The sequence below is a fragment of the Mycobacterium sp. E2497 genome (genome assembly GCF_001668695.1).
Classification (GTDB): Bacteria; Actinomycetota; Actinomycetes; order Mycobacteriales; family Mycobacteriaceae; genus Mycobacterium.
Genome location: NZ_LZKD01000278.1, coordinates 1 through 41648, shown reverse-complemented (window position 1 = coordinate 41648; position 41648 = coordinate 1). Strand labels below are relative to the sequence as shown.

Below are 41648 nucleotides of genomic sequence, written 5' to 3'. Positions count from 1 at the left end.
CACCAAAGCCGACACGGTCGACTCCCTGAGCGTGCTGATGACCAAGAACCGGGTGCGCCACGTGCCGGTGCTCGACGGCAAGAAGCTGATCGGCATCGTCAGCATCGGCGATGTGGTGAAGACCCGCATGGAAGAGCTCGAGGCCGAGCAGCAGCAGCTGCATTCCTACATCACCCAGGGCTGACCCGCCGGTTCGCCGAACGTGCACTCAGGGCGAAGATTCGGCCCTTTTTTCGCCGTGGTTACACGTTCGGCGGGAGTCTTAGCTCCAGGCGTAGTCCGCCCGCAGCCGCTCGGCGATGACGTCGAAGATCTCCCGGTCCAGGATCGCGCCCTCGCGGCGAATGCTCTCTTCGGGCACGTCGAGCACCCGGTCCAACCGCACCCAGCTCGGTCTGCCCTCGTAATCCCACGCGCCGGAACCGATCCCGATCCAGTCCCGGTCCTCGGCGTGGCGCTCCTGGCTGGACACCATCAACCCGAGCAGGACGCGGCGGTCGCGACCGACCACCAGCACGGGGCGGTCCTTGCCACGGGTGGGGTCGTCCTCGTAGACCACCCACGTCCAGACGATCTCGCCGGGATCGGCCCGGCCGTCGAGGTCGGGCGCGTAGACCAGCTTGCGCGCGCGCTGCGCGGTGGGAAAGCTCGTGTTGGTCACCGGGCGGCCCGCCGCGATCGCGGGCTGTTGCGGCGCGGCGGCCGCGATGACGTTCGCGGTGATCTTGACGGCCTGTTGCAGTTCCCGCAGCACGGACTGCGAGTTCTGCACGTGCCGGGCCAGTCGCGGGGCCCGGTCGAACACCAGGTTTTCCGCGAACCGCTGGAACGTCTTCCACTGGGATTTGCGGGCAGACGCCATATTCGCAGCATAGACGCGCCGCGCCCGGGCGCGATTGTGTCCGAGTAGGTCTCGGCGGCCGGCCCTGGATACCCTGGACATACCCATGAGCCGGTGTTCAAGCGGCCGCAAGCATGTGCAGACCAGGAGATTCCCATCAGCAGTTTCGCCGACAAGACCTTCACCGCGCCGGCGCAGATTCGGAACTTCTGCATCATCGCCCACATCGATCACGGCAAGTCCACGCTGGCGGACCGGATGCTTCAGCTCACCGGCGTCGTCGATGAGCGGTCAATGCGCGCGCAATACCTGGACCGGATGGACATCGAGCGGGAGCGCGGGATCACCATCAAGGCGCAGAACGTGCGGCTGCCGTGGCGCGTCGATCAAACCGATTACGTCCTGCACCTGATCGACACCCCGGGCCACGTCGACTTCACCTACGAGGTGTCCCGCGCGCTGGAGGCGTGTGAGGGCGCGGTGCTGCTGGTCGACGCCGCCCAGGGCATCGAGGCGCAGACGCTGGCCAACCTCTACCTGGCGCTGGACCGCGACCTGCACATCATCCCGGTGCTCAACAAGATCGACCTGCCCGCGGCCGACCCCGAGCGCTACGCCGCCGAACTCGCCCACATCGTCGGCTGCGAACCCGGCGACGTGCTGCGGGTGTCCGGCAAAACCGGGGAGGGCGTCGCCGACCTGCTCGACCATGTGGTGCGCGAGGTGCCCCCGCCGCAGGGCGACGCCGACGCGCCCACCCGCGCGATGATCTTCGACTCCGTCTACGACATCTACCGCGGCGTGGTGACCTACGTCCGGGTGATGGACGGCAAGATCGTCCCGCGTGAGCGGATCAAGATGATGTCCACCGGCGCCACCCACGAGTTGCTCGAGGTGGGCATCGTCTCGCCCGAACCGAAGCCCAGCGAGGGCTTGGGAGTGGGTGAGGTGGGTTACCTGATCACCGGCGTGAAGGACGTCCGCCAGTCCAAGGTCGGCGACACGGTGACAACGGCCCGGCACGGCGCCACCGAGGCGCTGACGGGTTATCGCGAACCCAAGCCGATGGTCTACTCGGGCCTGTATCCCGTGGACGGCTCCGACTACCCGGACCTGCGTGATGCGCTGGACAAGCTGCAGCTCAACGACGCGGCCCTGACCTACGAGCCAGAAACGTCGGTGGCGCTGGGCTTCGGGTTCCGGTGCGGCTTCCTGGGCCTGCTGCACATGGAGATCACCCGCGAACGCCTGGAACGCGAGTTCGATCTGGACCTGATCTCGACGTCACCCAACGTCGTCTACCGCGTCATCAAGGAAGACGAGACGGAGATCATCGTGACCAACCCGTCCGATTGGCCCGAGGGCAAGGTCCGCACGGTTTACGAGCCCGTCGTCAAGACCACCATCATCGCGCCCAGCGAGTTCATCGGCACCATCATGGAGCTTTGCCAGTCGCGCCGCGGCGAGCTGGGTGGCATGGACTACCTCTCACCCGAGCGGGTCGAACTGCGCTACACCATGCCGCTCGGCGAGATCATCTTCGACTTCTTCGACTCGCTGAAGTCGCGAACCCGCGGCTACGCCAGCCTCGACTACGAGGAGGCCGGCGAGCAGGAGGCCCAACTGGTCAAGGTCGACATCCTGCTGCAGGGCGAGGCCGTCGACGCGTTCAGCGCGATCGTCCACAAAGACGGGGCATCGGCGTACGGCAACAAGATGACCACCAAGCTCAAAGAGCTGATTCCGCGCCAGCAGTTCGAGGTGCCGGTGCAGGCGGCCATCGGATCGAAAATCATTGCCCGCGAGAACATTCGGGCGATCCGCAAGGACGTGCTGTCCAAGTGCTACGGCGGGGACATCACCCGCAAGCGCAAACTGCTGGAGAAGCAGAAGGAGGGCAAGAAGCGGATGAAGACCATCGGGCGGGTCGACGTGCCGCAGGAGGCCTTCGTGGCGGCGCTGTCCACCGACGCCGCGGGTGAGAAGGGCAAGAAGTAGCCGTGATGCTCACGCGGGCCGCTGCCGTGGCTGGTATCGGCCTGCTGAGCACCGGGTGCGTCACGACCGTCACCGGCACGCCCACGCGCGCCGGGCATCTCGGCGGAGCAGCGCTGCCGCTCGAGCAAATCCTGCCGGACACCGAGGAGGTCAGCGCGGCCGTCGGCAACCAGCTGCCGCCACACGCCCCCGCGTTGGTTGGAGATATCGATATGCTGCCCAACGGGATTCGCGACAGCGGCGGCGCCGCACCCATCGAATGTCTCGGGCTCGTCGCGCCGGCGATGCGCATCGTCTACGAACCCGGCCACGTCCGTGCCGTCGCGACGGAGGACTACTGGAACTACGACTCCGGCGTGGCGGTGTCCAGTGCTACGGCGGCGGCGATCAAGCTGGCGTCGCCGGCCGACGCGCAACGGCTCTTCGCGTCGTTCGTCACGCAATGGCAACGCTGTGAGGGCGTCACCGTCACGATGTACACCCACGACTCGAGCAACACCGAGTTGTATTCCAAGGCGACCGGTATCCGCGTGGACGGGCCGGTCCTGTCGGCGACCGTCAGCGCGTGGGACAACCATCACACTGGGCCGGCCCCGGACGAGCGGGCCGTGGGCGTGCGCGCCGATGTCGTCGCCGACGTCAAAGTCGCCGACGGCCCGCATGTGCAAGCCGGGAGCAGGGCCATCGACGTCGTCGAGGCGATGTTGCGAAAAGTCTCGACCAACAACTGATGAGAACCGGCCGCATCGTCCTCGCCTGCCTGGCCGTCGTAGCGCTGGCCACCGGCTGCACCGTCGCCGGCACCGCGCGCCCCGCGCCGGGTTTGAAGCCCCACCCGGTCACCGGGCAGGCCGTCAAGAAGGTGCTCCTCGACGACGGCGAGCTGTCGAAGCTGCTCGGTCAGTCCTTCGTGGCCAAGACCGAACTTCCGGGGCGCTTCGGCGGGCCCGAGGTGTTGCCGCCCGCGTTCGGGGCGGTCTCACCCCTCAACTGCATCGGCGTCACCTCCATGATGGTCAAGAACGCCTACCAATCCGGCGACGTCAAGAACGCGGCGCGGGAGACGTGGTGGAACCTGCGCGGGCCGGCGAAGGTGATCAGCGTGGCCGAGGGCGTGGTCGCCCTGTCCAGCGCCGGTGGGGCCGCCGCGTTGTTCCAGCAGTTCACCCAGCAGTGGCGCGACTGCGACGGCACCACCGTGACCATCGGGCGTCCCAGCATCATCACCGACCGCCCCGCAATCGTCTTCTCCGACAACATCTCCGACGTGCGCGTCACCGATTCGGTTGTGGGTGCGACCCTTTCGATCGATACCCAGTTGCCCGGCCTACCGTCCAGCGGACCGCGCCCCGAAGCGCGCGCGCTCGGCATTCGGGGGAACTGCCTCGTCGAAGTCGACGTCGCGTTCTTCGGCGCGACGCAACCGAGGGACGAGGGAACCGGTGACGTACACCACAGCGCCATCGACATCGCGCACGCGCTGATGGACAAGGTCAGCGCGTTGAGCTGACGCGCAGCTGGCACCAGGCTGGGACTTTTCTGGGGTTGGGCTGTGTTGACGTGTACGTGCCGTCTTGGTGGTGTCGCGAAACCTAAACTCGGTGGGGGTGAGAGGTAGCCGAAAAGCGCATGGGAAGTATTCGTCGCATTGAAGTGCCGCGGCCCGCGTCTGTCGCCGCGTTGTCCGATAAGCGCCGCGGTCGGGGTCGACGTTGGTGTGCGGCAGCGCTTCTGGTCGTCTTGATGTCGGCGACGGGTTGCTCCGTCACGGTCGCCGGCGCGGCGCGGCCACCAGCGAACCTCACGCCGCGATCCCTCGACGGGCAGGCCCTCAATCGGGTGCTGTTGGGCAGGAGCGCGCTATCCCGCATCGTCAAGCAACCGCTGGAGCCCGACCCGCGTTTCCCGCCGCTTGTCGGGGGCCCCGAGCTGTTGGCGGGTACGGGCACGGGGTGGTCCGACAGTTGCCTCGCAGTGGCGGTGATGATGCAGGCGGGTGCCTACCGGTCCGCCAACGTGAAAGGCTTTGCGCTCACGACCTGGCGGCCCGATGCCGGGTCCGCCGTGACGGTGACCAGGGTGCAAGAGGCCGCGATCAGCTTGCCCACCGCCGCCGTAGCCAACGCCCTGTTCGCCACCGTCTCGAGGCAGTGGCAGGAATGCGACGGTAAGACGGTGCCCATTTCGGGCGGAAGTCTGCCGCTGAAAGTGCAAGTCAGTCACGTACAGAACGCCGTTTCCGTTGTCGCTGCGACGATTTCGATGCGATGGAACACACCCACCCTGTTCTCGCCCCCATCGCTTCCCGCCGCCAGGGCCGTCGGCGTGCGGGACAACTGCCTGATCGAAGTCGAAGTCGACTTCTTCGGCACACCCGGCGCGTCACCGGACGCGCAGGGGGACGTGAACTCCAGCGCGCTGGACATCGCCCAAGTCATGCGGGACAAAGTGAGCGCACTGAGCTGACCCGCCACCACACCAACGGCGGCGACCCGCTTCGCCCGGCCTGACGGCCGCGCTCGCGATCGCGACTACAGCAACGGCGGCGACCCGCTTCGCCCGGCCTGACGGCCGCGCTCGCGATCGCGACTACACCAACGGCGGCGACCCGCTTCGCCCGGCCTGACGGCCGCGCTCGCGATCGCCGCTCCTACATCGGCGCGTTGGCCGGCTGGAACATCCCGGACCCGTCGGCCTCCTCCTCGGCGCGAATCACGTGCACCACGGCGTTGATCAACGCCAGGTGGGTGAACGCCTGCGGGAAGTTACCCAGATGCCGGCCGGTCCGCGGCTCGATCTCCTCGGCGTAGAGGTGCAACGGGCTGGCGTAGGACAGCAGCCGCTCGCACAAGCGCTTGGCCCGCGCCACCTCGCCGATCTCCACCAGCGCCGACACCAGCCAGAACGAGCAGATCGTGAACGTGCCCTCCTCGCCGGCCAGCCCGTCGTCGGTCTGCTCGACCCGGTAGCGCAGCACCAGGCCTTCCTGGGTGAGCTCGTCGGCGATGGCCAGCACCGTGTTGCGCACCCGGGGGTCGTCGGGCGGCAGGAAGCGGGTCAGCACCACCAGCAGCAGCGAGGCGTCCAGCGCGTCGCTGCCATAGCGCTGGGTGAACACCCCGCGGGAATCCACCCCGTGCTCCAAAATGTCCTGCTTGATCTCCTCGGCGATGGCCCGCCACTGCTGGGCATAGCTCTTCTCGCCCTGGCGCTCGGCGAGTTTCGCCCCGCGGTCGAGCGCCACCCAGCACATCACCTTCGACGACGTGAAGTGCTGGGGTTCGCCACGGACCTCCCAGATGCCCCGGTCGGGCTCCCGCCAGTGCTTGATGGCCTCTTCCACCTGCTTCTTCAGCACCGGCCACAGGCTCTCCGGGATCTGTTCGCGGGACTTGCAGTGCAGGTAGAACGAATCGAGGATCGAGCCCCAGATGTCGTGCTGGACCTGGTCGTAGGCGCCGTTGCCGATGCGCACCGGCCGCGCATGGTCATAACCCGACAGGTGGTGCAGCTCCTCTTCGACCAGGCTGCGTTCGCCGCCCACGCCGTACATCACCTGCAGCGGGTGCCGTTCGTTGCTGTTGGCGCCGGAGACGTCGGCGATGAACGCAAAGAAGTCGTCTGCCTCGCGGTCCAGACCCAGCGTGTAGAGGCCCCACAACGCGAACGTCGAATCACGCACCCACGCGTAGCGGTAGTCCCAATTGCGTTCGCCCTGCGGCGTTTCCGGCAGCGACGTGGTCGCGGCCGCCAGCAGCGCCCCGGTGGGCGAGTACGTCAGGCCCTTCAACGTGAGCGCGCTGCGCTGCAGGTACGCCCGCCAGGGGTGGTCGGGGAAGTTGCCGATGTTGATCCACTGCCGCCAACACTCGGTGGTCTGCCACATCTTGTCCGCGGCCTCTTCGTAAGTCTGCGGTGCAGGGTGCTTGGTCCAGCTCAGGGCGACGAACACGTCGTCCCCCTCCTTCATCCGCGTGCGTGCCCGCGCTTCGCGCCCCTCCAGCCCGATCCGCAGGTTCGTGGTGAGCCGCAGCGTCGGGTGGGCGTCGGGCTGCTTGGCGGCCCGCGCGATGGCCTCGCCGTAGGCGTTGGCCGAGTATTCCCAGGTGGCACCGACGCGGTGGTAGTCGAACGCCGGCTCGCAGCTCATCATCAGCTCGACGGTCCCGCTGACGCAGCGCACCGTGCGCAACAGGATGTGCTCGGCGTCCCAGTCCATCGGGGTGCGGCGATGGGTCCGCGATCGGCGCTCGATGTCGTGCCACGGTCCCATCACCAGCGCGTCACGCACGATCAACCACCCGGTGTGGGTTTGCCACGTGGTCTCCATGATCAGGCTGCCGGGCAGGTAGCGGCGGGCCGAGGGCACCGAGACGCCGTAGGGCCCGAGCCGGAAGTGGCCGGCGCTGCGATCCAGGATGGCACCGAACACGCTGGGGGAGTCCGGCCGAGGCACGCACAGCCATTCGACCGATCCCGCGGGGGAGATCAGGCACGTCGTCTCCCAGTCCGACAGAAACGCGTAGTCGGCGATCGGCGGAAACGGGTTCCGCAGTGCCGCGCTGGAAGCGAGCGGCGCCGGCGCGCTGAAGTCGATGGGCGAGGGCAGGACCGCCGGGGCCGCCTGGAACGCCTCCTCGGGCATGGCGTCGGCGGGCTGGTCATCGGGCTGGGCGTGCAAAACCATCCCGACATCATCATCTGTTGAGCGGCCCGGCGTCCATTCTTTCGCCCACGTGGCGTCCGTCTGGTTCAATCTCGGCGTCGGGCAAACCCCGGCGCGTGCTCGGGCAGCGGACCGATGGCAACGAGGTAGCCGGCCAGCCGCCCCATCGCCGCGGACCGGCCCACCAGCCGCACACCCAGGGGCGCGCGATGTTCGTTTCCGCTGACCGCCGCGGCGATCACGTTGGCGTGGATCACCCGTTGTGCCGTCTGCAGCAGCACCGTGGGAAGCCAACGACGCGCCTGCACGCGCGCCAACCGCCAGGTGGGCACCCGGCCCGCGTGCAACGCGCCCGCCAGGATGCGCGCGGCGGCCACCGCGTCGGCCACCGCAAGGTTGATCCCGACGCCGCCGACCGGTGACATCGCGTGCGCGGAGTCGCCGATGAACAGGACGCCGCCGGCATACCAGCGTCGAAGCCGATTCAGTTGTACGTCAAGCAGTTTCACGTCATCGAACGACGTCAGCGTCTGCACGCGGTCTCCGAGCCAGGGCACCATGCCGACCAGCGCCCGGTGCAGCGATTCGATGCCTTGCGACCTCAGCCGGGCGTCGGTCCCCTTCGGGATGATGTAAGCGATCTGGTAGTAATCGCCGCGGTCGATCACGATGACCGCGTGTCCGGCCCGCAGCACGCCGGCCAGTCCGCGTGGGTCGCCGGGTTGGCGGGGCAGCCGGAACCACCACACGTCCATCGGCGCGCCGAAACTGCGCGGATCCAGGCCCAGCGCCGAACGCACCGTGGACGAGCGACCGTCGCAGGCCACGGTCAGCTCGGCGCGCATGCTTTTCGCCTCACCGGCCTGGTCACGGTAGGTGACGCCGACGACTCGGTCGGCGTCGCGGATGACGCCGGTGACCTCCGTGCTGCGCAACAGCCGGAAGGTCGGCTCGGCCTCCGCGGCGGTGGCCAGCAGCTCCAGGAAGTCCCATTGCGGCACCAGGGCGATGTGCTTGTGCGCGCCCGGGAGGCGGGTCAGGTCGAGCGCCAGCGGCGCGTTCTGTATCTCCATGTGGACGGTGTCGATGAGCCGATGCGGAATCTGCGCGAACCGCCCGCCCAATCCCAGTTCGTCGAGCAGTCCCAGGGTGCTCGCGTGCACCGTGTCCCCGCGGAAGTCGCGCAGGAAGTCGGCGTGCTTTTCCATCACCGTGACGTCAACACCGGCGCGGGCCAGCAGCAACCCCAGCACCATGCCCGCCGGGCCCCCGCCGGCGATGAGGCAGGCCGTCGACTCGGGCGCGGACGACGGGGCAGCCATGCGCCGATCTTGGCACATTGGTTTTCCGGCGCAAGGCCGAATAGGGTGAGCCCGTGACCGCGTTCCTGAATTGGTGGGACGGCAACGAGCTGTGGCTTTCCGGGCTCGCTTTCGTACTCCAGGCCATGGTGGTGATGCCGGTCGTGCTCTTGGTCGCCGCGGTCACGGCGGGCCTGCTCGATGGGTTGCTCGGCAAGGGCATCGCCCTGATGCGTCGTGCCCGCCACGCCGGTGAGGCGCCCGGGTAGCGCTCATGCCTCGGTCACACGTGACGTTGATTCTCGTCGCGCTCGTGGTACTGGTGATCGTCGCGTGGTTGCTGACGCACTGAGCATGCAGGCCGCCCGCCAGGCACTCGAGCGGTGGCGGCCCCACCGATTCCTGTTAGGCTTCCCGCCATGCAGGTGACATCGGGTGTCGTGGAGCGCCATGTCTTCGTGCACTGTTGTCGCTGACTGCCAAACCCGTGTGCGGTCTGGTATGGGGTTTGTGATATCTCCCGTCGGATAAGGCGCCTTTCCGCAGCATCGGGACCGCTGTCTCCTTAAGTCCCCGTCCTGGAAGGCCCGAATGCTCAACGACATCGCACCCCGTTGGCGGTCGATGGTCACGTTCGCCCTGACCGTCGCTGTCGTGGCCGGGTGCAGCGGCGGTCCCAGCGATGTCGTCGGCGGGGGCGGGCCGGCCAACGCGCGCACGAGCATCACGCTGGTCGCCTATTCGGTCCCAGAACCCGGCTGGAGCAAGGTGATCCCGGCGTTCAACGCCGCCGACGAGGGCAAGGGCGTGCAGGTGATCACCTCCTACGGCGCCTCCGGTGACCAATCACGCGGTGTCCTCGACGGCAAGCCGGCCGACATCGTGAACTTCTCCGTCGAACCGGACATCACCCGGCTGGTGAAAGCCGGAAAGATCTCGAAAGATTGGAATACCGACGCCACCAAAGGAATTCCGTTCGGGTCGGTGGTGACGTTGTTGGTGCGCAAGGGCAATCCGAAGAACATCAAGGACTGGGACGATCTGCTGCGGCCTGGCGTGGAGGTCATCACCCCCAGTCCGCTGAGTTCGGGGTCGGCCAAGTGGAATCTGCTGGCGCCGTATGCGGTCAAGAGCGAAGGCGGCAGCAACCCGCAGGCCGGCGTCGACTTCATCAGCAAGCTGGTGCACGAACACGTCAAGCTGCGTCCGGGTTCGGGACGGGAGGCTACCGATGTGTTCGTCCAGGGCAGTGGGGACGTGTTGATCAGTTACGAGAACGAAGCGATCGCGACGGAGCGTGCGGGCAAGCCGGTCGAGCACATCAACCCGCCGCAGACGTTCAAGATCGATAATCCGGTCGCGGTGGTGAGCACCAGCGCACACCTGGACGCCGCGGTCGCCTTCAAGAACTTCCAGTACACGGCCACGGCGCAGAAGGTGTGGGCGCAGGCCGGCTTTCGGCCGGTCGACCCGGCCGTCGCGGCCGAGTTTCGCGGCCAATTCCCGGCGCCGGCGAAACTGTGGACGATCGCCGACCTCGGGGGTTGGTCGACGACGGACCCGCAGTTGTTCGACAAAACCACCGGCAGCATCACCAAGATCTATACGCAGGCCACGGGATGACGGCCGCGCTCACGCCCGGTCCCCGGGCGGTCGGGCCCGAGCTGGGTGGCGACGGGCGCCGCCCGGCGGACGGCCGGCGGGCGTCCCGCGGGAACGCGACCTCTTTGCGGGTGGGCGTGGCCACGCTGTGGCTCTCGGTCATCGTGCTGCTGCCGCTGGCCGCCATCGCGTGGCAGGCCGCCGGCGGCGGCTGGCACGCGTTCTGGTTGGCGGTCACCTCCAACGCCGCCGTGGAGTCGTTCCGGGTGACGCTGACCATCTCCGCCGGGGTCGCGTTGGTGAACCTGGTCTTCGGTCTGGTCATCGCCTGGGTCCTGGTGCGGGACGACTTCTTCGGCAAGCGGCTGGTCGACGCGATCATCGACCTGCCGTTCGCGCTGCCCACCATCGTCGCCAGCCTGGTGATGCTGGCGCTCTACGGCAACAACAGCCCGGTGGGTCTGCATCTGCAGCACACGGCGTGGGGCGTGGCGGTGGCGCTGGCCTTCGTCACCCTGCCGTTCGTGGTGCGCGCGGTGCAGCCGGTGCTGCTGGAGATCGATCGGGAGACCGAGGAGGCGGCGGCGTCGTTGGGTGCCACCGCTCCCAAGATCTTCACCTCGGTCGTGCTGCCGTCGTTGACGCCCGCGCTGATGTCCGGTGCGGGCCTGGCGTTCTCGCGCGCGATCGGCGAGTTCGGGTCGGTGGTGCTGATCGGTGGCGCGGTGCCCGGCAAGACCGAAGTGTCCTCGCAATGGATACGGACCCTGATCGAGAACGATGACCGCACCGGCGCCGCCGCGATATCCATCGTGTTGCTGTCGATCTCGTTCGTCGTGCTCTTCCTGCTGAGGGTCGTGGGTGGGCGCGCGGCCAAGCGTGAGGAGCTGGCCGCGTGACGCTGAGTCCCAGGGTCCGATACCTGATCCGATTCATCGCGCTCACGTACCTTTTCGTTCTGCTGGTTGTCCCGGTGGCCCTGATCCTGTGGCGGACCTTCCGGCCGGGGTTGGGTCAGTTCTTCGACTGGGTGAGCACGCCCGCGGCGATATCGGCGCTGAACCTGACCTTGCTGGTCGTCGCCATCGTGGTGCCGCTGAACGTGGTTTTCGGCATTCCGACCGCTTTGGTGCTCGCCCGCAACCGGTTTCGTGGCAAGGGCGTGCTCCAGGCGGTCATCGATCTGCCTTTCGCGGTGTCGCCGGTCATCGTGGGCGTGGCCCTGATCCTGTTGTGGGGTTCGGCCGGCGCGTTCGGCTTCGTCGAGAAGGACCTCGGGTTCAAGATCATCTTCGGGCTGCCCGGCATCGTGCTTGCCAGCATCTTTGTCACCCTGCCGTTTGTCGTCCGGGAGGTGGAACCGGTGCTGCACGAACTGGGCACCGACCAGGAAGAGGCCGCCGCAACGCTGGGATCGGGCTGGTGGCAGACCTTCTGGCGGATCACCCTGCCATCGATCCGATGGGGCCTGACCTACGGCATCGTGCTGACCGTCGCGCGCACCCTCGGCGAATACGGTGCCGTCATCATCGTGTCGTCGAACCTGCCGGGTAAGTCGCAAACCCTGACGTTGCTGGTGTCGGATCGGTACAACCGCGGCGCCGAGTACGGGGCGTACGCGCTGTCCACGCTGCTGATGGGTGTTGCGGTGTTGGTCCTGATCTTCCAAGTGATTCTGGATGTCCGCCGAGTACGAGCGGCGAGGTAGGCCTGACATGGAGACTCGTAGATGACTGACGACAACAACGGCCCCGTCGACCACGCGATCGTCGTGCGCAACGCCTACAAGCGCTACGGCGACTTCGTGGCCTTGGACAACGTCGACTTCGTCGTGCCCTCCGGTTCGCTGACGGCACTGTTGGGTCCCAGCGGTTCCGGTAAATCGACCCTGCTGCGTGCCATCGCCGGGCTCGACCAGCCCGACAGCGGAACGATCACGATCAACGGCTCGGACGTCACGCGGGTGCCGCCGCAGCGACGGGGCATCGGTTTCGTGTTCCAGCACTATGCGGCGTTCAAGCACCTCACCGTTCGCGACAACGTCGCCTACGGGCTGAAGATCCGCAAGCGGCCCAAGGCCGAGGTCAAGGCCAAGGTCGACAACCTGCTGGAAGTGGTGGGGCTGAGCGGATTTCAAAACCGCTACCCCAACCAGCTCTCCGGTGGCCAACGACAGCGGATGGCGCTCGCGCGGGCCCTGGCCGTCGACCCGCAGGTGCTGCTGCTCGACGAGCCGTTCGGCGCCCTGGACGCCAAGGTGCGTGAGGACCTGCGCGCGTGGTTGCGCCGCCTGCACGACGAGGTGCACGTGACCACGGTGCTGGTCACCCACGACCAGGCGGAGGCCCTGGATGTCGCCGACCGGATCGCCGTGCTCAATCACGGTCGCATCGAGCAGGTGGGATCGCCGACCGAGGTCTACGACGCGCCGGCGAACGCCTTCGTGATGTCGTTTCTCGGGGCGGTGTCCACCCTGAACGGGAATCTGGTTCGGCCACATGACATCCGGGTGGGCCGCAACCCCGAGATGGCGATTGCGGGCGGGGACGGCACCGCGGAATCGATCGGGGTGGTGCGCGCCACCGTCGACCGCGTGGTCGTGCTCGGCTTCGAGGTGCGGGTGGAATTGACCAGCGCCGCCACCGGCGGCCCCTTCACCGCGCAGATCACCCGCGGCGACGCCGAGGCGCTGGCCCTGAGCGAGGGCGACACCGTCTACGTGCGCGCGACCCGAATGCCGTTCATCGCCGATCAGGCGACGGCCGACCGCGGCGACGGCCCCGCCGGCGAAGATCAGACCACGCTGACGCCGGCCTGAATCAAGCGATTTCGCCGGCTACGCGTGCAGCCCGCACTCGGTCTTGGCCAGCCCCTGCCAGCGCCCACTGCGCGGGTCCGCCCCGGCCAGCGGTTTGGCCGTGCACGGTTCGCAGCCGATGGACGGATACCCGTCGTAGACAAGCGGATTGACCAGCACACCGTGCTCGTCGATGTAGTTCTGCATGTCCTCGTCGGTCCACGTCGCCAGCGGGTTGATCTTCACCAGCTTGAAGCCCTCGTCGAAACCGATCACCGGGGCGTTGGCACGCGTCTTGGCCTCGCTGCGGCGCAGCCCGGTCACCCAGGCGGAGTACCCGCTCAAGGCTCGGCGCAGGGGCACGACCTTGCGCAACCGGCAGCACTCGCCCGGATCCCGGGAGAACAGGTTCTTGCCCAGCAGCTGGTCCTGCTCGGCCACCGTCTGCTCGGGCGTGATGTTCAACACGTGAATGTCGTACACCGATTCGACCGCGTCCCGGGTTCCGATGGTTTCGGCGAAGTGGTAGCCGGTGTCCAGGAAGACGACCGGCACACCCGGCCGGACCTTGGACGCCAGGTCTATCAACACGGCCTCCTGCATGCTCGACGTCAGCACGTAGTTGCAGGTGGCCCAGCCGCGCGGCCCGTTGACTCCGCCGAAGGTCTCGTCGGTCCAGCGCAGAACCTCGATGGCGCTGGCGCCCTCGAGCTCCGCGGCACCCCGCGCCGCCAGGTCCCGCAGTTGCGCCTCGGTCCGTTTCGTTGCTTGTCCACTCATCGTAAATCGTCCTCATCTGCCCGAATCGCCCACTGCGCGAACCGTTCTCCCGCACTGCGGTGTTTGATGAAGTTGCGTACCACCCGATCGATGTAGTCACCCAGCTCGTCGCTGGTGACCTTGTGCTGGCGCAGCTTTCGCCCGAATCCGCTGTCCAGCCCGAGGCTGCCCCCCAGGTGCACCTGAAAGCCCTCGACGGAGCCCCCATGACCGTCGTCGACCATTTGGCCCTTGAAGCCGATGTCGGCCACCTGAATTCGCGCGCACGAGTTAGGACAACCGTTGATGTTGACCGTGATCGGCACGTCGAGCGCGGCGTTGACGTCCTCGAGCCGGCGTTCCAGCTCGGGGACCAAGACCTGCGCCTTGCCCCGGGTTTCGGCGAACGACAGCTTGCAGTATTCGATGCCCGTGCACGCCATCAGGTTTCGCCGCCAATGCGAAGGCGTGGTCTGCAGCCCGAGCGCCTCCAGGCCTGCGAGCACCTCGTCGAGTTTGTCGTCGGCGATGTCGAGGATGACCAGCTTCTGGTACGGGGTGAACCGGATCCGGTCGGAGCCGGCCCGGTCCATCAGGTCGGCGACCGCCGAGAGGATGGTGCCCGAGACCCGGCCGGCGATCGGAGCGGCCCCGACCGCGTTGAGCCCGTTCTTGAGCCGTTGCACCCCGATGTGATCGATCGGATGCTTGAGCGGCTCGGGGGCCGGGCCGTCGATCAGCGGCCGCTTGAGGTACTCCGTTTCGAGCACCTCGCGGAATTTTGCTATGCCCCAGTCCTTGATCAGGAACTTCAGCCGCGCCTTGGACCGCAGCCGGCGGTAGCCGTAGTCGCGGAATATCGAGGTCACGGCCTCCCAGACCTCGGGCACCTCGTTCAGCGGCACCCAGGCGCCGACCCGCTGGGCCAGCATCGGGTTGGTGGACAGGCCGCCGCCGACCCACAGGTCCAGGCCGGGCCCGTGCTCGGGGTGGTTGACCCCGATGAAGGCGATGTCGTTGATCTCGTGCGCGACATCCTGCAGACCCGAGATTGCGGTCTTGTACTTGCGCGGCAGGTCGGCGAAGTCCGGCCTGCCGATGTAGCGGCGCACGATCTCGTCGATCGCCCAGGTGGGGTCGATTACCTCGTCGAGCGACTCACCGGCCAGCGGCGAACCCAGGATGACGCGGGGGCAGTCACCGCACGCCTCGGCGGTCTGCAGGCCGACCTCGGCGAGGCGCCCCCAGATTTCCGGGACGTTCTCGACCTCGATCCAGTGCATCTGCACGTTCTGCCGGTCGGAGATGTCGGCGGTGTCGCGACCGAACTCGGTCGAGATGTGGCCGACCGTGCGCAGCGCCGCGGCCGACAGCGCGCCGCCGTCGCAGCGCACCCGCATCATGAAGTACTTGGCCTCGAGCAGATCGGCGTTCTCGTCACCGGTGAATGTGCCGTCGTAGCCCTGTTCGCGTTGGGTGTAGAGCCCCCACCAGCGAAAGCGCCCGCGCAGGTCACTCTTGTCGATGCTGTCGAACCCGGCCTTGGCGTAGACATTCTCGATGCGCTCGCGCACGTCGAGGGGGGCGCCGGCCTGCTTCATCTCTTCGTTGGGATTGAGCGGTGCCCGGTCTCCCAGCGCCCACTGGCCCTCGTTGCGGGCCTTGTTCGGGGACCCAGCGGGTCGGGCGGTGGTCATTGGAAAAGGTCTCCTTTTCGACATCGCAGGCATGAAAGCGCAGCTCACCGGTGGTATCGGCGGCGCAGATCCGATGCCAGCTGGACGTACAGGTGGGCGGGTCTACGACATCAAGGGAGACAGCAACAGCTGCAAACACGCTTGAGATCAATGTGCCGCCGCGCCACGAGCGCAATGCGAAGGCTGGGCTGAGCGACGGTCACGCACCCATTGTGCCATGCCCGATCGGGGCCCATGTCACCAGGTCAAATATCGGCTCACGGTGAGCGAAACCCCGATTAAATCGGCCGCCCCGGTAAGAACACCCGGAATTTCGTCGGCCGGATTGACCCCCGGCCGCGACGGGCGCACCGTGGGAAGATTTGGCATGGCACTTCGCGAGGAACCGGTCGAGCTGCCCGATCTGCAGCCCGTCCCCGGGCGCCCGTTCGGGATGTACATCCATGTTCCGTTCTGCATAACACGTTGCGGCTATTGCGATTTCAACACCTACACTCCTGCCGAGTTGGGTGGCGTGAACCCCGACGCCTGGCTGGCGGCGCTGCGGACGGAGCTGAAGCTGGCCGCCGAGCGGCTTTCCGGGCCGACGGTGAACACGGTGTTCGTCGGGGGAGGGACACCGTCGCTGTTGGGCGGCACGCGGGTGGCGACGATCCTGGACATGGTGCGCGAGCACTTCGCGCTGGCACCCGACGCCGAGGTCACCACCGAGGCCAACCCCGAGTCGGCCTGGCCGGACTTCTTCGACGCCGTCCGGGCGGCCGGCTATACGCGGGTGTCGCTGGGCATGCAGTCGGTGTCACCGCGGGTGCTGGGGGTACTCGACCGCATCCACACGCCGAACAGGTCGGCGGCCGCCGCCCGCGAAGCGTTGGACGCCGGCTTCGAACACGTCAGCCTCGACCTGATCTATGGGACGCCGGGGGAGTCCGACGACGATCTGCTGCGCTCGGTCGACACGGCGATCGACACCGGTGTCGATCACGTGTCCGCCTACGCGCTGGTCGTCGAGGAAGGGACCGCGCTGGCCCGGCGGGTGCGGCGCGGCGAGCTGGCGGCCCCCGACGACGATGTGCTGGCGCACCGCTACGAGTTGCTCGATGCCCGGCTGTCCGAGGCCGGCATGTCGTGGTACGAGGTGTCCAACTGGTCGCGGCCAGGCGGTGAGTGCCGACACAACCTCGGCTATTGGGACGGTGGTCAGTGGTGGGGCGCAGGGCCGGGAGCCCATGGCCACGTCGGCGCCACCCGCTGGTGGAACGTCAAGCATCCCAACGCCTACGCGGAGACGCTGGCCGGTGCCGCATTGCCGGTGGGCGGATTCGAGCGGTTGGACGCCGACGCCCTGCACACCGAAGACGTGTTGTTGAAAACCCGACTGCGCCAGGGGCTTCCGCGCGCAGTGTTGAGCCCCGTCGAACAAGAGCGCGCCCAAGGTGCGGTCGCGGACGGGTTGCTGGTGTCCGACGCCGACCGGTTCGTCCTCACACCGCGCGGACGGCTGCTGGCCGACGCGGTGGTGCGCACGGTCCTGGGCTAGTACTCAACTCGCCGGAAACCAGTGCGCGACTGCCCGATTGATCTCGATGTAGAGCGGAATCCCGATGGTGACGGTGTAGGAGAACGTCAGACCCAGCGCCGCCGCGAGTGGCAGCGTCGGGCTCGCCTCGGGGATGCCCAACCGCTGGACCGCGGGAAGCGTGATGTAGGACGCCGAGCTGCACAAGACCGCGAACAGCACATAGGTACCCGGCTGAAAGTGGGTGTCCGTGAGGTTCGCGTAGCAGTAGGCGCCCACGATACCCAGTAGCGCAAACAAGTTGGGCGCCAACAAACCGAAGACGATGAACCCGCTGCCCGCCAGTCTGAGATCCCGCAGCTTGCGGGACGCCGTCATACCCATCTCGAGCAGGAACAAACACAGCACCCCCTGAAACGCCGCGACGAAAAGCTCGTTCTGGTCGTGCACCACCTTCTGGCCCTGCAGCGCGCCGATGAAACCGATGGCGATACCACCGACGAGGAGGATCAGTCCGGGGTTGAGAAACACTTCCTGCAAGATCGCGCCCGACATCAGTGGTGCGTTCTTGCGCTGCGGGTTGGCCTCGTGCCACTCGGGATGCTCTTGCTTTTCCAGCGAGAGGGCCAGCTCCTCCTCGATCCCGCGTTCGACGTCGTCGTCTCCCTCGGCCCGTTCCCGCTGCTCGGCCACTCCCGGCCCCACCGCTACGGGTGCGGTGTAGCCGTGTTCGTCCGGCATGAACCCGGCCTCGTCCATCCCCCGGTGCCGCAGCCGGGCCACCAGGTAGAGCGCCACCAGACATCCGGGAATCTCCATGAACGCCAGCAGGACCGGCATGTAGGCGTCGAAGGCGATCCTGAGGCCGGCCAGGACGGCAACGCAGGTCGCGAAGGTGCCCGCCGAGTCGGATCCGTAGTAGCCGGCGACCGCCGCCCGGTCGACGCGCCGCAGCCGGGTCAGGTATCTGAGCAGGAAGTAGGTGAGCGCGCCGACGACGACGTTCAGCGCGAAGCCCAGAGCGACGAACCCGGCGATGTTGTCGATGTCGGCCGGTTTCACCTTCGCCAGTTCCTCACCGCCCTGCCAGCCGATGGCCACCAGCAGGTACATGGTCAGGCCCTGATAGATCACATAGGGGAATTCGAATCGCACCTTCAGGATCGGGATCAGGAACCCGAAATAGAAGAACAGCAACAGCGGCTTGAAGAGATTGTGGATGAAGTTCTGCCACAACTCGTAGAGCATGTACGCCTCCCGGCGACGCAGTCGGGCCCTGCGCGGGACGGCAACCGACGCGCGGCGTCACCGAACTTAGTGGAAACCCGCCGGTTCGGGGGGCCCGACTCGACCCGTCTTTACGAACAATTAACAACGAGCGGAATCGGACGACACCCGGCGGGCCACCGGAACACGTCAAAGGCGCTGTGGTCCAGGATGATTCGGCGGTCCCGACGATCGCCCGGCGGGCGCGAACCCTAGAACCAGTGGGCTATCAGCCGGTTGACCTCGATGTAGAGCGGGATTCCGATGGTGACGTTGTAGGAGAACGTCAGACCGAGCGATGCGGCCAACGGCAGGGTGGGGCTGGCTTCGGGGATCGCCAGCCGCTGGACAGCCGGGACGGCGATGTAGGAGGCCGCGCCGCAGAGCACCGCGAAGAGCACGTAGGTGCCAGGCTTGAAATCGGCATGGGTGAGTGAGGAGTAGATGTGGGCGATCAGGATGCCGAGGGGAGCAAAGATGTTCGGGGCCAGCAGGGCGAAGAAGATGAAACCGGGGCCGGCCGTTCGCAGGTCCTTCAGCTTCCGGGAGGCGGTCATGCCCATTTCGAGCAGGAACAAACAGAGAACGCCCTGGAAGGCGAGGACGAAGAACTTGTCGTCGTCGGCGACCACCTTCTGGCCCTGCAACCCACTCACCAGGCCGATGATGATGCCACCCATCAGCAGGACGAGCCCAGGGTTGAGGAACACCTCCTGGAACAGCTCCCGGGAGAAGATGGGCGGCTTTTTGCCGGCGGTGTGAGGGGGGCTCTCGGGCTCCCAGTCCGGATGATCGAGCTTTTCCAGGGAGAGCTCCAGCTCCTCCTCCAGCCCGCGCTCGTGCTCGGCCTCCTCGAGGCTCTGGCCGTGCGGAGGCATGGCTGCGGCGCCGGGCCCGACGGCCACCTTGACCGGCGCGATGTAGCCCGGCTCGTCCTCCATGTTCCCGGCCGCGTCCATCCCGCGGTGACGAAGGCGCGCCACGAAATACAGCGCCACCAGACAGCCCGGAATCTCCATGACCGCCAACATGACCGGCATGTAGGCGTTGAACGCCATGCCGACGGCCGTCAGGACGGCCACGCAGGTGGCGAACGTCCCCGCCGAGTCCGACCCGTAATACCCGGCGACCGTCGCCCGGTCGATTCGTCGAAGTGAGGTCAGCCAATTCAGCAGCAGGTAGGCGATGCCGCCGATGACGAAGTTGAGCACGAAGCCCAACACCATGAAGCCCACGATCACCCCGACGCTGCCGGCGCTGATCTTGGCGAGTTCCTCTCCGCCGTGCCAGCCGATGGCCAGCAGCAGGTACATCGTCAGACCCTGATAGATCACATAGGGGAATTCGAATCGCACCTTCAGGATCGGAATGAGGAACCCGAAGTAGAAGAAGAGCAGGAGCGGCTTGAACAGGTTGTGGGTGAAGTTGAGCCAAAACTCTTGCAGCATCCGATGCCTTCCTCGATGAGTGCGGTGATCAGGGAAAGCACCGTCCGCAAGCGGAGCCACCACGAACATCCCGACGACCGTGCAAAATTTATCCCCGCAGGTGTCAAACCGCCACTCGAATGCAAAGCACGACGTTTAAGCGTGTCGGACCGATCTGAGGCGGCCGAAGGCGGCTAATCTGCCTGGTCAGAGGCCCGCGCGTGGCGCCCTCGCGAGCGTGGGCCGGCGCCGAGGCAGGCGTGGATTTGGTGTGAAGGTCCTGTGTATTTGCTGTGGGCCCAATAGGGGGTCAATGATTCGACGAAATCAGCGACGGCCGCACCCCGACGCCCTTCTTCCGGTGCGTCACCGACACCCACGCCATTGGCGAGTAATGGGTGGTGATTTCCTCGAATCCGTCGACGCGGGAAACCGCGAGCACGCCCGTATCCTGATTGATCTCGAGTTCGTCCCCGTCGCCACCCTGAACCTCTTCGCCGTTCGCGAGGCGGATTACGAACATGGTGTTCCTCTCGAAATGGTTGGCCGGCACTGAGCGATCAGGCGGGTCGATTCACGATGCGCCCGTCGTCCGGCCGAAGCAACCCTCGAACGTCCGCGCAGGAGTTCATGACGCCACTCCTTTACACGCGCCGACGGAGCTGTCCAGCCACCGCACCCACAGGGGTCCCCCGGCCAGCGGGTTCACACGGTTAGACACCGATTTTAGGAGACATCACCGCCGGCCGGCCGGGCGCTGTGCGGCCGCGACGTAAACGGTCGGGAAACGTTTGGTGTCTCCGATGTCCTGGTGGGCGGGGGCGGGCCGTCGTCGACGGCCCCCGTCGCACCCTGCCAGCTGCGGAAACGGGAAACCGACCGGGCGCCGAGGTCCGGGTGCGCGCGTTGGCGGGGGGATGGCCGGCGCTTTAACTCGACGGGAGTTTTGGCTGGCGGGCGGGGCGCGATCGACCGTGGCGGGGATCGGCCGTCGCGCCGTTAGATAGGTTAGGCTACATTTACTAACCGTGACCGAGGTCAGCGTTCAGACGAGTTCCGCCGGCTCCACGTCGTCACCGATTCCGCTTCCCGAGCACGTCGACCCGGCCGACTTGGCCGCAGAGCTGGTCGCACGGCTGCCCGAGCGGGTCGGCGAGGAGTACGTCCTGTATGAGCGCAGTGGTCAATGGGTGCTGGGCAGTGGTGTGCGCGCGATGGTCGAGCTCGACAGCGACGAGGTGCGCGTCATCCGGGACGGGGTGACCCGGCGGCAAGAGTGGTCGGGGCGGCCCGGCCCCGTTCTCGGCGAAGCCGTCGACAGGCTGTTGCTCGAGACCGACCAACTCCTCGGCTGGATTGCGTTCGAGTTCGGTGTGTACCGCTATGGGCTGCAACAGCGGCTGGCGCCACGAACGCCGCTGGCCCGCGTGGTCTGGCCGCGCACTCGCATCGTGGTGACCCGGGAGGAGGTGCAGCTGTGGGGCGCGACCGCGGTTCATCGCGATACGGTTCTCGGCTTGCTGGGCGACGGTGTGCCCGACGCGGGGAAGGCTCGCGCCCTTGATGTTGCCGCCGACCCTTCGGGCTACCGCGATCGGGTGGCGTCCGCCGTCGGCGAGATCGCGGCGGGCCGCTACCACAAGGTGATCCTCTCCCGCTGTCTGGAAATCCCCTTCGCGCTGGACTTTCCGTCCACCTACCGGCTGGGTCGCCGACACAACACCCCGGTGCGGTCGTTCCTGTTGCGGCTGGGCGGGATTCGCGCGCTCGGCTACAGCCCCGAACTCGTCGCGGCCGTCCGCGACGACGGGATGGTCGTGACCGAGCCCCTGGCGGGCACCCGCGCGCTGGGCCGCGGTGTGGCGCGCGACCGGCAGGCGCGCGACGATCTGGAATCGAATTCCAAGGAGATTGTCGAGCATGCGATTTCGGTGCGGAGCTCGCTGCAGGAGATGACCGAGATCGCCGCACCCGGCAGTGTGGCGGTCACCGACTTCATGACGGTGCGGGAGCGCGGGAGCGTGCAGCACCTCGGGTCTACGGTCAGGGGGCGGCTGGATCCGTCGAACGACCGGATGGACGCGCTGGAAGCGCTTTTCCCGGCCGTCACCGCATCGGGCATCCCGAAAGCCGACGGCGTCGAAGCGATCCTGCGTCTCGACGAGAGCCCGCGCGGACTGTATTCGGGAGCGGTCGTGATGTTTTCGGCTGATGGCGGCCTGGACGCGGCGCTGACGCTGCGGACGGCCTACGAACGCGACGGCAAGGCCTGGCTGCGAGCGGGCGCCGGCATCATCGAAGAGTCCACGCCCGAGCGCGAATTCGAAGAGACCTGCGAAAAGCTGTCCACTCTCGCGCCGTATCTGGTTGCGCGCCGCTGATCGTCTGACCGGTGGTGGCGAAGGTCACCGCGGCGCACTGAGCCCCTTTCCGCCATAGGGACCTTTGGCCCTAGTTGGCGCAGTTTCCGGCGTGTCATCTTTATGTAACCGTATGACACAGATACATTGTGCGTTACTTGACGGCACACATAACTGGAGGGCTTTGTGTCCAAAGATCTGACAAACCTGCAGCTACTCCACGAGCTGGAGCCTGTGGTCGAGGGTCTGCTCAACCGCCACCTTTCGATGTTCAAAGAGTGGAATCCACACGACTACGTCCCATGGTCCGACGGCAAGAACTTCCATGCGCTGGACGGTCAGGACTGGGAGCCCGGAGACACCCGGCTGCCCGACGTCGCGCAGGTCGCGATGGTGCAGAACCTGCTGACAGAGGACAATTTGCCCTCGTATCACCGCGAGATCGCGATGAACTTCAGCATGGACGGCCCGTGGGGGCAGTGGGTCAACCGCTGGACGGCCGAGGAGGCCAGGCACAGCACGTCGCTGCGCGACTACCTGGTGGTCACCCGCGCCGTCGACCCGGTGGCGTTGGAAAAGCTGCGCATGGAGCAAATGACCCGAGGCTTCAGCCCGGGGCAGAATCAGCAGGGCGACATGTTTGCCGAGAGCTTGTTCGACGCGGTGATGTACGTGTCGTTTCAGGAACTCGCCACCCGCGTTTCCCACCGCAATACGGGTAAGGCCTCCCAGGACCCCATCGCCGAGCGGCTGATGGCCAGGGTGTCCCACGACGAGAACCTGCACATGATCTTCTACCGGGACGTCAGCGCGGCGGGCCTGGACATCGCCCCCAACCAGGCGATGAAGTCGGTGCACCGGATCTTGCGCAACTTCAAGATGCCCGGGTTCACAGTGCCGGAGTTCCGGCGCAAGGCGGTGGTCATCGCCGTCGGCGGCGTCTACGACCCGCGCATCCATCTGGACGAAGTGGTGATGCCGGTGCTCAGAAACTGGCGCATCTTCGAACGCGAAGACTTCAGCGGCGAGGCCGCGCGGATGCGCGACGATCTGGCGGTGCTGGTCAAGGAGCTCGAGCAGGCCTCCGACAAATTCGAGGAGTCCAAGCAGCGCTATCTCGAGCGCGAGGCCCGCAAGACCGAAAAGATCACCGCGCGGAAAGTGCTTGAGACGGAGGGGCGGCTGACCCTGAGCGGACACTGAGGCGTGACGTTCAGGCCGACGAGCTGGACTCCAGATAGTCGGACAGGATGCGGCTCACCAGTGACTCGATGTTGGACTCGATCGACGACGCGAGTGTGGCGGTAACGGTGGCCACGGCTTGAGTCCGGAAGCGCACCAGCATCGTGATCAGCTCGGCGATTTCGGCATCCGCCGGAAGGGGCTCACCCGGCTTGATGCGATCCAGCACGTGCTCGGCCCCGGCGCGCACCAGCAGATCGCTGATCTTGTCGATTTCGGGCACGATCTGCTCGTGTAGGTCGATCAGTTTTTCCAATTTGACGCCGTAGCCACGGATTTCGTTGAACGCTTCGATCAGTTTCGGACGGGTGACCGTGGCGAGGTCCCCGTCGACCCGGATGACTTGCAGCGCCACCAGGCGCTGGAAGGCCTCCGGATCGTCGACGAGTCGCTGCGCGTCGACAAGCGGCATGGTCTCTGGCTTCTCGGTGGTCCAGGTGCCCACGATCGCCGTCTCCAGGCCGAGCACGTCGCCGAGATTCTTGCCTTCTTCCCAGGCGCTGAGCATTTCGCGTACGTGCGCGATGGTGTATCCGCGGTCCAGCATCGAGGTGATCAGCCGCAGCCGGGTCAGATGGGTGTCGTTGAACAAGGCGATGCGACCGACGCGCAACGGCGGGGGGAGCAGCCCGCGATCGCGATAGACCCGGATGTTGCGGGTGGTGGTGCCGGCAAGCCGGGCCAGGTCGTCGATCCGGTATTCGCCGGATGCGGGGTCGCCGTGGGGATGACGGACCGCCGCGTCGAACAGCTGCGAGACCGCCGTCTCGATCAATTGCCGGTATTCGCGCGACTGGCGCCGAACGCGCTTGGGCGCGCGCCGCACATTGTGCAGCACGCTGGCGATGGTGCCGGGTTCGGCTCTCGGAGAACGGTCGAGCGGGCGGTCGGGTGCCATGCGTTCAGCCCGGCGAGACGGCAGGCGCGCGCCGCGCCACCGCTTGGTAATCCTGGTAGCGGAAATCCCTCATCTGGCGAAGATACTGCGTCGCGAAACCCGGGTACATCGAGCCGTTGTATCCGTCCTTGGTGAGGTACCAACTGCGGCAGCCGGACATCCACGTCGTCTTGGTGAGGCGTCGCTGGATGTTGTCGTTGTGGCGGCGCTGGGCGCCTTCTCGCACATCGAGATAGCGCAGGTCGTTGTCGAGAACGGCGGTGACGCCACGCACCGCGTACTCCAGCTGACCCTCGATGTAGACCAGCAGCGAGTTGTGGCCCGGCCCGGAGTTGGGTCCGGTCATGACGAACAGGTTGGGATATCCGTGCACGTTGATGCTCTTGTAAGCCTGTGCGCCGCCGGCCCATTCGTCGGCCAGGGACCGGCCGCCGAGCCCGGTGATCGCGAAGGGGGGTCCGGTCAGATGGACGTCGTAGCCGGTGGCGAACACGACGCAGTCGACGTGATGCTCGATACCGTCACTGGTGCGGATGCCGGCCGGGCTCATCGTGGCGATCGGCCAGTCGATGAGCTTGCAGTTGTCGCGCTGCAGGGCGGGGTAATAGTCGCTGGAGACCAGCATGCGCTTGCACCCCGGGCGGAAGTCCGGCGTCAGCTGGCGCCGCAGCCACGGGTCCTTCACCTGCGCCCGCAGGTGCGCCCGCCCGAGCCGCGCGGCCAGCGAGGTCAGCGGCGTGTCCCACACCAGAGCAGTCGCGCTGGCCTCGTGGCCCCAGAACAAGGCCTGACGCGCAAGTAGCTGGGCCGCAGGGACTTTGGCGAACAGGGCTTGCACGGCCGGCGGGGTGACGGCGTCGAGGCGCGGCAAGACCCAGCACGGCGTGCGCTGGAAGACCTTGACGAACCCGGCCTGCTTCACCAGTTCGGGGATGATCTGGACCGCGCTGGCGCCGGTGCCGATGACGGCGACGCGTTTGCCCGCGAAATCGTAGCCGTGGTCCCAGCGGGCGCTGTGCACCTTGTGTCCGCGATAACTGTCCAGGCCGCGAATGTCGGGGAAGCTCGCGTCCGACAGCGGACCGGAGGCCAGCACCACGGTGCGCGCGCGGAACCGCTTGCCGCCCTTGGTGGTTGCGGTCCAGATCCCGGCACCCTCGTCGAAGGTCAGATGGCTGACCTCGTGGCCGAACCGGATGCGGCGGCGGATGTCGAATCTGGTCGCCATGTCCTCGAGGTGCCGGCAGATCTCCGGGGCCGGGGAGTAGGTGCGCGACCAGGCCGGGTTCCTGACGAACGAATACGAATACAGCAGCGAGGGAACGTCACAGCTGGCACCGGGATAGGTTGTGTCGCGCCAGGTTCCGCCGACCCGGTCGCCTCGCTCCAGGATCACGACGTCGTCGACCCCGGCGTCGGCCAGTCGAATGGCCGCTCCCAGGCCGGTGAAGCCGGCCCCGATGATGAGCACCGCGTGGGCGCGGTCGGTTGTCATGGTCAGGCCGCCGGCTTGTAGGTGAGTTCCTTGAACCAGCTGGGCACGGGCCTCAGCAGCGTCTTGGGGTATCGGTCCGACAGCCAGACCATCGAATCGGCCAGGAGCTGATAGGGATGCTGCGGGTTGACGACCATCGCGGCGTGCCGCTTGAGCAGCTGGTAGGTGGGAACACGCCAGGTGTGTTCCCCGCGCTCGCCGAGTTGTTTGAACCGCTTCACCGCGTTGTTCAGCCGCTCGGGCTCGAGTCCCATCTCGGCCATCTCGCCGTAGATGCGTTTGAGCAGCGGAACGTACATGAGCATGCCGATGATGAGGCCCGGGGACGCCGTGCGGCCGATGAGTTCGATGGCCAGTCGGCGCGCCCTGGCGTGTCCGATCAGGTCGAGCACCTCGAAATCGACCGCGATGTGCCGGGATTCGTCGTTGTTGATCTTCTCGAACACCTGGTGGCATACCGGGTCTTCCACGGTGTCCAGCAGAAACTTCAACAGCGCACCGTCGAGGGCCACCTCCAGCATCGGAATGACGGTGCCCAGCACGGACAGCGGCATGCTGTCGGCGAACGCGTCGAGCCACTCGATGGACAGCCGGATGTTGATGTTCGGCTCGGGCAGCTCGCCGTCGTCGAGCATCCCCCAGCGCTTCATCAGCGCCATCTCGGCGTTGGCGTGGCGCTGCTCCTCGGCGTGGAAGTAGCGGTAGATCTCCGCGAGCGTCGGGTCGGGCGCCTTCTTGGCCAGCGCGGCGAACCCGCGGGCGCCCACGTTCTCGATCCAGCACAGGTCGGCCATGAAGGCCTTCAGCTTGGGGCGGAATTCGGGCCGAATGGTCTCCGCACCGGGCGCGTCCCAGTCGATGTCGGCGAGCGCCCACTGCCGATCCTTGATCTTGGCGAGCATGGCTTCCATGTCGATGGCCATGGGGGGAGCTCCTTTTCGTTGACGGAATCAGGGCAGGTTGATGCGGGAGATCAGGCCGGCCGCACGCGTATAGGCCTGCGGGGCCATGCGTTTGATGCTCCAGCCGATCTTGGCGTCCAGTTGCGGCATGCAGTACAGGTCGCCGCGGTCATGCGCGTCCAGGCAGATCCGCGCGACCTTGTCCGGCGAGAATCCGGTCCAGCGCATCAATCGGTGGGCCAGCTCGCTGGACTCCTCGCTGATGCGGCCGGACTCGATGATGTTGGTCTTCACGAAGGTCGGGCACAGCACGGTGACCCGCACCGCGGTGCCGGCCAGTTCGGCGGCCAGGGTCTCCGACAGTGACAGCACGCCGGCCTTGCTGACGTTGTAGGCGGCCATTCCGGGGGCCGCGCCGAACGCCGCCGCGGACGCCACGTTGATGATGCCGCGGGGGGCGTGCGACCGGGCGGCCTCCCGCAGGATCGGGGTGAATACGTGGCAGCCGTGGATCGGACCCCACAGGTTGATGCCCAGCGTCCACACCCAATCGTCCAGTGGCGCATCGCCGATGGCCGCGCCGCCGGCGCCGACACCGGCGTTGTTGATCACCAGCGTCGGCGGCCCCGAAAACCACGCCTGCGACCGCTCGGCCAGCGCCTGGACGTCCTCGAATTTCGAGACGTCGCAACGGACGGCGGTGGCCCTGGCGCCCCGTTCGGTGATCGCGTCGACCGTTTGTTGGGCGGCGGCTTCGTCGATGTCGCTGCACACGACCGCGCCGCCACGGCGCGCCAGCTCGACGGCGAACGCCGCACCGATGCCGCTTCCGGCACCGGTCACCACCGCCGAGGCGCCCCGGCTGGTCTTGGCCCTGCCCAGCAGCCTGTCCAACATCGCTCAGTGCACCTCCTCGGCGAGCGCCCGCGCGTCCTGCAACGCGTGGGCGATGAACCGCGCAACGTAGGTCACGGCCTTGGCGGCTTCGGGTGTCAGGCGCGGCAGCGCTTGAAAGACGTGCACCTGGTGTGGCCAGATCTGAAGTTCGCACCGACCGCCAGCGGTTCGGATGTCGGCGGCGAGCTGACGCGCGTCGTCCTGGAGCATCTCCGCGCCGCCGGCCTGGATCAACGTCGGCGGAAGTGGCGGCCCGCCGGCCACATTGAGTGTCAGACGTTGGTGAGCGGGATCGAGGCCGGCGTGATACATGGCGACCAGGCGGGCCGCGTCGGCGGCCCGGATCGCCGGATCGCGGTGAAGGCGTTCACGCGCGAGGCAGAGCGCGAAGGTGATGTCGTAGAGCGGGGAGAACAGCGCGAGCGCGGCGGGGTGATCGGCCGTGATCTCCGGTTGCAGCAACATGTCGACGGCCAGGTGACCGCCAGCCGAATCTCCGGCGATCACTGTGCGTTTCGGCGATATGTCGCGGGCTTGCATCAGCCAGTCCCACCCGGCCCTGACGTCCTCGGCGGCGGCGGGGAAGCGGTGGCGGGGTGCCAGTCGGTAGTCGATGCAGAACACAGGCAAGCCGGTCAGGGATGAGAGCCAGGATGTCAAGCGCCGGTGCGTCTTTGGCGAGCACACGGCGTAACCGCTGCCGTGGACGTAGTAGATTGTGCCCGCGCTGGTTGACGATCGCGGGGTCCCGCTCGTCGGCGTTCGCGGTCCGTAAACCCATTCGCCTTTGACGCGGCGGCCGTCGGGCAGCATGGCGTCGACGTGTTCGACGCGGGTGCCGGCCAGCGGAGGACCGAAGGTCCCCATGATCCCGGCGATGATCCGCCGCGACAGCCACAAGCCCCATGCCCGCTCGGGCGGGAGCAGGCCGGTGACGGGCCGCAGGGTGTATGTACTCACCGCTGCCGCACCGCGGGACCGCAATGACCCGCGAGCCGGAACACCGTCCGTCATGCCACGCAGTCAACACCAAATGGTGACATTGGTCAATGGCAGCTTTTGGAGCCGTCCGCGGAGTCCGGCAACGTGCAGCCGGCTTTGGGTGCCGGGGGCAAACGAAAGCGGTTGCTATTAAGCGTGTTTCGGCTCGGATGAGGCCGGGGCAACCCGCCTAGTTGGGTGGTGGTGGTTGCGGCTGGAAGGGGTCGTACCACCACCAGTCGGCGCGTTCGCCGGTGGGTCCGGGGCACGGCGCGACGTCGGGTGGGGCCAGAGTGGGTGGGCGCGCGAGTGATGCTGCGCTCAGTGGTTTGCCGCGGTTGTCGGTGACGGTGAGGTCGGCGGCGGGTCCGGTGAGGGTGATCAGGCCGCGGTGGTGCAGTCGGTGGTGATAGGGGCAGACCAGTACGAGGTTGGCCAATTCGGTGGGGCCGCCGTCTTCCCAGTGCCGGAGGTGGTGGGCGTGCAGACCTCGGGTGGCGCCGCAGCCGGGGACCGCGCACATGCGGTGGCGATGCTCCAGCGCCCGGCGCAGCCGCCGGCTGATCGTGCGCGTCGTTCGGCCGGCGCCGATGACCTCGCCGGCACGTTCGAACCACACCTCGCAGGTGGCATCGCAGGTCAGGTAGCGGCGGTCATCCTCGGTGAGCAGCGGACCCAGATGCAGCGCGGCGGCGGGCTGCTCGACATCGAGATGCACCACCACCGTGGTGTGCTGCCCGTGCGGCCGGCGGGCCGCCTCGGCATCCCACCCGGCTTCGACCAGGCGCAGAAACGCCTCGAGCGTGCCCGGCAGTGGCGGTGCGATCTCTGCTGCGGCCTGGCCGTTGTCGCGGTCGCTTTTCCACTCGGCGATCAGCGCATCACGATGAGAGGCCAAGGCGGCGTCGAACTTCGCCGCGTCCACGTGCGGCAGCCTGATGCGCCAACAGGTGAACTCCTCATCGGCGGTCTTGGTGATCGCCGGCTGCGATTGCGGCCGAGTCTGAGGTTCGGGTCGCGGTTCCAGCTTGACCGCGGTACGCAGCTGGTTGACCGTAGCGACCCGCGCCAACTCGGCGTAATGCTCATCAGACCCCTCACCCGCTTGCGCGGCGATGACCCCGACCTGATCCAGCGACAGCCGACCCTCCCGCAGGCCCTGGGCACACCGCGGAAACGCCTCGAGCCGGTGTGCCACGGCGCTGATCGTGTGGGCATTCGCCGACGACAAGCCCAGCTTCCAGGCCACCAACGCCGCCACCGACCGCGCACCCGTGACACCACAGAGCTCGTCGCGATCCAACTCAGCGACGATCTCCACGATGCGCCCATCAATCGCATTACGCTGACCCGCCAACTCCGCCAACTCCTCAAACAACCCATCCAGGCGCTCAGCAGGGGTAACTGCAGCCGGAGGCGAGGCGGTCAAAGACATAACCACATCATCGCAGCGACCACCGACAAATCCCGGCTACCGCCCTCCCTGCTCCCGCCGGTCCGGTTTACCGGTGATCCTTCACATTTGATGCGGGGGCATGGCGCTTCTTGGGCGGCGATGCCTCCGCCATCGGCCGGAAACGGCACAACGACAGGACATCTTCGACGACGGCGTCGACGAAGCTGTCATCGATTGGCTCACCCGTCACGATCACGCGATAGTGGCTCGGCCCGACGAGCCTCTCCGCCAGCGACGCCACATCCGTGTACCGGCTAGATCATCCGGGGTCCGCCGAAGCCGGGAACCGTGCCGATCGGGATCAACGCGAGCGCGATGGCGAGAACAACGAACCGCTGCAACGCTTTTGGGGATGGCTCCTGGTCCATCTCCGGCCGGCGCGCGGCGAAGAGGATGAACACCACGCCGACATCCAGCGCCACGACCGTCAGCCAGCGGGTCCAGTCGTAGCCGGTCAGGAAAACCGGGCTCACCAACAGCAGGGCGGCGATGACCCACGCCATCCGCCCGCGCAGCGCCTCGACGAACGCATCCAGTGGCACACCCGAGGCGTTGCCCAGTCCCCACATCGTCGCTACGACGGCGGCCGCACCGAACAGGAGGGACATCGTCAGGCCGACTATCCCGATGTGGCCGACGGTCCGGATGGCATCGCCGATCCCGTTGTCGTAATTCGGCATCACGTTGCGGCACACCCAGTCGTGATAGTCGGTCTGCCTCGTTCGCCCGTCAATGACGTAGCGCAGCAACGTGGTCGGCGACGTCACGGTGGCGAAGGGGTTGGGCATCAGGCGGTGGGGAACCGACGCGCACAGTTGCGCGGCGACGTCGTGGCGACCGAACGCCGCCACGGCGGCCGTCGCGACGACGCCCGGCACCACCGCGAGCAGCGCGCCAAGCCCCCAACTGTTCTTCAGCGCGCTTCCGAGGACCAGGACCGCCAGCACGGACCCCAACGCGAACTGCAGCCCTACCGCCTCGTGCACGAGCGTCAACGCCGCGATCGCCGCGCCGTAGGCCGCGCACCACGCCGTTGCGACGGCGCGGGAACGCGCGACCACCAGCGCGCAGGAGAAAAGCGCCAGGGTCGCCCCACCGAACAGGTCCGGCCGGGCCGAATAGGCCGCAAACGGGACACCGAAGGGCAACAACGGGATCAGCATCGCCACCATCAGCCTGCGCCCCGACCGAGGGCGACCGACGAGGATCACGCCCGCGACCGTCGCCAGCGCGCACAGGTAGACCGCCGTCGACAACCACCGCAGGCTCAGCGTGGCCGCGAAGTAGTGGCCCGGCACCGAGTGCACCAGTTCACCCGCGAGCCCGCGCCGCACGAAGCCGTGCGTGTAATCGGCGGCGTAGTACGACATCCAGTACACGTCGAGCGGAACGATCTTGATCGCGAACCACAGCATCACCGCCGCCCAGGCCGCGATGCCGGCACCGATACCCACATACCTGAGGCGACGTGCGTGTTCGGGCGCCCTTACCTTCGGCTCCGCCGTCAAATCCGCCCCGCATAGACCGTGGTGGCGGACAGCTGCAGATCTGCCAGTGCACTCAACGCCAGATCGCGGGTCTGTGCCGCGGTGTTGTCGGCGTCGGCCCGGCACGCGATCACATTGAGAAACCGGCTGCCGTTGATTGTGCCTGTGGTGCAGAACAATTGGCCCTGCATCTGTCCGAGGCGGCCGCGGGTGACGCCCTGCTCGGCCAGCCGGATACAGACCTCGTCGGCATCCTCACCGTCGATGCGCCCGACCGCGGCGTCGAGGCTCCCGAGGTTGGAGCAGCCGACCGGGAGCCGGCCGGTCGACATCGCGATGCCTTCGGCGTGCCGGACCAGCCGGCGCGGCGTGTAGGGGACGAGGGGCAACGCGGCGAGCATCTCGTTGGGTTGGTGTTGCAGCGACGTCAGCAGCCGCTTGACCTCTGCACGCACGCAACCCAAGTCGTTGGTCACCGCGGCTCCGTCGACGGTGAGGGTGATCGAGGTCAGTGCGTTGGCGCGGTCGTCGGCGGCGGTGCGATCGCTGACCGGAAGCACGACCGTCGCCGAGTTCCCGTCGGCGAGCACCCTGCCCATGCGGTGAGCCAGGCGGGCCGCGAACGCGATAAAGAGCGTGTTGCTGCTGCCCTGGAGACTGCGCGCCCGCGCTTCCCATGCCGCGGCGTCGGTTTGCACAGTCACCGATGGCAGCGCCGTCTGGTCATCGCCCATAGGGGAGGGCGGCCCGGGCTGATGCGCCCCACGGGGGCCGGCCGGAGCCTTGAGCGTGATGGCCAGCGTCACCATCAGTGCGCGAATGGCCGCCGGCAGGCCGCGAACGGCGTCGATCAGATCCTCGCACACGGCGCGCAGCCGGGCCCGTGAATGTGGCTGGGGATAGCCGAAATTGCGTCGTTCACCCTTGACCGCTTCGGTGACCGCCGTGATGAGCCCGAGCCCGTCGACAACGCAGTGTGATGCCACCAAGGTGACCGCCGCACCGCCGCCATCCAACGGCAGGACGCCCAGATGGAACACCGGACCGTCCTCGGGATCGACGGGCACCTGCGCGCGTCTTTCGACCCACGCGCCGACCTGCGACCGCGGTTGCCGTGGTTCCAGTGCGATGTCGGGTGCGCGGTTATCCAGCACCCAGCGATGACGCCCGAACGGCAGCGGCGAACGCTCGATCCGCCGGCCGAGAAGACCGGCGCCCAGATCCTCGTTGAAGCCCCGCAACGCGTCGAGGTGCACGTCGCGGTCGTACAGCCACGTGCACTGCACCGTGCTGCCTTGACCGGTGGCCCGCAGCCGCAAGAAGGCGGCCTGGTCCAGAAACGCCAGCCTCGTCACCGGCGCCCCGCTTCGACCGCTCGCGCTCGGCACGCGATTGCCGCGGCCTCATTGATACCGAGACCCTCCGCACGAGAAGAGAACTGCATTAGGCGTCGACGTGCAGCCCGGCGTCCGCTACGCGCGTGAACTCGGCACGCATCGTCTCGACGTAGCGCAGGACGGACCCGCGGGCGACCTCGGTGCCCGGGTAAGCGGCCACCAACTGCGTTCCGTCGTGCATGCGGTTGACCCACATGCACACCGTCTCCGATAGCCGGTTGTCACCCCAGATCCCCGCACGCAGGCCGTCGAAGTAGTCACCGAACGGGAGCTTGCGGATGTCGATGTAGGACAGCATCGGGACGGGCCGGTCCGGAACCTCGAGACGCCCCCACGATCCGTCCGCCCTCTCCAGCAAGTGGTAATAGGGGACGGCGCCGAGTGACGTGTTCGCGTCGAACGATGCCTGGGCGGCGCTGACCACCTCGGCGAAGGAGGCACCCGCCGTCGGGATCGCCAGCGGGACGAAGCTGGCCAACCAACCCACCGCGGTGGCGTGGGCGGGATCTCGCCGGTTGTCGAAGGGAGTGAGCCCGAAGTACGTGGCCGCGCCGGTCAATCGATGTTCGGCGAGTGCGGCGCAGGCGAACACGCCACCGCTGAACCGGGCTCCCGCGGCGCGGCACGTCGCCTCGAAACGCCGGCCCTGGTCGCCATCGATCAGTTTGAACACGTCGATGGCACCGGGCGTGTCCGCGGAGGCCTCGCCGAGTTCGAGCGGGAACTTCGGCAGCGCACCGTTGTTCGCGGCGAGAAAGGCTCGCCAGCGCCGGATTTCGGGCGAATCCTCATCGAGGGCGGCGGTGTGGGCACGTTGCTTTGCGCTGTATTCGCGGTGACTGGGTGCCGGTGGCAGCGCCACGTGCCCCTGCTGCAGCGCGGTGAAATACGCCGTCTGGATGTCCAAGAAGATCACACCGGCCGACATGCCGTCGGCGCGTAAGTGGTCGACGGCAATGAAGATCGTGAAACGGTCCTCGCCCTGGATGATTCCGAAGCTGAAGCAATCCCATTGCAGCGGATCGGGCGTGTCCAGGATCAGCTTGCGGATCTCGAGCGGAGCCATTTCGCCGAGAACCGTTGGCGCCAAGGCGATGCTCTCCGGGTCATCAATCACGTAGCGGAGGATCTCGTCGTCCTTGCCGCGGAGGGCGAACCAGTCGTGGTAGGCGTCGTGGCGCCGCACATGGCTGTTCAGCGCCTGCGTCATCGCATCGATATCGCAGACGCCGCTGATCTCCCAGGCACCGATGCACAACCGCGGGATGTCACGACCGAGGCTGACCTGCCGCCGGTAATACCGAAGATGCTGCGACTGCTGGTAACTGACCGGGGCGGGATGATATTGCGCTTCGGTGGCGCGCGCGTACGTGTCCGCGGTGGGATACCAGGACACGACGGTGCCCTCGGCCGTCCAGTCGTCCACCGTGCCCAGGAACATGCGCTACCTTTCCTTCGTCGGTTAGCGGCGTCAATTCCGAACGGACTTGACCCGACTGCTTGGAAGTTGCTGAACGACGTTGTCCTCGCTGCGGTTCGAGCCGCTGCTCCCGCATGCTGGCGCAACCATAGTGGGCCCCCTTGAACCCGGCAATCTCAGAGGATTTCTGAGCAATCCACCCCATTGCCATCGTCTGTGCCGTGCAAGGTAACCGCAACGCGAACGCGCTGAATTCGCGCGCGGTTAACTCCAAAACAGTTCTCTACCAAGCCTTTACATCGACGTCTCGACCCAATCCGTCGATGTCTTCCCCGATAGCCGGCGCTATCTTGACGAAGCCATTCCCGGCTCTGTCAATCCTGCAAAACGGGCCTCGGTCACCATATCCCAGGTACGGCCACGGCGGAATAGTACCAGCCGAACACTTTTTGCGCTTGTCGAGCAAACGGCCCGAGCGTTCTGGGGCAATAAGGGGAGCGACCACGCGTATCCGTTATGCGCACTTTGCGTTTAAGTCAAGCCACTATCCGAAGCGGTGGCCGGCATCGATATGGGCGGCCATCCCATTGTGCGGCAACATTTTTGCTGCGGATAGCGCATCGTTTCAGATAGTCGCCGCTCAGAGCCCCAAGGCGTCATTCCGAAGATTTCGCTGCGGCCTGGGCCACGGCCGGTTGAATGCGCGAATTGGCATCGCCCCGATTGGGGCATCGAACGCCGGCGCGAAGATGCGCACCATTTCTGCGAGGACACCAGTGTCGGCCGCGGGCAACAACTTTCGTCATGAGTGAAAACGTCAGCGCAGCAAGTCAATTGACGGTGTGGTGGAAGTGCGGCGGCTAGCGCCGCCACGAACAGCTTCAAACGCATCGAACACGGAACTTGGCGGGCATCGGCAGCGCTCACGCTGTTGACCTCATACATACAGTGTGTATCTTAATACAGACGGTATGTATGAAGGAGGGATTGATGAGTACCACGCTTGAAGCCATCGCAGAGGAGCGCGCGATCGTCCTGGACGTGTGCTCCCGCCTGCCCGGGTCGACGTGGGCCGCCGACAGCGGATGTCCCGGCTGGTCCGTCCAAGACCTGGTGTCGCACATGGCGTGTAGCTACTGGTTGGCGGTCGACCCGTCAAAGCTGCCCGATCCCGGTGGGCTGCCCGCCGAACGCGCGGCGGATCTTTACGTCGACTCGCGTCGCTCCATGACCCCCGCCGAGGTGCTGGCCGACTACGAGTCGGTCAGCGCACGCGGCCTGGACGTGCTGGCCGCGGTCGAGGGCCAAGACATCGACATACCGATCGGCGATGTCGGAACGTATCCGGCCTCGGTCGTGCCCACGACTTTTGTCTTCGAGTCCTTCGTCCACCTTCGGTACGACCTGTTCGCGCCCGATGGCCCGTTGCGGTCGGATCCCCCGCCCGTCGACGAGCTCCGGCTCGCCCCGACGCTGGACTGGATCGAGGCTGCGCTGCCGCAGCAGAACACCGAACTGCTGGACTGTTTGCGCGGCGGTCTCGAGATCCGCCTCGACGGAATGTGCGCCCGGACGCTGCACCTGGGCGCCCAGGGGGAGCCCGCCGCGCGGATCGTGTCGGATTCACAGGCGTTCGTGCGGTGGGTGACCCAGCGCGGCACCTGGGAGGGACTTGGCGTTCGGGCCGAGGGCGACCCGTCGGCCCTGGACATCGTCCGCCGGTTCAGGGTGTTCTGAACGACGCCGCGCCAGGCCGTCCCGCAACCTTCATGCGGTGTGTATGACAATGCATACCTACGTGTGAAAGTGAGGGTGGCATGGCGCAAGACGGTCGCCGCACTCAGGCCGAGCGTGCCGCCGACACGCGTGGCGCGCTGATCAGCGCCGCCCGGCCCCTGTTCGCCGAGCGGGGGTTCGCGGAGGTATCGCTGGAGACGATCGTGCGCGACGCGGGAGTGACGCGCGGCGCGTTGTACCACCACTTCGCCGACAAGACTGAGCTCTTCGCGGCGGTGTTCGAGCAGGTAGAGGGCGAGATGGCCGCCCGGATGGGGGAGGCCGTCGCGGCGGCGGGGCACTCCGATCCGGTCGAGATCATGCGGCTGTGCGCGGGCCTGTGGTTGGACGCGTGCGCCGAACCCGAGGTTCAGCGCATCGTGTTGCTGGAGGCGCTGGCGGTGTTGGGATGGGAACGCTGGAGCGACATCGGGCACCGATACAACATCGGCTTCGTGACGGCGCTGCTGACCGACGCCATCGAATCCGGCAGCATCCCGCCGCAACCCGTCGAGGCGACGGCGCTCACCGTCATGGGTGCGTTGCGCGAGGCGACGCTCTACATCGCCCGCGCGGACGATCAGCGCCAGGCGCGCGCTGATGCCGGCGCCGTGATGGATCGGCTCCTCAATGCGTTGCGCGTTAAGGACACCGGCTGACGCGGGTCGGCTCAGCTCGACGAGGGTGCCTGCACCGAAAGCCGCCTGGTGATGGCCTTCTTGTCCACCTTGCCGATCGGCGTGGTCGGTAGCGCGGCCATCGGTAACAACACATCGGGCCGGGCGTGTGTGGCCACGCCGCGCCGGTCGAGGTGCGCGTTCAACTCGGCCAACGTCACCGGCGGGCCGGTGAAAACGACCGCCGCGCAGATCTTTTCGCCGAGGTAAGGATCGGGTAGCGGCACTGCGGCCGCCGCGAAGATCGACGGGTGGCGCAGCATCTGCTCCTCGAGGTCGGCCGCGGAGATGGTTTCACCGCCGCGGCAGATCACGTCCTTGACCCGCCCGGTGACCGTCAGATAGCCGTCCTGTCGAAGCCGGACCAGGTCACCGCTGCGGAAGAAGCCTTCGGGATCGAAGCAGCGCTCGTTGTCGCGCGCGGCCCGGTAGTAGCCGTTCATCGTGTACGGGCCGCGCACCAGCAGCTCGCCTTCCTCGCCCGGCTCGATCGGTTCACCGTCGGCGCCGACCACCCGCAATTCGTCCGCCGCGCACAATGGGCGCCCCTGGGTGTGGTCGACGAGCTCGGGCGGATCGTCCGGCCGGGTGTAATTGAGTAGCCCCTCCGCCATCCCGAAGACCTGCTGCAGCCCCGGCGTCAGGGTGGTGCGGATCAGGCGGGCGTCGTCGGGCTCCAGCCTCGCGCCGCCAACCTGCAAGAGCCGCAGGGACTTCGGCGTCACCGGCTCCCACTCGCGGGCCTGCGCCCACAGTTTGGCCAGGGCCGGCACCAGCGCGGTGACCGTGACGCCGTGACGCTCGATGGCGGCGAAGGCGGCCTCCGGGCTGGGGTCGGTGCCGAACACGGTGGTGGCGCCCACCGTCATGGCGCCGAGCAGCCCGGGGCAGGCCAACGGGAAGTTGTGCCCCGCCGCGAGCATCACCAGGTACACGTCGTCGGCGGTGAGCCGGCAGACCTGGGCGCTGGCGGTCGCGTTGAACAGGTAATCCTCGTGGGTGCGGGGGATGAGCTTGGGTGTGCCAGTGGTGCCACCCGAAACCAGCAGCAGCGCAGGCGATTCCGGGTCGCGCGACGGTGTGGGGGGCAGGGTGGTGTCCTGCGCGCAGAGTTGCGCCCACGAGGTGAACGGGCCCGGGTCGCCGTCGACGATGACTTGCTCGAGCCCGGGGTGGTCCGCGACGAGCTCGCGCGCCATGGCGCGGTAGTCGAAACCGGTTGCAGCACCGGCGATCACCAACGCCGTGGGCTGGCTGACGGCGGCGAAATGCCCCAGTTCCGCCGCCCGGTGTCCGGGCAGGCACAGCACCGGGATGGCGCCCGCCCGCAACAACCCGAACAGCGCCACCGCGAACTGGCACCCGTTCGGCAGCTGCAGCAGCACCCGGTCGCCCGGCGCGATGCCCGCACCGCGCAGTCCCGCCGCGGCACGGTCGGCACGCTCGTCGAGCTGCGCATAAGTCAAGCCCGCGCCGCCCACGGCATCGAGCACGGCCGTGCGGCCGGGCCACCGGCGCGCCGCGTCGCTCAGGATGGTGTCCAGTGTGCGCCCCGCCCAGTAGCCGGCCGCCCGGTAGGCGGCGGCCCGCTCGGCGGGGAACGGCACGAACCCGTCGAGGGGCCCGGCCGGGGGCTGCCCTGTGTTCGCGTTCATGAGGTCCTCAGGCATGGGGGGCGTAGTAGCGGCGATCCGGGAGTAAGGATAGGGTAACCACAACTTAGGGCAGCCTGTGCTAATTCAGGGAGGGTTCGTGGTGCGTGCCTCGGTGCGCTCGGAAGACGTCCGGGCGGAGGTTGCCGAACTGCTCGGCGTCGATGCCGACGGTCTGCAGCCGGACGCCAACCTCATCGGTCAGGGCCTGGACTCGATCCGGATCATGACGTTGGCGGGCCGCTGGCGACGTCGGGGCATCGCGGTCGACTTCGCCGCGCTGGCCGCCGCCCCGACGCTCGAGGCCTGGGCCGACCTGCTCACCGGCCGGGACGCGTCCGCCGATCCGCCGCCCGCCGAAACGCCGGCGGGTGCGGCCGGCGATCCCTTCCCCCTGGCGCCGATGCAGCACGCGATGTGGGTCGGCCGCCAGGACGGTCAGCAGCTGGGCGGTGTGGCGGGACACCTTTACGTCGAATTCGACGGCGGTCCCATCGATCCCGAGCGGCTGCGCGCGGCCGCCACGGCCCTGGCCCGGCGCCATCCGATGCTGCGGGTGCGGTTCCTGCCCGACGGCACCCAGCGCATCGCCGAAACCGCGGCCGGCGACGACTTCCCGGTCGCCGTCGAAGACTTCCGCCACCTGGACCGCGACCACATCGATCAGCGGCTGGCCGCCATCCGCGACACCAAATCGCACCAGCAGCTCGACGACGCCGTGTTCGAGCTCGCACTGACGCGGCTGCCCGGCGAGCGTTCGCGCCTGCACGTCGACCTGGACATGCAGGCCGCCGATGCGATGAGCTATCGCACCCTGATGACCGACCTGGCCGCCCTCTACCTCGGGCACGAACTGCCCGCGCTGGACTACACCTACCGGCAATACCGGCAGGCGATTGAGGCGGACGGGGCGCGGCCCCAGCCGGCACGCGATGCCGCCCGCGAGTGGTGGGCACGGCGCATCCCGGGTCTACCGGACCCGCCGGCGCTCCCCACCACCGGCGACCGCAGCTCGCGCAGGAGCACCCGGCTCTGGCACTGGCTGGACCCCGACACCCGCGACGCCCTGTTCGCCCGCGCGCAGGCCCGCGGGATCACCCCGGCCATGACGCTGGCCGCGTCGTTCGCCAACGCGCTCGCGCGCTGGTCGACCACCTCACGCTTCCTGCTGAACGTGCCGCTGTTCGGCCGCCAGCCCCTGCATCCCGACGTCGACTCGCTGGTCGGCGACTTCACCTCCTCGCTGCTGCTCGATATCGACCTCACCGGAACCCGCACGCCGGCGGCGCGGGCGGAGGCGGTGCAGGACGCGATGCGGACCGCCGCCGCACACTGCGCCTATCCCGGGCTGTCGGTGCTGCGGGACCTCAGCCGGCACCGCGGCACCCAGGTGCTGGCACCGGTGGTGTTCACCAGCGCCCTGGGACTCGGCGCGCTGTTCAGCCGCGAGGTCACGGCGCAATTCGGCACGCCCGCGTGGCTCATCTCCCAGGGTCCGCAGGTGCTGCTCGACGCTCAGGTCACCGAGTTCGACGGCGGCGTGCTGGTGAATTGGGATGTCCGCGAGGGCATCTTCGCCCCCGGTGTCATCGACGCCATGTTCGCCTACCACATCGACGAACTGCTCAGGCTGGCCCGCGCCGACGACGACTGGGACACACCCGGGCCGGCGCCGCTGCCGGCCGCGCAGCGCGTGGTGCGGGAGGCCGTCAACGGCCGCACCGCCCGCCCCAGCGGAGAAGCGTTGCACGACGGGTTCTTTCGGCAAGCCGAGCGGGGGCCCGACGCACCCGCGGTGTTCGCCGACTCCGGTGACCTCAGCTACGGCCAGCTGCGCGACCGGGCGCTGGCGGTGGCCGCCGCGCTGCACGCGGCCGGCGTCGGCGCCGGCGACACGGTCGCGGTGGTGGGCCCGAAAACCGCGGAGCAGGTGCCCGCGCTGCTGGGCATCCTGAGCATCGGCGCGGCCTACCTGCCGATCGGCGTCGACCAGCCGCGCGATCGCGCGGAACGCATCCTGCGGACCGGCGGCGTGCGCCTGGCCCTGGTGTGCGGCGGGCAGCGGCTGGAACTGCCCGTGCCCGAGTTGATCCTCGCCGGCGTGCTGCGCGGCGCAACCGCCTCCGCCGAGATGCGCCCGGCGAGAGTCGATCCCGCCGAGCTCGCCTACGTGTTGTTCACCTCCGGCTCGACCGGCGAGCCCAAGGGCGTCGAGGTGACCCACGACGCCGCGATGAACACCGTGGAGTTCATCGCCCGCCACTTCGACATCGGCCCCGCGGACCGCTGCCTGGCCCTCTCCACGCTCGAAGGTGACATCTCGGTGATGGACGTCTTCGTCACCTTGCGGACCGGCGGGTCGATCGTCATGGTCGACGAGGCCCAGCGCCGCGACCCCGACGCCTGGGCCCGGCTCATCGACGCCCACCGGGTGACCGTCTTGCACTTCATGCCGGGCTGGCTGGAGATGCTGCTCGAGGTCGGCCGCGGAAGGCTCTCCTCGGTGCGGGTGATTCCCACCGGCGGGGACTGGGTGCGCCCCGAGGTGGCGCGCCGCCTGAAAGCCGAGGCGCCGAACCTCCGCTTCGCCGGCCTGGGCGGAGCGACCGAAACCCCGGTGCACAACACCATTTTCGAGGTCGATGATCCCGACGAACTGCCGACGGACTGGGCCGCCCTGCCTTATGGCGTCCCGCTGGCGAACAACGCCTGCCGCGTCGTCGACGACGCGGGCGACGACTGCCCCGACTGGGTCGCGGGCGAACTCTGGGTGTCCGGTCGCGGCATCGCCCGGGGCTATCGCGGACGTCCGGAGCTGACCGCCGAGCGCTTCGTCGAGCACGCCGGCCGGACCTGGTACCGCACCGGCGACCTCGCCCGCTACTGGCCCGACGGCACGCTGGAGTTCCTCGGCCGGGCCGACCACCGGGTCAAGATCGCCGGGTACCGCGTCGAACTCGGCGAGATCGAGGCCGCGCTGCGCCGGCTGCCGGGCGTCGCGATAGCGGTCGCCGCGGTGCTGCCCGGATCCGGTGGGTCCGAGGTGCTCGCCGCCGCCGTCCGCAGGGAAAGCGCCGAGCTGACCGCCGAGCGGATTCGGGAGCTGATGGGCGAATTCGTTCCCGCGCACATGGT

35 protein-coding genes and 1 pseudogene are annotated in these 41648 nt (G+C 67.5%); 16 read left to right on the top strand and 20 right to left on the bottom strand.

The window, feature by feature from the left end:
• Window positions 1–184: CBS domain-containing protein (locus A5713_RS25955; protein WP_156751751.1), on the top strand; the 184-nt coding region annotated here is incomplete at its 5' end.
• 78 nt (window positions 185–262) lie between these two features.
• Here A5713_RS25955 and A5713_RS25950 read toward each other — a convergent pair.
• Window positions 263–862, bottom strand: a complete 600-nt coding sequence (locus A5713_RS25950; RefSeq protein WP_068099114.1) for a type II toxin-antitoxin system PemK/MazF family toxin — start codon at window positions 860–862, stop codon at window positions 263–265.
• On the opposite strand from A5713_RS25950, the pseudogene lepA reads away from it, so the two are divergent.
• From lepA to A5713_RS25930, 4 genes and pseudogenes are all read left to right on the top strand, one after another.
• Window positions 844–2839: pseudogene (gene lepA / locus A5713_RS25945) on the top strand (translation elongation factor 4). The gene A5713_RS25950 and the pseudogene lepA overlap by 19 nt on opposite strands.
• Before the next feature lie 5 nt (window positions 2840–2844).
• Complete coding sequence (locus A5713_RS25940) at window positions 2845–3570, top strand: sensor domain-containing protein (RefSeq protein ID WP_068099119.1); 726 nt, start codon at window positions 2845–2847, stop codon at window positions 3568–3570.
• Window positions 3570–4349, top strand: coding sequence for a sensor domain-containing protein (locus A5713_RS25935; RefSeq protein ID WP_067918720.1), 780 nt, complete (start codon window positions 3570–3572; stop codon window positions 4347–4349). Before A5713_RS25940 ends, A5713_RS25935 begins: the two co-directional genes overlap by 1 nt.
• A 233-nt stretch (window positions 4350–4582) precedes the next feature.
• Window positions 4583–5305 carry a sensor domain-containing protein gene (locus A5713_RS25930; protein ID WP_068099113.1) on the top strand — a complete coding sequence of 241 codons (723 nt, stop codon included), beginning with the start codon at window positions 4583–4585 and terminating at the stop codon, window positions 5303–5305.
• A 184-nt stretch (window positions 5306–5489) separates the two neighbouring features.
• Here A5713_RS25930 and A5713_RS25925 read toward each other — a convergent pair whose 3' ends face one another.
• Together A5713_RS25925 and A5713_RS25920 are read right to left on the bottom strand one after the other, a co-directional pair.
• Complete coding sequence (locus tag A5713_RS25925) at window positions 5490–7526, bottom strand: glycoside hydrolase family 15 protein (RefSeq protein ID WP_067918716.1); 2037 nt, start codon at window positions 7524–7526, stop codon at window positions 5490–5492.
• Window positions 7527–7591: 65 nt separating this feature from the next.
• Window positions 7592–8827 carry an FAD-dependent oxidoreductase gene (locus tag A5713_RS25920; protein WP_068099112.1) on the bottom strand — a complete coding sequence of 412 codons (1236 nt, stop codon included), beginning with the start codon at window positions 8825–8827 and terminating at the stop codon, window positions 7592–7594.
• Between the two features lie 53 nt (window positions 8828–8880).
• Between A5713_RS25920 and A5713_RS25915 the strand changes: the two genes are divergently transcribed.
• The 5 genes from A5713_RS25915 to A5713_RS25895 all read left to right on the top strand — a co-directional run bounded on the left by A5713_RS25915 (window position 8881) and on the right by A5713_RS25895 (window position 13226).
• A complete protein-coding gene (locus A5713_RS25915) occupies window positions 8881–9075 on the top strand; it encodes a hypothetical protein (RefSeq protein ID WP_067918713.1) in 195 nt (64 codons plus the stop codon).
• Window positions 9076–9397: 322 nt separating this feature from the next.
• Window positions 9398–10429, top strand: a complete 1032-nt coding sequence (locus A5713_RS25910) for a sulfate ABC transporter substrate-binding protein (protein WP_067918712.1) — start codon at window positions 9398–9400, stop codon at window positions 10427–10429.
• Window positions 10426–11307 carry a sulfate ABC transporter permease subunit CysT gene (gene cysT / locus A5713_RS25905; RefSeq protein ID WP_068099111.1) on the top strand — a complete coding sequence of 294 codons (882 nt, stop codon included), beginning with the start codon at window positions 10426–10428 and terminating at the stop codon, window positions 11305–11307. The genes A5713_RS25910 and cysT overlap by 4 nt, the downstream gene beginning before the upstream one ends.
• Complete coding sequence (cysW, locus tag A5713_RS25900) at window positions 11304–12116, top strand: sulfate ABC transporter permease subunit CysW (RefSeq protein ID WP_067918708.1); 813 nt, start codon at window positions 11304–11306, stop codon at window positions 12114–12116. Before cysT ends, cysW begins: the two co-directional genes overlap by 4 nt.
• A gap of 21 nt (window positions 12117–12137) precedes the next feature.
• A complete protein-coding gene (locus A5713_RS25895; RefSeq protein ID WP_067918706.1) occupies window positions 12138–13226 on the top strand; it encodes a sulfate/molybdate ABC transporter ATP-binding protein in 1089 nt (362 codons plus the stop codon).
• An 18-nt stretch (window positions 13227–13244) separates the two neighbouring features.
• Here A5713_RS25895 and A5713_RS25890 read toward each other — a convergent pair whose 3' ends face one another.
• From A5713_RS25890 to A5713_RS29800, 3 genes are all read right to left on the bottom strand, one after another.
• Window positions 13245–13985, bottom strand: a complete 741-nt coding sequence (locus A5713_RS25890; protein ID WP_067918704.1) for a phosphoadenylyl-sulfate reductase — start codon at window positions 13983–13985, stop codon at window positions 13245–13247.
• Complete coding sequence (locus A5713_RS25885; RefSeq protein ID WP_068099110.1) at window positions 13982–15661, bottom strand: nitrite/sulfite reductase; 1680 nt, start codon at window positions 15659–15661, stop codon at window positions 13982–13984. The genes A5713_RS25890 and A5713_RS25885 overlap by 4 nt, the downstream gene beginning before the upstream one ends.
• A 110-nt stretch (window positions 15662–15771) precedes the next feature.
• Window positions 15772–15897 (bottom strand): Ms4527A family Cys-rich leader peptide, encoded by a 126-nt coding sequence (locus tag A5713_RS29800; protein ID WP_369804534.1) that lies wholly within the window; start codon window positions 15895–15897, stop codon window positions 15772–15774.
• Window positions 15898–16028: 131 nt separating this feature from the next.
• Here A5713_RS29800 and hemW point away from each other — a divergent pair, with 131 nt between their 5' ends.
• Window positions 16029–17201, top strand: coding sequence for a radical SAM family heme chaperone HemW (gene hemW / locus A5713_RS25880; RefSeq protein WP_068099109.1), 1173 nt, complete (start codon window positions 16029–16031; stop codon window positions 17199–17201).
• A 3-nt stretch (window positions 17202–17204) separates the two neighbouring features.
• On the opposite strand, the gene A5713_RS25875 is transcribed toward hemW, so the two are convergent.
• The 3 genes from A5713_RS25875 to A5713_RS25865 form a co-directional block, all read right to left on the bottom strand.
• Complete coding sequence (locus A5713_RS25875; protein WP_067918698.1) at window positions 17205–18428, bottom strand: sodium-dependent bicarbonate transport family permease; 1224 nt, start codon at window positions 18426–18428, stop codon at window positions 17205–17207.
• Between the two features lie 230 nt (window positions 18429–18658).
• Window positions 18659–19894, bottom strand: coding sequence for a sodium-dependent bicarbonate transport family permease (locus tag A5713_RS25870; RefSeq protein WP_067918696.1), 1236 nt, complete (start codon window positions 19892–19894; stop codon window positions 18659–18661).
• 289 nt (window positions 19895–20183) lie between these two features.
• The gene (locus A5713_RS25865; RefSeq protein WP_068099118.1) at window positions 20184–20396 is read right to left on the bottom strand and encodes a hypothetical protein; all 213 of its coding nucleotides are present in this window, start codon (window positions 20394–20396) and stop codon (window positions 20184–20186) included.
• A gap of 505 nt (window positions 20397–20901) precedes the next feature.
• Here A5713_RS25865 and A5713_RS25860 point away from each other — a divergent pair.
• Together A5713_RS25860 and A5713_RS25855 are read left to right on the top strand one after the other, a co-directional pair.
• On the top strand, window positions 20902–22254 hold the full coding sequence (locus tag A5713_RS25860; protein ID WP_068099108.1) for a salicylate synthase: 1353 nt from the start codon (window positions 20902–20904) through the stop codon (window positions 22252–22254).
• A gap of 165 nt (window positions 22255–22419) precedes the next feature.
• Complete coding sequence (locus A5713_RS25855) at window positions 22420–23436, top strand: acyl-ACP desaturase (protein WP_067918692.1); 1017 nt, start codon at window positions 22420–22422, stop codon at window positions 23434–23436.
• 10 nt (window positions 23437–23446) lie between these two features.
• On the opposite strand, the gene A5713_RS25850 is transcribed toward A5713_RS25855, so the two are convergent.
• From A5713_RS25850 to A5713_RS25805, 10 genes are all read right to left on the bottom strand, one after another.
• Window positions 23447–24373, bottom strand: coding sequence for a MerR family transcriptional regulator (locus A5713_RS25850; RefSeq protein WP_067918691.1), 927 nt, complete (start codon window positions 24371–24373; stop codon window positions 23447–23449).
• Window positions 24374–24377: 4 nt separating this feature from the next.
• Window positions 24378–25868: a flavin-containing monooxygenase gene (locus tag A5713_RS25845; protein ID WP_369804533.1), complete on the bottom strand. Its 1491-nt coding sequence runs from the start codon at window positions 25866–25868 to the stop codon at window positions 24378–24380.
• Window positions 25869–25870: 2 nt separating this feature from the next.
• Window positions 25871–26791 (bottom strand): reductase, encoded by a 921-nt coding sequence (locus A5713_RS25840; protein WP_068099107.1) that lies wholly within the window; start codon window positions 26789–26791, stop codon window positions 25871–25873.
• A gap of 27 nt (window positions 26792–26818) precedes the next feature.
• Complete coding sequence (locus A5713_RS25835; protein WP_068099106.1) at window positions 26819–27667, bottom strand: SDR family oxidoreductase; 849 nt, start codon at window positions 27665–27667, stop codon at window positions 26819–26821.
• Between the two features lie 3 nt (window positions 27668–27670).
• The gene (locus A5713_RS25830) at window positions 27671–28681 is read right to left on the bottom strand and encodes an alpha/beta hydrolase (protein WP_082973161.1); all 1011 of its coding nucleotides are present in this window, start codon (window positions 28679–28681) and stop codon (window positions 27671–27673) included.
• Between the two features lie 157 nt (window positions 28682–28838).
• Window positions 28839–30083 carry an HNH endonuclease signature motif containing protein gene (locus tag A5713_RS25825; RefSeq protein ID WP_156752038.1) on the bottom strand — a complete coding sequence of 415 codons (1245 nt, stop codon included), beginning with the start codon at window positions 30081–30083 and terminating at the stop codon, window positions 28839–28841.
• Window positions 30084–30150: 67 nt separating this feature from the next.
• The gene (locus A5713_RS28865) at window positions 30151–30345 is read right to left on the bottom strand and encodes a hypothetical protein (protein ID WP_068099104.1); all 195 of its coding nucleotides are present in this window, start codon (window positions 30343–30345) and stop codon (window positions 30151–30153) included.
• 13 nt (window positions 30346–30358) lie between these two features.
• Complete coding sequence (locus A5713_RS25815; protein WP_369804532.1) at window positions 30359–31558, bottom strand: hypothetical protein; 1200 nt, start codon at window positions 31556–31558, stop codon at window positions 30359–30361.
• Between the two features lie 50 nt (window positions 31559–31608).
• Window positions 31609–32946: a hypothetical protein gene (locus A5713_RS25810; protein WP_068099102.1), complete on the bottom strand. Its 1338-nt coding sequence runs from the start codon at window positions 32944–32946 to the stop codon at window positions 31609–31611.
• 88 nt (window positions 32947–33034) lie between these two features.
• Window positions 33035–34429, bottom strand: coding sequence for a condensation domain-containing protein (locus A5713_RS25805; RefSeq protein ID WP_068099101.1), 1395 nt, complete (start codon window positions 34427–34429; stop codon window positions 33035–33037).
• Window positions 34430–35398: 969 nt separating this feature from the next.
• Here A5713_RS25805 and A5713_RS25800 point away from each other — a divergent pair.
• A complete protein-coding gene (locus A5713_RS25800; protein WP_082973163.1) occupies window positions 35399–36145 on the top strand; it encodes a maleylpyruvate isomerase family mycothiol-dependent enzyme in 747 nt (248 codons plus the stop codon).
• Window positions 36146–36225: 80 nt separating this feature from the next.
• Window positions 36226–36843, top strand: a complete 618-nt coding sequence (locus A5713_RS25795; RefSeq protein ID WP_068099100.1) for a TetR/AcrR family transcriptional regulator — start codon at window positions 36226–36228, stop codon at window positions 36841–36843.
• Between the two features lie 11 nt (window positions 36844–36854).
• Here A5713_RS25795 and A5713_RS25790 read toward each other — a convergent pair whose 3' ends face one another.
• Window positions 36855–38516, bottom strand: a complete 1662-nt coding sequence (locus A5713_RS25790; RefSeq protein WP_068099099.1) for a (2,3-dihydroxybenzoyl)adenylate synthase — start codon at window positions 38514–38516, stop codon at window positions 36855–36857.
• 97 nt (window positions 38517–38613) lie between these two features.
• Between A5713_RS25790 and A5713_RS25785 the strand changes: the two genes are divergently transcribed.
• The coding region (locus A5713_RS25785) for a non-ribosomal peptide synthetase (RefSeq protein WP_068099115.1) at window positions 38614–41648 on the top strand (3035 nt) is incomplete at its 3' end.

Excerpts from the sequence above, each read along its gene's own strand:
- A5713_RS25950 (WP_068099114.1), bottom strand. The coding sequence starts at position 862 with ATGGCGTCTGCCCGCAAATCCCAGTGGAAGACGTTCCAGCGGTTCGCG.
- A5713_RS25940 (WP_068099119.1), top strand. The coding sequence starts at position 2,845 with ATGCTCACGCGGGCCGCTGCCGTGGCTGGTATCGGCCTGCTGAGCACC.
- A5713_RS25935 (WP_067918720.1), top strand. The coding sequence starts at position 3,570 with ATGAGAACCGGCCGCATCGTCCTCGCCTGCCTGGCCGTCGTAGCGCTG.
- A5713_RS25930 (WP_068099113.1), top strand. The coding sequence starts at position 4,583 with ATGTCGGCGACGGGTTGCTCCGTCACGGTCGCCGGCGCGGCGCGGCCA.
- A5713_RS25925 (WP_067918716.1), bottom strand. The coding sequence starts at position 7,526 with ATGGTTTTGCACGCCCAGCCCGATGACCAGCCCGCCGACGCCATGCCC.
- A5713_RS25920 (WP_068099112.1), bottom strand. The coding sequence starts at position 8,827 with ATGGCTGCCCCGTCGTCCGCGCCCGAGTCGACGGCCTGCCTCATCGCC.
- A5713_RS25910 (WP_067918712.1), top strand. The coding sequence starts at position 9,398 with ATGCTCAACGACATCGCACCCCGTTGGCGGTCGATGGTCACGTTCGCC.
- cysT (WP_068099111.1), top strand. The coding sequence starts at position 10,426 with ATGACGGCCGCGCTCACGCCCGGTCCCCGGGCGGTCGGGCCCGAGCTG.
- A5713_RS25895 (WP_067918706.1), top strand. The coding sequence starts at position 12,138 with ATGACTGACGACAACAACGGCCCCGTCGACCACGCGATCGTCGTGCGC.
- A5713_RS25890 (WP_067918704.1), bottom strand. The coding sequence starts at position 13,985 with ATGAGTGGACAAGCAACGAAACGGACCGAGGCGCAACTGCGGGACCTG.
- A5713_RS25885 (WP_068099110.1), bottom strand. The coding sequence starts at position 15,661 with ATGACCACCGCCCGACCCGCTGGGTCCCCGAACAAGGCCCGCAACGAG.
- A5713_RS29800 (WP_369804534.1), bottom strand. The coding sequence starts at position 15,897 with ATGGGCCCCGATCGGGCATGGCACAATGGGTGCGTGACCGTCGCTCAG.
- hemW (WP_068099109.1), top strand. The coding sequence starts at position 16,029 with ATGGCACTTCGCGAGGAACCGGTCGAGCTGCCCGATCTGCAGCCCGTC.
- A5713_RS25875 (WP_067918698.1), bottom strand. The coding sequence starts at position 18,428 with ATGCTCTACGAGTTGTGGCAGAACTTCATCCACAATCTCTTCAAGCCG.
- A5713_RS25870 (WP_067918696.1), bottom strand. The coding sequence starts at position 19,894 with ATGCTGCAAGAGTTTTGGCTCAACTTCACCCACAACCTGTTCAAGCCG.
- A5713_RS25865 (WP_068099118.1), bottom strand. The coding sequence starts at position 20,396 with ATGTTCGTAATCCGCCTCGCGAACGGCGAAGAGGTTCAGGGTGGCGAC.
- A5713_RS25850 (WP_067918691.1), bottom strand. The coding sequence starts at position 24,373 with ATGGCACCCGACCGCCCGCTCGACCGTTCTCCGAGAGCCGAACCCGGC.
- A5713_RS25845 (WP_369804533.1), bottom strand. The coding sequence starts at position 25,868 with ATGACAACCGACCGCGCCCACGCGGTGCTCATCATCGGGGCCGGCTTC.
- A5713_RS25840 (WP_068099107.1), bottom strand. The coding sequence starts at position 26,791 with ATGGCCATCGACATGGAAGCCATGCTCGCCAAGATCAAGGATCGGCAG.
- A5713_RS25835 (WP_068099106.1), bottom strand. The coding sequence starts at position 27,667 with ATGTTGGACAGGCTGCTGGGCAGGGCCAAGACCAGCCGGGGCGCCTCG.
- A5713_RS25830 (WP_082973161.1), bottom strand. The coding sequence starts at position 28,681 with ATGACGGACGGTGTTCCGGCTCGCGGGTCATTGCGGTCCCGCGGTGCG.
- A5713_RS25825 (WP_156752038.1), bottom strand. The coding sequence starts at position 30,083 with ATGTCTTTGACCGCCTCGCCTCCGGCTGCAGTTACCCCTGCTGAGCGC.
- A5713_RS25805 (WP_068099101.1), bottom strand. The coding sequence starts at position 34,429 with ATGTTCCTGGGCACGGTGGACGACTGGACGGCCGAGGGCACCGTCGTG.
- A5713_RS25800 (WP_082973163.1), top strand. The coding sequence starts at position 35,399 with ATGAGTACCACGCTTGAAGCCATCGCAGAGGAGCGCGCGATCGTCCTG.
- A5713_RS25795 (WP_068099100.1), top strand. The coding sequence starts at position 36,226 with ATGGCGCAAGACGGTCGCCGCACTCAGGCCGAGCGTGCCGCCGACACG.
- A5713_RS25790 (WP_068099099.1), bottom strand. The coding sequence starts at position 38,516 with ATGAACGCGAACACAGGGCAGCCCCCGGCCGGGCCCCTCGACGGGTTC.